The sequence below is a fragment of the Microvirga sp. Mcv34 genome, assembly GCF_024519725.1.
Taxonomy (GTDB): Bacteria; Pseudomonadota; Alphaproteobacteria; order Rhizobiales; family Beijerinckiaceae; genus Microvirga.
The window spans coordinates 1-57,671 of the sequence record NZ_JALJRK010000029.1 but is presented as its reverse complement, the minus strand read 5'-3'; the positions used below and the strand labels follow the sequence as shown (position 1 = coordinate 57,671).

Annotated in this window: 50 protein-coding genes (1 of these 50 running past the window's edge); 31 read left to right on the top strand and 19 right to left on the bottom strand. The window is 65.5% G+C overall.

Annotated elements, in window-relative coordinates; all coding sequences use genetic code 11:
- The 9 genes from sppA to OC446_RS16315 all read left to right on the top strand — a co-directional run.
- Positions 1-577 carry the 3' portion of a signal peptide peptidase SppA gene (sppA, locus tag OC446_RS16355; protein ID WP_262030080.1) on the top strand. Its footprint begins 389 nt before the window's first position, so the window shows 577 of its 966 coding nt (coding positions 390-966); the start codon falls outside the window, past its left edge; it ends in the stop codon at positions 575-577.
- A gap of 26 nt (positions 578-603) precedes the next feature.
- Positions 604-918: an integration host factor subunit beta gene (ihfB, locus tag OC446_RS16350; RefSeq protein WP_009490463.1), complete on the top strand. Its 315-nt coding sequence runs from the start codon at positions 604-606 to the stop codon at positions 916-918.
- Positions 919-935: 17 nt separating this feature from the next.
- On the top strand, positions 936-1,289 hold the full coding sequence (locus tag OC446_RS16345) for a LapA family protein (protein WP_262030079.1): 354 nt from the start codon (positions 936-938) through the stop codon (positions 1,287-1,289).
- A gap of 9 nt (positions 1,290-1,298) precedes the next feature.
- The gene (locus OC446_RS16340) at positions 1,299-2,243 is read left to right on the top strand and encodes an ornithine cyclodeaminase family protein (RefSeq protein WP_262030078.1); all 945 of its coding nucleotides are present in this window, start codon (positions 1,299-1,301) and stop codon (positions 2,241-2,243) included.
- A 13-nt stretch (positions 2,244-2,256) separates the two neighbouring features.
- Positions 2,257-2,919 carry a phosphoribosylanthranilate isomerase gene (locus tag OC446_RS16335; RefSeq protein ID WP_262030077.1) on the top strand — a complete coding sequence of 221 codons (663 nt, stop codon included), beginning with the start codon at positions 2,257-2,259 and terminating at the stop codon, positions 2,917-2,919.
- A 61-nt stretch (positions 2,920-2,980) separates the two neighbouring features.
- Positions 2,981-4,201 (top strand): tryptophan synthase subunit beta, encoded by a 1,221-nt coding sequence (gene trpB, locus OC446_RS16330; RefSeq protein WP_262030076.1) that lies wholly within the window; start codon positions 2,981-2,983, stop codon positions 4,199-4,201.
- A gap of 110 nt (positions 4,202-4,311) precedes the next feature.
- Positions 4,312-5,151 (top strand): tryptophan synthase subunit alpha, encoded by an 840-nt coding sequence (gene trpA, locus OC446_RS16325; RefSeq protein ID WP_262030075.1) that lies wholly within the window; start codon positions 4,312-4,314, stop codon positions 5,149-5,151.
- Between the two features lie 156 nt (positions 5,152-5,307).
- Positions 5,308-6,219, top strand: a complete 912-nt coding sequence (gene accD / locus OC446_RS16320) for an acetyl-CoA carboxylase, carboxyltransferase subunit beta (RefSeq protein WP_262030074.1) — start codon at positions 5,308-5,310, stop codon at positions 6,217-6,219.
- Positions 6,220-6,233: 14 nt separating this feature from the next.
- The gene (locus OC446_RS16315) at positions 6,234-7,562 is read left to right on the top strand and encodes a bifunctional folylpolyglutamate synthase/dihydrofolate synthase (protein ID WP_262030073.1); all 1,329 of its coding nucleotides are present in this window, start codon (positions 6,234-6,236) and stop codon (positions 7,560-7,562) included.
- 10 nt (positions 7,563-7,572) lie between these two features.
- On the opposite strand, the gene OC446_RS16310 is transcribed toward OC446_RS16315, so the two are convergent.
- From OC446_RS16310 to OC446_RS16250, 13 genes are all read right to left on the bottom strand, one after another.
- A complete protein-coding gene (locus tag OC446_RS16310) occupies positions 7,573-8,235 on the bottom strand; it encodes a DUF930 domain-containing protein (protein WP_262030072.1) in 663 nt (220 codons plus the stop codon).
- Between the two features lie 128 nt (positions 8,236-8,363).
- Positions 8,364-8,684, bottom strand: a complete 321-nt coding sequence (gene trxA, locus OC446_RS16305; protein ID WP_262030071.1) for a thioredoxin — start codon at positions 8,682-8,684, stop codon at positions 8,364-8,366.
- Between the two features lie 101 nt (positions 8,685-8,785).
- Positions 8,786-12,220: a double-strand break repair helicase AddA gene (gene addA / locus OC446_RS16300; RefSeq protein WP_262030070.1), complete on the bottom strand. Its 3,435-nt coding sequence runs from the start codon at positions 12,218-12,220 to the stop codon at positions 8,786-8,788.
- On the bottom strand, positions 12,217-15,432 hold the full coding sequence (gene addB, locus OC446_RS16295) for a double-strand break repair protein AddB (RefSeq protein WP_262030069.1): 3,216 nt from the start codon (positions 15,430-15,432) through the stop codon (positions 12,217-12,219). Before addB ends, addA begins: the two co-directional genes overlap by 4 nt.
- Before the next feature lie 18 nt (positions 15,433-15,450).
- Positions 15,451-16,185, bottom strand: coding sequence for a nucleotidyltransferase family protein (locus OC446_RS16290; protein ID WP_262030068.1), 735 nt, complete (start codon positions 16,183-16,185; stop codon positions 15,451-15,453).
- A gap of 9 nt (positions 16,186-16,194) precedes the next feature.
- On the bottom strand, positions 16,195-17,781 hold the full coding sequence (tsaE, locus tag OC446_RS16285; protein ID WP_262030067.1) for a tRNA (adenosine(37)-N6)-threonylcarbamoyltransferase complex ATPase subunit type 1 TsaE: 1,587 nt from the start codon (positions 17,779-17,781) through the stop codon (positions 16,195-16,197).
- 8 nt (positions 17,782-17,789) lie between these two features.
- A complete protein-coding gene (locus OC446_RS16280) occupies positions 17,790-20,360 on the bottom strand; it encodes an ATP-binding protein (RefSeq protein WP_262030066.1) in 2,571 nt (856 codons plus the stop codon).
- A gap of 386 nt (positions 20,361-20,746) precedes the next feature.
- On the bottom strand, positions 20,747-22,147 hold the full coding sequence (ahcY, locus tag OC446_RS16275) for an adenosylhomocysteinase (RefSeq protein ID WP_262030065.1): 1,401 nt from the start codon (positions 22,145-22,147) through the stop codon (positions 20,747-20,749).
- Positions 22,148-22,299: 152 nt separating this feature from the next.
- Positions 22,300-22,620 carry an HPr family phosphocarrier protein gene (locus OC446_RS16270; protein WP_262030064.1) on the bottom strand — a complete coding sequence of 107 codons (321 nt, stop codon included), beginning with the start codon at positions 22,618-22,620 and terminating at the stop codon, positions 22,300-22,302.
- 5 nt (positions 22,621-22,625) lie between these two features.
- On the bottom strand, positions 22,626-23,024 hold the full coding sequence (locus OC446_RS16265; RefSeq protein ID WP_262030063.1) for a PTS sugar transporter subunit IIA: 399 nt from the start codon (positions 23,022-23,024) through the stop codon (positions 22,626-22,628).
- A gap of 88 nt (positions 23,025-23,112) precedes the next feature.
- Positions 23,113-23,568, bottom strand: coding sequence for an HPr kinase/phosphorylase (locus tag OC446_RS16260; protein WP_262030062.1), 456 nt, complete (start codon positions 23,566-23,568; stop codon positions 23,113-23,115).
- Positions 23,565-25,412, bottom strand: coding sequence for a sensor histidine kinase (locus OC446_RS16255; protein WP_315986517.1), 1,848 nt, complete (start codon positions 25,410-25,412; stop codon positions 23,565-23,567). Before OC446_RS16255 ends, OC446_RS16260 begins: the two co-directional genes overlap by 4 nt.
- 90 nt (positions 25,413-25,502) lie before the next feature.
- The gene (locus OC446_RS16250) at positions 25,503-26,201 is read right to left on the bottom strand and encodes a response regulator transcription factor (protein WP_099509738.1); all 699 of its coding nucleotides are present in this window, start codon (positions 26,199-26,201) and stop codon (positions 25,503-25,505) included.
- A gap of 511 nt (positions 26,202-26,712) precedes the next feature.
- Here OC446_RS16250 and OC446_RS16245 point away from each other — a divergent pair.
- The 4 genes from OC446_RS16245 to OC446_RS16230 all read left to right on the top strand — a co-directional run bounded on the left by OC446_RS16245 (position 26,713) and on the right by OC446_RS16230 (position 30,868).
- A complete protein-coding gene (locus OC446_RS16245) occupies positions 26,713-28,323 on the top strand; it encodes a phosphoenolpyruvate carboxykinase (RefSeq protein WP_262030061.1) in 1,611 nt (536 codons plus the stop codon).
- 7 nt (positions 28,324-28,330) lie between these two features.
- Complete coding sequence (locus tag OC446_RS16240; RefSeq protein WP_262030060.1) at positions 28,331-28,852, top strand: hypothetical protein; 522 nt, start codon at positions 28,331-28,333, stop codon at positions 28,850-28,852.
- A gap of 323 nt (positions 28,853-29,175) precedes the next feature.
- Complete coding sequence (locus tag OC446_RS16235; protein ID WP_262030059.1) at positions 29,176-30,087, top strand: DMT family transporter; 912 nt, start codon at positions 29,176-29,178, stop codon at positions 30,085-30,087.
- Positions 30,080-30,868, top strand: coding sequence for an SDR family NAD(P)-dependent oxidoreductase (locus OC446_RS16230; RefSeq protein ID WP_262030058.1), 789 nt, complete (start codon positions 30,080-30,082; stop codon positions 30,866-30,868). Before OC446_RS16235 ends, OC446_RS16230 begins: the two co-directional genes overlap by 8 nt.
- 4 nt (positions 30,869-30,872) lie before the next feature.
- On the opposite strand, the gene OC446_RS16225 is transcribed toward OC446_RS16230, so the two are convergent.
- The 3 genes from OC446_RS16225 to OC446_RS16215 form a co-directional block, all read right to left on the bottom strand.
- On the bottom strand, positions 30,873-31,916 hold the full coding sequence (locus OC446_RS16225) for an aldose epimerase family protein (RefSeq protein ID WP_262030057.1): 1,044 nt from the start codon (positions 31,914-31,916) through the stop codon (positions 30,873-30,875).
- Positions 31,917-31,977: 61 nt separating this feature from the next.
- Positions 31,978-33,699: an L-arabinonate dehydratase gene (gene araD / locus OC446_RS16220; protein ID WP_262030056.1), complete on the bottom strand. Its 1,722-nt coding sequence runs from the start codon at positions 33,697-33,699 to the stop codon at positions 31,978-31,980.
- A gap of 120 nt (positions 33,700-33,819) precedes the next feature.
- Positions 33,820-34,608 (bottom strand): FadR/GntR family transcriptional regulator, encoded by a 789-nt coding sequence (locus OC446_RS16215; protein WP_262030055.1) that lies wholly within the window; start codon positions 34,606-34,608, stop codon positions 33,820-33,822.
- A gap of 352 nt (positions 34,609-34,960) precedes the next feature.
- On the opposite strand from OC446_RS16215, the gene OC446_RS16210 reads away from it, so the two are divergent.
- From OC446_RS16210 to OC446_RS16160, 11 genes are all read left to right on the top strand, one after another.
- A complete protein-coding gene (locus OC446_RS16210; RefSeq protein ID WP_262030054.1) occupies positions 34,961-35,941 on the top strand; it encodes a Bug family tripartite tricarboxylate transporter substrate binding protein in 981 nt (326 codons plus the stop codon).
- 77 nt (positions 35,942-36,018) lie between these two features.
- A complete protein-coding gene (locus OC446_RS16205) occupies positions 36,019-36,957 on the top strand; it encodes a dihydrodipicolinate synthase family protein (RefSeq protein ID WP_262030053.1) in 939 nt (312 codons plus the stop codon).
- Between the two features lie 63 nt (positions 36,958-37,020).
- Entirely contained in the window at positions 37,021-38,478 is a 1,458-nt protein-coding gene (locus OC446_RS16200) for an FAD-binding oxidoreductase (RefSeq protein WP_262030052.1), read from the top strand.
- Between the two features lie 270 nt (positions 38,479-38,748).
- Positions 38,749-39,390, top strand: coding sequence for a TetR family transcriptional regulator (locus tag OC446_RS16195; protein ID WP_262030051.1), 642 nt, complete (start codon positions 38,749-38,751; stop codon positions 39,388-39,390).
- A gap of 120 nt (positions 39,391-39,510) precedes the next feature.
- Positions 39,511-40,317, top strand: a complete 807-nt coding sequence (locus OC446_RS16190; RefSeq protein ID WP_262030050.1) for an ABC transporter permease — start codon at positions 39,511-39,513, stop codon at positions 40,315-40,317.
- Between the two features lie 39 nt (positions 40,318-40,356).
- Positions 40,357-41,364 (top strand): ABC transporter substrate-binding protein, encoded by a 1,008-nt coding sequence (locus OC446_RS16185; protein WP_262030049.1) that lies wholly within the window; start codon positions 40,357-40,359, stop codon positions 41,362-41,364.
- A gap of 17 nt (positions 41,365-41,381) precedes the next feature.
- Complete coding sequence (locus tag OC446_RS16180; RefSeq protein ID WP_262030048.1) at positions 41,382-42,206, top strand: ABC transporter ATP-binding protein; 825 nt, start codon at positions 41,382-41,384, stop codon at positions 42,204-42,206.
- 5 nt (positions 42,207-42,211) lie between these two features.
- Complete coding sequence (locus OC446_RS16175; protein ID WP_262030047.1) at positions 42,212-43,585, top strand: enolase C-terminal domain-like protein; 1,374 nt, start codon at positions 42,212-42,214, stop codon at positions 43,583-43,585.
- Between the two features lie 27 nt (positions 43,586-43,612).
- Positions 43,613-44,800, top strand: coding sequence for a Gfo/Idh/MocA family protein (locus OC446_RS16170; protein ID WP_262030046.1), 1,188 nt, complete (start codon positions 43,613-43,615; stop codon positions 44,798-44,800).
- Positions 44,787-45,977: a dihydrodipicolinate synthase family protein gene (locus OC446_RS16165; protein WP_262030045.1), complete on the top strand. Its 1,191-nt coding sequence runs from the start codon at positions 44,787-44,789 to the stop codon at positions 45,975-45,977. Before OC446_RS16170 ends, OC446_RS16165 begins: the two co-directional genes overlap by 14 nt.
- Positions 45,978-45,980: 3 nt before the next feature.
- The gene (locus OC446_RS16160; protein ID WP_262030044.1) at positions 45,981-46,847 is read left to right on the top strand and encodes a sugar phosphate isomerase/epimerase family protein; all 867 of its coding nucleotides are present in this window, start codon (positions 45,981-45,983) and stop codon (positions 46,845-46,847) included.
- Positions 46,848-46,921: 74 nt separating this feature from the next.
- Here OC446_RS16160 and OC446_RS16155 read toward each other — a convergent pair whose 3' ends face one another.
- Positions 46,922-48,034, bottom strand: a complete 1,113-nt coding sequence (locus tag OC446_RS16155; RefSeq protein WP_262030043.1) for an Ldh family oxidoreductase — start codon at positions 48,032-48,034, stop codon at positions 46,922-46,924.
- 77 nt (positions 48,035-48,111) lie between these two features.
- On the bottom strand, positions 48,112-49,362 hold the full coding sequence (locus tag OC446_RS16150) for a Gfo/Idh/MocA family protein (RefSeq protein ID WP_262030042.1): 1,251 nt from the start codon (positions 49,360-49,362) through the stop codon (positions 48,112-48,114).
- 362 nt (positions 49,363-49,724) lie between these two features.
- On the opposite strand from OC446_RS16150, the gene OC446_RS16145 reads away from it, so the two are divergent.
- The 6 genes from OC446_RS16145 (at position 49,725) to OC446_RS16120 (ending at position 55,727) form a co-directional block, all read left to right on the top strand.
- The gene (locus OC446_RS16145) at positions 49,725-51,005 is read left to right on the top strand and encodes an ABC transporter substrate-binding protein (protein ID WP_262030041.1); all 1,281 of its coding nucleotides are present in this window, start codon (positions 49,725-49,727) and stop codon (positions 51,003-51,005) included.
- An 87-nt stretch (positions 51,006-51,092) separates the two neighbouring features.
- Positions 51,093-52,034: a carbohydrate ABC transporter permease gene (locus OC446_RS16140; protein WP_262030040.1), complete on the top strand. Its 942-nt coding sequence runs from the start codon at positions 51,093-51,095 to the stop codon at positions 52,032-52,034.
- Positions 52,027-52,887 carry a carbohydrate ABC transporter permease gene (locus OC446_RS16135; protein WP_410055084.1) on the top strand — a complete coding sequence of 287 codons (861 nt, stop codon included), beginning with the start codon at positions 52,027-52,029 and terminating at the stop codon, positions 52,885-52,887. The genes OC446_RS16140 and OC446_RS16135 overlap by 8 nt, the downstream gene beginning before the upstream one ends.
- A gap of 10 nt (positions 52,888-52,897) precedes the next feature.
- Positions 52,898-53,929 carry a Gfo/Idh/MocA family protein gene (locus OC446_RS16130; RefSeq protein ID WP_262030039.1) on the top strand — a complete coding sequence of 344 codons (1,032 nt, stop codon included), beginning with the start codon at positions 52,898-52,900 and terminating at the stop codon, positions 53,927-53,929.
- A complete protein-coding gene (locus OC446_RS16125; protein ID WP_262030038.1) occupies positions 53,929-54,807 on the top strand; it encodes an SMP-30/gluconolactonase/LRE family protein in 879 nt (292 codons plus the stop codon). The genes OC446_RS16130 and OC446_RS16125 overlap by 1 nt, the downstream gene beginning before the upstream one ends.
- A gap of 116 nt (positions 54,808-54,923) precedes the next feature.
- A complete protein-coding gene (locus OC446_RS16120) occupies positions 54,924-55,727 on the top strand; it encodes an NAD-dependent epimerase/dehydratase family protein (RefSeq protein WP_262030037.1) in 804 nt (267 codons plus the stop codon).
- Positions 55,728-55,821: 94 nt separating this feature from the next.
- On the opposite strand, the gene OC446_RS16115 is transcribed toward OC446_RS16120, so the two are convergent.
- Entirely contained in the window at positions 55,822-56,922 is a 1,101-nt protein-coding gene (locus OC446_RS16115) for a Gfo/Idh/MocA family protein (protein ID WP_410055083.1), read from the bottom strand.
- 307 nt (positions 56,923-57,229) lie between these two features.
- Between OC446_RS16115 and OC446_RS16110 the strand changes: the two genes are divergently transcribed.
- The coding region (locus OC446_RS16110) for an ABC transporter ATP-binding protein (protein ID WP_315986516.1) at positions 57,230-57,671 on the top strand (442 nt) is incomplete at its 3' end.

Below are 57,671 nucleotides of genomic sequence, written 5' to 3'. Positions count from 1 at the left end.
CATCGCGACCGATTACATCGTCGCGCGCGAGACCTCCATCGTGGGCTCCATCGGCGTGCTCTTCCAATATCCCGACCTGTCGGGCCTCATGAGCCAGGTCGGCGTGAAGCTGGAGGAGGTGAAGTCCACGCCGCTCAAGGCAGAGCCCAGCCCCTTCAAGCCTACATCGCCAGAAGCCCGCGCGGCCATGCAGGCGGTGGTCAACGACACCTATGACTGGTTCAAGACCCTGGTGCGCGAGCGCCGCCGCCTCAGCGAGAGCGAGCTGGCCGCCGCATCCACCGGCCAGGTGTTCAGCGGCCGTCAGGGCGTGCCCATGAAGCTCGTCGACAGGATCGGCGCGGAGCGCGATGCTGTCGCCTGGCTGGAGCAGAACAAGGGCGTGGCCAAGGACCTGCCGATTCGGGACTGGAAGCCGAAGAGCGACCGGGACCTGTCCCTCTTCGCCATGGGCGCGACCGTGGCCGACCTCTTCGGCTTCGACCGGGTGGCGGACGGCTTGCGCCGCGCATCGTCCCATGCGGAGATCGCGCAACTTGACGGCCTTCTGGCGGTCTGGCAACCTTCGGAAAAATAAAGCAACGTCAAAGATATAGCCAATCCATGATCAAATCCGAACTGGTGCTCAAGATCGCCGAGCAGAACCCGCATCTCTACCAGCGCGATGTGGAGAAGATCGTGAACGCGATTCTCGATACGATCGGCGATGCCCTTGCCAGGGGCGACCGGGTCGAGCTGCGCGGCTTCGGCGCGTTCTCGGTGAAGAAGCGTGACGCCCGCACGGGTCGCAACCCGCGCACGGGCGAAGCCGTTTCCATCTCCGAAAAGGTCGTCCCCGTCTTCAAGACGGGCAAGGAAATGCGTCAGCGGCTCAATGCTCCGGCTCCCAAGGTGCTCAAGGCCGCGGCCGCCCAGTGATTGCTTGAGAGGTGTTCGTGATTCGCTTTCTGAAGGCGCTCATTCTTCTGCCGGTGGCCATCCTGGTCGTTCTGCTCGCGGTGGCGAACCGCGCGCCGGTGACTCTGTCGCTCGATCCGTTCTCCCAGGACGCGCCGGAATTCGCCACCCAGCTGCCGCTCTTCGCCGTGATCTTCGCGGCCGTCATGCTCGGTGTGATCATCGGCGGCACGGCGAGCTGGCTCGCGCAGGGCAAGCACCGCAAGTCGCGCCGCCAGCTGCGGCGCGAGACGCGCGAGCTGCGCTACGAGACCGAGCGCCTCAAGACGCAGAACCCTCCGGCCACCACCCTGCCGGCGACCCTGTCCTCGTCTCCCAGCCCCAGGTTCTGAAATCCTCCCATGCGTGTCGTGACATCTGCCGAGATCGATCGGGTTCTCACCTTTCCGGCCCTGATCGATGCCCTGGCTGAGGCCTTTCGCGGCGACATGGTCACGCCGGTGCGCCACCACCACGAGATCGAGCGCGCCGGCGCCCATGGCACGCTCCTGCTCATGCCGTCCTGGACCGGTCCCGCCACGCAGGACGGCTTCATCGGCGTCAAGGTCGTGTCCGTCTTCCCGGAGAACGGCGCCAGGAACCTTCCGAGCGTCATGGGCTCCTACCTGCTGATGGACGGCACCACGGGACAGCCCGTGTCGGTTCTCGACGGCACACGCCTGACCGTGTGGCGCACGGCGGCCGCATCGGCTCTGGCGGCCCGATACCTGGCGCGCCAGGATGCGAGCCGCATGGTCATGGTCGGGGCCGGATCCCTCGCGCCCTTCCTCATCCGCGCCCATATGAGCCAGCGGCCGATCCGCGAGGTGGCGCTCTGGAACCATAACGGCGCCAGGGCCGAGGCGCTCGCGGCCGAGCTGCAGCGGGAAGGCCTGCCCGTCACCGCCGTGACGGACCTGGAGACGGCCGTGCGCGAGGCGGATCTCGTCTCCTGCGCGACCCTGTCGACGGCCCCGATCGTCCGAGGCGCGTGGCTGAAGCCGGGAGCGCATCTCGACCTCGTCGGCGCCTTCAATCTCCGGATGCGCGAGGCGGACGATGAGGCCCTGCTGCGTTCCCAAGTCTATATCGACACGCCCGCCGCCCAGACGGAAGGCGGAGACGTGGCCGTGTCGCTCCAGAGCGGCGCGATGGCCGAGAGCCATATCCGGGGCACCCTAGCGGACCTGTGCCGGAGCGCCCCCGGCCGCGAGGCCGCGTCGATCACGGCCTTCAAGTCGGTCGGTGCGGCATTGGAGGACCTGGCTGCGGCGATGCTGGTGTGGCGCTCGCTCGCAAAAGCGTAGTAAAGTAGCCCTTATGGATAACCTGATCAAAATCTGCGGGCTCTCGACGCCCGAGACCCTCGATGCGGCCTTAAGCGCAGGCGCGGACATGGTCGGTTTCGTGCGTTTTCCCAAGAGCCCCCGTCACGTCAGCCTCGATCTCGGCCACAAGCTCTCCCTGCAGGCACGGGGCCGCGCCCAGCGCGTGGTGCTCCTGGTCAATCCGGGCGACGAGGATGTCGCGCAGGCCATCGAGGCACTCAACCCTGACCTGATCCAGCTGCATGGAAGCGAGACTCCCGAGCGCGTCGCCGAAATCCGCTCCATGGTCAGACGCCCGGTCATGAAGGCGCTGGGCATCGCCGATGCCTCCGATCTGCAGGCGCTGCAACCCTATGCGGGCGGCGTCGACCGCATCCTGCTCGATGCCAAGCCGCCCCGCACGGCGGGTGCACTGCCCGGCGGCAACGGGATCGCTTTCGACTGGCGGCTCCTGAACGGCCTTGACCGCAAGGTTTCCTTCATGTTGTCAGGGGGCCTCGACCCCGACAACGTGGCGGAGGCGATCCGGCTGACGAAGCCGCAGGCCGTCGACGTGTCGTCCGGGGTGGAAAGCGGGCCGGGCCTCAAGGATCCGGCACGGATCGAAGCCTTCATCAGGGCCGCCCGGACAGCATTCGCGGCTGCCCATCACTAAATTCAAGACGCGCGTCCTTCTCCCAGGGCGTGCCTTCAAGATCTTCAAGGCAGGACAGGCCGTGTCAGCTCAAGCCCAACCCAATTCCTTCCGCACCGGACCCGACGAGCGCGGGCATTTCGGCCAGTTCGGCGGCCGCTTCGTCGCCGAGACCCTGATGCCGAACATCCTCGAGCTGGAAAAGGCCTACGAGGAAGCCAGGAACGACCCGGCCTTCCACGCCGACATGGAGTATTTCTCCAAGCATTACATCGGCCGTCCCAGCCCGCTCTATTTCGCCGAGCGCATGACCGAGCATCTCGGCGGCGCGAAGATCTACTTCAAGCGTGAAGAGCTGAACCATACCGGCGCCCACAAGGTGAACAACGTGCTGGGCCAGATCCTTCTCGCCCGCCGCATGGGCAAGAAGCGCATCATCGCCGAGACCGGCGCGGGCCAGCACGGGGTCGCCACCGCGACGCTCTGTGCGCGCTTCGGCCTCGATTGCGTGGTCTATATGGGCGCCGTCGACGTAGAGCGGCAGAAGCCCAACGTGTTCCGCATGAACATGCTCGGCGCCAAGGTCGTGCCGGTGCAATCCGGCACGAAGACCCTCAAGGACGCCATGAACGAGGCCCTGCGCGACTGGGTCACCAACGTGTCCGACACCTTCTACTGCATCGGCACGGTGGCCGGTCCGCATCCCTATCCGGCCATGGTGCGCGACTTCCAGTGCGTGATCGGCAACGAGACCCGCGAGCAGATGATGCAAGCGGAAGGCCGCCTGCCGGATTCGCTCGTCGCCTGCATCGGCGGTGGCTCCAACGCCATCGGGCTGTTCCACCCGTTCCTCGACGATAAAGACGTCGAGATCTACGGCGTGGAGGCGGCGGGCCACGGCCTCTCCGGCCTTCATGCAGCATCCCTGACGGGCGGCCGTCCCGGCGTTCTTCACGGCAATCGCACCTATCTCCTGATGAACCAGGACGGGCAGATCGCCGATGCCCATTCCATCTCGGCCGGTCTCGATTATCCGGGCATCGGTCCCGAGCATGCCTGGCTGCACGAAATGGGCCGCGTGCAGTACATCTCCGCCACCGACGAGGAGGCGCTGGAGGCCTTCCAGCTGTGCTCGCGCCTCGAGGGCATCCTGCCCGCCCTGGAGCCCAGCCACGCGCTGGCCAAGGTGATGGAACTGGCCCCGCAGAAGCCGAAGGACCACCTGATGGTGGTCAATATCAGCGGCCGCGGCGACAAGGACCTGTTCCAGATCGCCGAGCACCTGGGCAACCAGATCGTTTGAGAACAGCCTTGGCATGAAGCGCAACCGACCCCCTCCCCACAAGGGGGAGGGGACATGCGGCGCTCTTCACATATTTCGCCCCGCCTCCTTCTCATGCTAAAGACCCGCCCATGACACAGCGCATCGAAGCCCGTTTCCAGAAGTGCCGCGCGGAAGGCCGCGCCGCTCTCGTCACCTATGTGATGGCCGGAGATCCGGATCCCGAGACCTCCCTGGAGATCCTGAAGAGCCTGCCGAAGGCCGGCGCGGACATCGTCGAGTTCGGGCTGCCCTTCACCGATCCCATGGCCGACGGGCCGGCCATCCAGGCGGCGGGCCTGCGCGCCCTGAAGGTGGGTCAGGATACGGTCAAGACCCTCGACCTCATCCGCCGCTTCCGGGCCGAGGACCAGGACACGCCCGTGATCCTCATGGGCTATTTCAATCCGATCTTCGTCTACGGCGTCGACCGCTTCCTGGCTGACGCTAGGCAAGCCGGCGTCGATGGACTGATCGTGGTCGACCTGCCGCCGGAAGAGGACGACGAGCTGTGCCTGCCGGCCCTCAAGGCCGGCCTCGCCTTCATCCGCCTCGCCACGCCGACCACGGACGACAAGCGCCTGCCGGCCGTTCTCGCGAACACGGCGGGCTTCGTCTATTACGTGTCGATCACCGGCATCACGGGTGCCGCGACCCCCGATTTCGGCAAGGTCGCGACGGCGGTGGAGCGGATCAAGCGCCACACGCCCCTGCCGGTGGTGGTGGGCTTCGGCGTCAAGAGCGGCGCCCATGCGGCCGCCGTGGCCCAAGGCGCCGACGGCGTGGTGGTGGGCTCGGCCCTCATCGACGCCCTGAAGGGCACGCTCGATGCCCAGGATCGCGCAACGGCAGGCTCTGTCGAGGCGGTCACGAAGCTGGTGAAGGAATTGAGCGAGGGCGTGCGCTCGGTGGCAAAACGGGCGGCGGCCTAATACATAGAACAAAGTCCCTCCTCGCGGAGCAGCGAAGCTGCGTCTCGAAGATGGGGCCAGAGAGCGCGGGATGCGCCCTGATCCTTCGAGACGGTCACTGACGTGACCTCCTCAGGATTCGGGCTTCCGGGTGCTCCTCACGGAGAAGGATTAGCGATGAACTGGATTTCCGAAGTCGTCCGTCCGAAGATCAAGACGCTCTTCAAGCGCGAGACGCCGGACAATCTCTGGATCAAGTGCCCGGAGACCGGACAGGTCGTATTTCACAAGGACGTGGAGGCGAACCAGTGGGTGATCCCCGGCTCCAACCACCACATGCGGATTTCCGCCACCCAGCGCCTCCAGCTCATGTTCGATGGCGCCACCTGGCTCGACGTAGCCCTGCCGGAAGTGGCTGTCGACCCGCTGAAATTCCGTGACGAGAAGCGCTATATCGACCGCCTGAAGGACGCCCGCACCAAGACCGGCCAGCAGGATGCGTTCAAGGTCGGCTTCGGCCGGGTCGCGGACCTGCCGATGACCATCGCGGTGCAGGATTTCGGCTTCATGGGCGGCTCCCTCGGCATGGCGGCCGGCGAGGCCTTCATCAAGGGCGCCGAGACGGCGCTCGACAAGAAGACGCCTTTCGTGCTCTTCGCCGGTTCCGGCGGCGCCCGCATGCAGGAGGGCATCCTGTCCCTCATGCAGATGCCCCGCACCACGGTGGCGATCCGCCGCCTGCGCGAAGCGAAGCTGCCCTACATCGTCGTGCTCACCAACCCGACCACGGGCGGCGTGACGGCTTCCTATGCGATGCTTGGCGACGTGCATCTGGCCGAGCCCGGCGCGCTCATCGGCTTCGCCGGTCCGCGCGTCATCGAGCAGACCATCCGCGAAAAGCTTCCCGACGGCTTCCAGCGCTCCGAATACCTGAAGGAGCACGGCATGGTGGACGCCGTCGTGCATCGCCACGACCTGAAGGAGACGGTCGCCCGCCTGTCGCGCCTCTTCACCAAGGCACCGGCCGTGAGCGCCGTCGCTAAACCTGTTCCGGCAAATGCCGAGATCACAGCCGCGGCTGCCGAGTAAGCGAGACCAGGGCGATGGATTCCTCCGATGCGCTGATCGCGCGCTTTCTCGCCCTGCACCCGAAGACCATCGATCTTTCGCTCGGGCGCATCCAGCGGCTCCTGGCCCAGCTCGGCCATCCGGAGCGGCGCCTGCCGCCGGTCATCCATGTGGCCGGCACCAACGGCAAAGGCTCGACGATCGCGTTCATGCGGGCGATCCTGGAGAGCGCGGGGCTTGCCGTCCACGTCTACACCTCACCCCATCTCGTGCGCTTTCACGAGCGCATCCGCTTGGGCCGGCTCGGCGGCGGCGGCCGCTATGTGAGCGAGGAGAGGCTGGTCGAGGCCTTCCGCCGCTGCGAGGCGGTGAACGCGGGCGAGCCCATCACGGTATTCGAGATCACAACGGCGGCGGCCCTGCTGATCTTCGCCGAGGAGCCCGCCGACGTGCTCCTGCTCGAAGTGGGCCTCGGCGGCCGCTTCGACGCCACCAACGTCATCGACCGGCCCGCCGCCGCCGTCGTCACGCCCATCGGGCACGACCATGCGGAATATCTCGGCACGACCCTGCAGGCCATCGCCCGGGAGAAGGCCGGCATCTTCAAGCGCGGCTGCCCGGCGGTCATCGCCCCGCAGGATTATACGGAAGCCGACCAGACCCTGCGCGACGAGGCGGAGCGCATCGGCGCCTCGCCGCTCCTCGTCGGCCAGCAGGATTTCTCGGTGCACGAGGAAGGCGGGCGCCTTGTCTATCAGGACGAGAAGGGCCTGCTCGACCTGCCGCGCCCTCGGCTCATCGGGCGGCACCAGTTCACGAACGCCGGTACGGCGATTGCTGCCCTGCGTGCGGCTGGATTCGAGAAGTTCGAGACCTCAGCTTTCGAGGCCGGCCTCACCCGGGCCGAATGGCCGGGCCGCCTGCAGCGCCTCAACCGGGGCCGCCTGCCGGAGATCGCCCCGCGGGGCTGCGAGCTCTGGCTCGACGGCGGGCACAACCCCGACGGCGGCCGGGTGCTGGCCGCCGCCATGGCGGACCGGAGCGACCGCTCGGACGTGCCCCTCGTGCTGATCACCGGCATGCTCGGCACGAAGGACAGCCAGGCCTTCTTCAAGAATTTCTCAGGCCTTGCCCGCGAGGTGATCGCGGTGCCGATCGCCGGCCAGATCGCCGCGCGCCCGGCCGAGGAGGTCGCGGCCATTGCCTCGAGCGTCGGGCTCACCACCTCGACGGCCCCGAGCGTCGAATCGGCCCTCGCGTCGCTCCACAACTACGTCTGGGATCACCCGCCCCGCATCCTGATCTGCGGCTCGCTGTATCTCGCCGGCGAGGTGCTGGCGGCCAACGGGACGCTGCCGGAATAGGGAGCTGCAACTAATCCGCATCCAGCATCGGATCGGGCAGATTGTACTTGTCCCACAAGCGTTTCGGGATAGCCTTGCCGACGGAAAACTCGAAGCTCTGCACAGCCTGATGATGGGTGCTGAGCCCACACTTGAAGGTCAGATCATACCACTGTCGGTGACTGCGGAACGCGGCTCCCTCGGCAACAACGGTGTCGTTGATGATTGTCACGTCCGACTTTGCGTAAGCGACGATCCGATCAGGATGAAATTGTTGGAGCGAAGCCCCAATCTGGGCCAGAGCCTCGATATCGCAGAGCTGTTCCAGCCGCGTTTCTTCCTCCATGCCGACAAGGGCCGTTCGCATGGCGCTGCTGCCGGGATGAGCCAAGATGGTGGCCGACAGTATCGTCGTGGCGCGGATCGGGCCAGGATTGCCAAATGGGGTTCCGGCAGGCTCCTCAGCATCGGGGCGGCTGCCACCGGGAACGGAGGCCTTGCCGAAGGCATGCCACTCCTCGGGAGACCAGATCTCCACCGGAATGCCCTCTGTGGCCGGCGGGAGAATCATGGGAGCCAGAAGGCTGCTCAAGGCCAGCAGCAGAAAGGCGTGCAGGATCAGGGATGCCGGAATACTCCACGGATCACCCCTGACATAGCTCAAGACGGCTCGGGTCGCCGCGCGTCGGGTCATAGATTGCTTTCATCACACCTGTTCTTCAAGGCGGTTGAAGTGTGATGAAATTTCATTTCGACAAGAGCCGGGCGGGCACAAAAAAGGGGCCTTTCGGCCCCTTCGTGCTCTTACGCACGTCGGATCGATCAGGCCGAGGCCTGGATCCAGCGGGAGAGCTCGCCCTTGGGGGCGGCGCCGACCTTCTGGGCGACGACCTTGCCGTCCTTGAACATCATGAGCGCCGGGATCGACCGGATGCCGAGCTGGGAGGAGATCTGCGGGTTCTCGTCCACGTTGAGCTTGGCGATCTTCACCTTGCCGGCCATCTCGTTGGAAATCTCTTCCAGGGCCGGGCCGATCATGCGGCAGGGGCCGCACCATTCGGCCCAGAAATCGACCACGACGGGCTCGGAGGATTGCAGGACATCCTGCGCGAAGCTTGAGTCGGTCACCTTTACGGTTGCCATCAGATCACCTTTGACTTGAGCGCGACTCGATTCCCGAGCCGCTCGGCTATAGGGCCAAGGTAAGAACCCGGCTTGAGGGAATCAAGCAACGGGCCCGTTCCTCACGCCGCTTTGATGAGGGTAAGTGCGGATTCCAGCTCGGGTTCCAGGAGCTCGTGGATCACGGGCCCGGAAGTCCAGATCAGGAAGGTGCGGATGCGCTTCTCCGGATAGATCTCGGCGAGGAGCATCCGGTAGAGGGCGAGCTGCGCCACATAGGAGCGCGGCGGCGGCTGGCCCGGCTTCGGCGCCCGCGCGGTGGTCTTGAAATCGGCCACCAGCACGTCCGTGTCGAGCACGGCCAGCCGGTCGATCTGGCCGGACACCAGGATCTCGCCCTGGCCCGTCAGCACCCGCCCGGCGATGGGCGCTTCCGCCCGGGTGCCCTGGCCGAAGAGGGGCTTCAGGTCCGGGTGGTCGAGAACCCCGAGGGCGTTGGTCAGGATCGACTCGCGCAGGTCCTGGGGAAGACGCGGGGCGCGGGCCTTGACGTAGGCGCGCGCCATGCTCTCCCGGTGCTCCGGCGCGAGCGCGGGCAGGCGTTCCAGCAGGGCATGGACCAGGGTGCCGCGCAGGCGGGCCTCGGGCGCGTAAGGGCCGTCGCCGGGCCGTGTCATCCGGTCGGCGGCGCCGAGGGCGCTGGAGGGGCGGATCGGGGGCAGGGGCTCGGGCTCCGGCATGGCCGCCGTGGTCAGCCAGTCCGGGACCGCGATGGGATCGAGCGGCGCCACGTCGGATTCGGCCACCAGCGTGCGGGCCAGGGGCGAGCCTTCGCGCCAGACGGCGATCTCGCCATAGGGAGCCTTGTCGAGCTCCAGGCCACCGGCCTTGGCGACGAGCCCGTGACGGATCATCTCGCACCAGGCTTCCTGCTTGGTTTCGTTGCCGTTCGTCCGGTAGGGGGCGATCACCAGCCGGTCCTTGGCACGGGTCATGGCGACGTAGAGCAGGCGGTTGTGCTCCTCGTAGCCCTTGGCGTGCAGGAGCTCGCGCGCCTGCTCCATCACGCTCGAATCGGAAGTCTTGCCGGGCGCCCAGACCGGGATCTTCCCGCCGGTCGCGGTCTGCAGCTGCAGCAGCGGCGGATCGCGGCCGAGCACCTCGCAGCCGTCGATGAGCACCACGATGGGGGCTTCCAGACCCTTCGCGCCGTGCACGGTCATCACGCGCACTTCGTTGTTCACGGAATCGAGGTCGCGCTTGATCGTGTGCGAGGCGGATTCGAACCGGCTGAGGAAGACCGTGAGGGAGGGCGTCTCGGTCATCTCCGATTGATGGGCGAAGCACAGGAAGGCGTCGATGGCGTCGCCCGCCTCGCTGCCCAGCCGCGCCACGAGCAGCGAGCGTCCGCCGCGCGGTCCGAGCAGGGTGGCGAAGAAGCCGAAGGGACCGTGGACGCGGGCCAGCTCGCGCCAGGCGCTCAGCGCCTCGCAGCCGCGCCTCGCCTTCGCGTCGCCCGCTTCCGCGTGGCGCGTCATCGCGGCGTGCAGGGATTCCTCGTCCGCCCGGTCGGCCGCGATGCGGATGAGGTCGTCGTCGGTCAGGCCGACGAGGGGAGATTTCAGCGCAGTCGCGAGCGTGAGATCGTCGTCCGGCAGAAGCGCCGCGCGGCCTGCGGCCACGAGGTCCAGCACGGCGATGTGCTCGCCGATGTTGAGCCGGTCCGCGCCGGCTACCGGCACGCCCGCTTCCTTAAGGGCGCGGATCACCGCCTCGAACGCCGCGCCGCGCTTTCGCACCAGCACGAGCACGTCGCCGGCGGACCACACGCGGCCCATCTCGTCGCCCTTGGTGGTCCAGCACTTCACCGCCTGGGCGATGCGGCGCGCGACGACCACGGGGGGCGAATGCTGTTCCGGCTCGTCGATGGGCAGCACCCAGGCCTCGGGCTCCTCCTCCTTGGCGGGCATTTCCAGCGGCCACATCTCCACGAGGCCGGGCGCATGGGGGCGCGCGCTCTCATGCACGGTGCCGACCGCCTTGTCCTCGAAGGACAGGCCCTTGAAATTCGCCGCGACCGCGAAGGTGGCGTCCACGGCCGACAGCACGGCCCGGCCCGAGCGGAACGACATGGTGAGCGACACATCCTCGAAGTGAAGCTCGGCGTTTTTCACCTTCTGCGACCAGCTCCGGCGCGTCGTTTCGAATTCCTGCGGGGCGGCTCCTTGAAAGCCATAGATCGACTGCTTGGGATCACCCACGGCAAAGAGCGTGCGCACGCGTGAGGCCGCAGCACCTGCGCCCGACGTGAAATCCTCGGTGATCCGGCGCAGGATTTCCCATTGCTCCGGGTTCGTGTCCTGCGCCTCGTCGATCAGCACGTGGTCGATGCCGCGATCGAGCTTGTAGAGCACCCAGGCCGTGTCGCCGCGCGAGAGCAGCGCCAGCGTCTTGTCGATGAGGTCCTGGAAGTCGAGCGCGCCGAGGCGCATCTTCGCTTGCTCGACGCGGGCATGGATCTCGGCCGCGAGCGTGAACAGCGCGCCGGTGCGCTCGGCCGCGCGGGCGGCCTTGCGCTTGTCGATGAGAGAACACACCCGCTCCTGCTCGCGCAGCAGCCGGTCCTTCAGGCTCTCGCCGACATCCTTGGTCAGGAAGGCCGAACCCTTGCGCGGGGTGCCGGCCTCGGTGAGGAAGATCGAGAGATAGTTCTCGAGTTTGTCGGCTGTTTCCTTCGCCTCGGCGGCCGCGATGAAGGAGGCCGCGCGCTTCTGGTCGGTCGCTTTGCCGGCGAGGAGCTCCTGCGCGATGGCGGGCCACTCGTCCGGCCCGATGCCGCCTTCAAGCATGGCGGTCTCCACGCTCTCGAGCGTCTCGTCCGCGCCGAGCCCCAGCTCCCGGCGCAGCCGCGCGGGGCCTGACGCATCGTGCAGGAAAGCCTTGCACTTCAAGGCCGCGTTGATCGCGCTGGCGAGCGCGTCGCCCACCGCGTCCACGCTGATGATGTCGAGCGCTTCGGCCAGCGCCGGGAAGCTGCCGCTCGCCGCATCGGCCATCACATTGGCGGTGGCCTGAGAGAGCATCTCGTCGGTCTGGCTCTCGTCGAGCACGGCGAAGCGCGCCGGCACATTGGCCTCGAACGGCACGAGATGCAGAAGCCGCTCGCAGAAGGCATGGATGGTGTCGATCTTCAGGCCGCCGGGCGTTTCCACCGCCCGGGCGAAGAGCGTGCGCGCGAGCTTCACCTGCTGGCGCGTCGGCCTCTCGCCTTCGAGCTCCGTCAGCTCCTTGACGAGGCTTTCCTCGTCGAGCGTGACCCATCGGCCGAGGCGCTCGAACACGCGGATCGCCATGTTGGCGGCGGCCGCCTTGGTGAAGGTGAGGCAGAGAATGCGGCCCGGCAGCGAACCCGCGAGCAGAAGGCGCACGACGCGATCGGTGAGCACCTTGGTCTTGCCCGCGCCCGCATTGGCCGACACCCAGGCGGAGGCGCGCGGATTGGCGGCGCGGCGCTGCGCGTCCTTCGTGTATTCCGGGATGACGAGATCGGTGCTCATTCGGACCCCTCAACCCCGCCGGCGCTCGCCAGCGACCATTCCTTCACGCGCGCCAGATGGTCGTATTCCGAGAAGCGGCGCGCATATTTCGGGAACGGCCGCGAGACGTAAGCCGCTTCGCCCTTGGCATAGCGCACGATCATGCCCTCGAAGCGGCGGCGATGCTCCTCGACGATCTCCGGCACCGAACGCTCCTCGTCGCGTCCGGGCTTGATCTCGCGCGGCGTGATCGGCTCGCGGCCGCCGGTGGTGTGGATGTAGATCAGGTCCGGCGTGTCCTTCGCCATGGGCAGCCCCTTGAAGGCGCCCTTCATCAGCATCATGGCTTCCAGCGTCAGCTGCGGCGAGAAGCCGGCATAGACCTCGCGCACGCCGGGCGGCTGTCCCGTTTTGAAATCGATGATCGCGAAGCGGCCGTCGCGGCGATGCTCGATGCGGTCGGCGCGGGCGCGCAAGTTGAAGATCGTGCCGTCCGGCAGCGGGATCGACAGGCGGCCCGAGCGTTCCGCATAGATCTCGACGAGATCGGGGCGGCGGTTCTGCTCCCACACGACGAATTCGGTGGCGAGCCTGGTGAAGCGCGGCCACCATTCCGCATAGAGTTCGGGATAGGCCTCGGCGATGTCCGCGAAGGCGTCGGTGCCGAGAGCGAGCAGGATCTCCTGCGCATGAGCCGGCATCGCCTTCGGGTATCGCTCGGCGAACGTGCCCAGCACGTCGTGGATGATCGTGCCGCGATCCGCGGCGCTCGGCGTCACGGCAATCGCATCGAGCGCATCGAGCTTGAGGATGTGGCGCGCGAAGATCGAATAGGGGTCTCGCACCAGCGTCTCGATCTCCGTGACGCTCAAGGAGCGCGGGAACAGGGCCGGATCGGGCTTCGGACGCGGGCGCGGCAGCGACGGCGCGGGCTCCGGCGTGTCGAGAGTGCGCGCGAGACGGCGGTAATATTCGCCGGCGTTCGTCATGCGCTCCCACACGTCCTTGCCGGTAAAGGCCTTCAGGCGCTGGAGGAAACGCGAGGGAACCATGGGCGAGCCGTCGCGCTTGTGCGCGCGGGTGATCACCACGTCGTGCGTGCCGAGCGCCTGCACGAAATCGTGCGCCGTCTGGCCGATGCGCCGCTCCGGCGGCATCAGGCCGACGCGCGAGCGCATGGGCCGGTTGAGGAACGCGTCCGTCACCGTGCGCGGCGGCCAGGAGCCCTCGTCCAAACCGCCGAGCACCACCCGGTCGACGGAGAGAAGGCGCGCTTCGAGCAGGCCGAGGATCTTCAGGCGCCGGTGCGTGGCGCGTGGCGAAGGGCTCAACGAGCGCTGATTGGCGAGTGCCGTGAAGAAGGTCGGGTAATCGACGAAGCGGCCCGCGAGCGGATGGCCTTCCTCTGCGCGGATGTCGGAATGTTCGAGATCGTCGAACAAAGCCGCGAGCGCTTCCCTCGAGGAATCGTCGTCCTGCTCTTCAGATGCGTCGTCCGGACCGGTCCAGAGCAGCTCGACAGCGCGGCGGTGATGCTCCACGAGGGACATGAGGTCGAGACGCCCTTCGCCGTGCACGGACGGCGTGAAGGTCTCGAAGGCGACGCCGAGTCGCTGCAGCAGATCGTCGGCGAGGTCCCAATCGGCCTCCGTCAGGCGCTTGCGCGGGCGCGGCGTGCGATGATCGTTCCCGGCGCGGCGGCTGGCGAGCGCGGCGCGCATGCCCTCGATGCCGAGCGCGGGAGCGGGCCCGCGCAACACGCCGATTTCGAGCACGCTCGCCGCGTGCTCGACCGTTTCGCGAGGCAGGCCGAGCCGCACCATCGGGTGCGCGAGCAGGGCCAGAAGGCGCACGGGCCGCAAATCGTCGGCGGCCGCTTCCGCGGCCATGCGCGCGAGGCGTCCGGCGGGCGTGTCGGACAACGGAATGCCGGCGGAATCCTCGACGCTCAGGCCCCAGCGGGCGAGCTCCGCCGTCACGCGCGTGGCGAGCGCGCGGTCCGGCGTGACGAGGGCTGCGGTCTTGTGCGGATGCGCCATGGTTTCGCGCAGCGCAATGGCAATGGCGAGCGCTTCCTCGCGCTCGTCCATGGCCTCGATGATGGCGAGGCCCTCGCAGCCGCGCGCGCTCATGGAGGCGCGATCCTCGGGCGCGATCAGCGACCAGCGGTCCGTGGTGTCGGCTGGGCGTAGGATCTCGGAGAGCAGGTGGTTGCGGGCCTGCGCGGCGTCCGGCACCGCGCCGAGAACGGTGACGGCGGCGCGCGGGACGCGCAGATGCTTGTCCAGGAGGCGGCGGAGCGACGCCTGCGGGTGCCCGTGCACCGGATCGGTCTCGTCGTCGCCGACACCCCCGATGGTGGACCAGCTCTCCTCGTCGAGAACCGTGTCGAGCCCCGGCAGCACGACCGCGCCCTTGGGCAGGCGCGCGATCACGCCCATGAGGTTCGCGGTCGCCGGCACCGAACCGGTCGAGCCTGCGACAATGATCGGATGCGCGGGCCGCTCGCGGGTCAGGCGACGGGCCTCCGCGTCGAGGAGCGCGTTGCGCCGCTGCGCTGGGTCGCTCGCCTGGCGCTCGGCCAGGATTCGGGGCCAGTTCTCGCTCGCGATCTGCACGAAATGGCGCGTGATCTCGAAATAGGTCGAGTAGTCGGAATCCACCGCCAGTTCGAGGGCATGCCAGTCGATGCCTTCCGTCGTGAAGGCATCCATCAGGGTTTCGAGATCGCCCGCGAGGTTCACAGCGTCGGCCGGCGAGGCCGGCACCATGAAGGGCACCTCGGGGCCGAGCTGCAGCAGCGCGCGGTCCACTTCCGCCGACCAGCGCTGCACGAGGCGTGTGAGGATGAGACGGCGCTCCAGGGGCGGAATCGGGGGCTTGAGGCTCGCGGCCTCCTGGAGCGGCGTGCCTTCGAGGCCCGTCAGCTCGAACTCGGCCTCGTCGGTTTCACCCAGGGGGACGATCCGCGGCAGGAGCTGCGCCCGCCCGGCGCCGCGCTCGGCGAGCAGCGCGATCAGCGCCCGGGTGGCGCGGCGGTTGGGAACATAGATCGTGATGTCGGACAAAGCCGCCGGATCGTCCGGCAGGGGGCCGACGAGATCCCCGTCGAACAATGCGTCCACCAGCGCCGGCAGGAAGGCGCAGCCCGGCGGGATCGAAAAGACGCGCGGCGCAATCCTCGAATCAAGCCTGACCGCGTCGGAAAACCGATCCCCACTTTTCCCGGTCATGCTCGGCACTCGAAAACCTCATCGCTTGCTGGCGGCGAGGCATCGTTCGGCCTCGGTAATCGCCTGAGGCTCCCCAACATGCAGCCATTGCCCCTCCATGCACAAGCCGTAGAGGCGCTCCTTCGCGATGGCGCGATCGTAGAAGGCGTTGGCCGAGAACGCTCCGTCGGGCGTTCCGTGCACGAGTTCCGGCTTCACGATGGCGACGCCCGCATAGGCGAAAGGAGCGCTCGGGTCCGTTCCGCGGCGGCGCAGGCGGCCGCTCTCGTCCATGTGAAAATCGCCCCGGCCTTCGAAACCGATGCTTGTGGATAACGGCGCCACGAGCATGAGAATGTCCATCCTGTCCGGCTCCCAGGCCGCCACGAGACGCTTCAGATTCGGCTCTTTGCCCTCGATCCAGAGCGAATCGGAATTGAACGTGATGAAGGGCTCGTCGCCGAGAAGGGGCAGGGCCTTCTTCACGCCGCCGCCGGTTTCCAGGAGCTCGCCGCGCTCATCGGAGATGATGATGCGCGGGAACGCACGCGTGCACACATGCGCTTCGAGCATGTCGGCGAAGTGGTGCACGTTCACCACCACCGTGTCGATGCCCGCCTCGTGCAGCCGGTCGAGGGCGAAGTCGATGAGACTTTGTCCCGCCACCTTCACGAGGGGCTTCGGCAGGGTGGCCGTGATCGGCAGCATGCGCTTGCCCAGGCCTGCGGCGAGAACGATGGCTTTGTGCGGCGCGCGCGGTGAGGTCTGGGACAAGGGGCTGGCTCAGGATTCGGGAGGGACTTCATCCGCCGGCGGGATGAGCCTCGGCAGATAATTTTCATACCAGCCCTTGAGCTTGCCCAGGGCCGGATGAGCGAGGTTGCGGATGAGATAGGCTTCGATCCGCGGCAGATGCTTGAGGTAATGCGGCTTGCCGTCGCGCCGGTCGAGGCGGGCGAAGATGCCGAGGATCTTGGTTGCACGCTGGCCCGCCATGATCGCATAGGCGCGGGCGAAGGCCGACACGTCGAAATCGGGGTCGACGGCTTTCCGGTCGCGGGCATAGAGGCCTATGAGCTTCAGTTCGAGCTCGGGCGGCACGGTCACGCGCGCATCCTGCAGGAGCGACGCGACGTCGTAGGCGGGCGAGCCCAGAACCGCGTCCTGGAAGTCGATCATGCCGACCCGCTGCAGGCCCTCGCGGCGGGGCAGCCAGATCAGGTTGGGGGAGTGATAGTCGCGCAGGGTCCAGGTGGCCGGGGCGGCGAGAACCTCGCCCAGGGTCTCGGTCCAGAGATTGACGAACTCCGCCCGCGCCGACCCTGAGGGCTGCGTGCCGATGATGTGGGGCACGTACCAGTCGAGCAGAAGCTCCACCTCGATGAGCAGCGCTTCGAGGTCGTAGGGCGGGATCGGATGGTCGATGCCGTCCGCCACGGGAAGCACCTGCGGCAGGGTTTGGCCGTGGAGCTGCGCCAGGACCCGGGTCGCCTCCGCATAGCGCTCCGGGATCGGGCCCCTGGCGTCGGTGAAGGGCTCGGAGCCGAGATCCTCGATGAGGAGGAGGCCCGCATCGAGATCCTCGCCGTAGATGTAGGGCGCGCTGAAGCCGAGGGCGCGCAGGCCCTTGTCCATGGCCACGAAGGCATGCACCGTCTCGGCCAGCTTCGCGATGGTCGTGTAGGGCTTGCCGCGCCGCACGGCGGGCCCGACCGGACGCGGGGGCGAGATCATCAGCAGCGCGGTCGAGCCGTCGGGCTTCACCAGGCGCTCGTAGGAGCGGATCACGGAGGCGTCGCTCGGCATGGGCTGGCGCTTCGCATCGCCCCAGCCGCAGCGCTCGACGAGGCTGCGATAGGCCTTCATGCGCTGGAGCCGGGATGCGAAAGCGCCGGTTCCGGTGAGCATCGCGAGGCGGCCGCGTCCCTGGCTGCCGGGGGCGAAGTCGAGGCGGATGTCGAGATGCTCGGGGTTCAGCGCGCCGTCGGCCCGTTCCGGCCATTCGACGAGCGCGATGGCGTTCTCCGTCATCTCGTCCCAGCCCAGCTCCGCGAGTTCGTAGCCGCCGGAGAGGCGGTAGAAATCCGCATGGACGATGGGGGGCTGCTGGCCGTCATAGACCTGCATCAGGGTGAAGGTGGGGCTCGGGACCTCGAGCTCCGGATCGCCCGCCAGGGTCCGCACCAGGGCGCGGGCGAGGGTCGTCTTGCCGGCGCCGAGGCCGCCCGACAAGGTGACGAGGTCTCCCGGTTTCAGCTCTTCGGCCAGGATCCGGGCGAAGCGCTCCGTCGACGCGTGGTCGGGAAGCGTCACGATCCAGGCGGCTTGCAAAAGATCCTGCTCGGGCATGAGGGCCAGTCCATTCACCATCGCTGTTCCTACTCGGCTGCGATTGGAGTTAGCGCAGATTGCGCGGATCGGCCATCGGACGGCGCCTCGTGCCGGTCATTGGGGAAGATGCACGTGACCGTGGTGCCGAGGCCTGGCGTAGACGAGACCTCGATGCGCCCGCCATGCAGTTCCACGAAGGAGCGCACGATGGACAGCCCCAGGCCCACGCCGCGATGGCGCGTTCCCAGCGTGTGGCTTTCGAACCGCTCGAAGATGCGCGCCTTGATCTCGGCCGGAATGCCGCGCCCCTGGTCCTTCACGTCGAAGATCACCTCGCCGCCGCGCTTGCGCGCCGACACCTGGATCGTCTGGCCGGGCGACGAGAAGCCGACCGCGTTGGAGAGCAGGTTGAACAGAATCTGGCGAACGCGCTTGCCGTCGGCCACGAAGGTGCCGATGTCGTCCGGCGTGTCGATGACCAGGTTGAGGGAGGATTCCGCCAGCCGGTCCTCGAGCCCGCGCATGGCGGCCTCGATGGTGGAGCGGATGTCGACGATCTCGGGCGTCAATTCCAGCGAGCCGGTGTCGATGGAAGCGAGATCGAGAATGTCGTTGAGGATCGCGAGCAGCGACGCCGAGGACCGCATGATGTGGTCGGCGTAATCGCGCTGGCGCGGATTGAGGGCGCCTACCGTCTCGTCGCCGAGCAATTGCGTGAAGCCGATGATGTTGGTGAGCGGCGAGCGCAGCTCGTAGGACACGTGGTGCACGAATTCGTCGCGCAGGCGCGAGGCCCGTTCCAGCGCGTCGTTGCGCTCGGTGAGCGCGCGCTCCACGTTCACGCTCGCGGTGACGTCCGTGAAGCTCAGGAGCGTCGCGCCGTCGGGCAGGGGTTGGGCCGCGCAGTCGAGCGCCGTGCCGTCGAGGCGTTCGATGCGGCAGGTGAGCCCCATGCGCATGTCGGCAAGGCCCGCCACCGCGCCGCGAATGTCGATCCATGGCTCGTCGCGCGGCGACAGCAGACGGCAGGCCCTGATGATCGTGTCGATATGCGGGTTTTCGGCCGTCATCTCGGGCGACAGGTTCCACATGTCGGCGAAGGCGCGGTTGTGCAGCTTGAGGCGCCCGTCGGAGCCGAACACGGCGACGCCTTCCTTCAGGGTGTCCAGGGTCTCGGACTGCACGCGGGTCAACGAATGCACCTGCGAGGCGAGCTCGAAGCGCTCGCTCACGTCGTCGAACAGGTAGGTGACGCCGCCCTGCGGATTGGGGTTGATGACCACGCGCAAGGTGCGCCGGTCGGGCAGATGCCACCAGGTTTCCTGCTGCTCGACCGAGTGATAGCCCTGCAGGAACTCGGTCTTCCAGGCGCGGAAATCCGCCTGCTCGGGAATCTTGCGACCGGCGCGCAGCTTGTCGAGCACCTCGCTGTCCGTGGGGCGGGAGGCGAGGAAGGCGCCGTCCAGGCCCCAGAGACGCTGATAGGCGGCGTTGCTGAAGATGAGGGTCTGCGACCCGTCGAAGATCGCGACCGCCGTCGGCAGCTGGTCCAGGGTGCGCACATGGGCGTCCATCTGGCGCTGCAGGTTGGTGCGCACCGCTTCGAGTTCGGACACGTCCACGGCAATGCCCGCGCTGCCGCCGGCGGTGGGGCGCTCGATCACGTCGAGCACCGCGCGATGGCCCGCGACGACGGCCGTGACCCGGCCCGAATAGGTGGCGCCCGACCGGCGCTGCCGCCGCGCCTCGTCCCGGGTGGCCGTGCCGAGGAGTTCGAGGGAACGGGCGATGGCGTCGTCGAGGTCCTTGGCCTCGACGGAGCGCAGATAGGCCTGGTTCGCCCAGAGCAGCTTGTCGTCCGTATCGCGGATCCAGAGCGGATAGGCCACGTCGTCGAGCAGCATCGTCATGGAGCGCAGGTCGCTGCGCGCCACCGAGAGCTGGCCCTGAACCTTCATGAGCTCGGCCCGGTCGCCGGTCACGTCCCGCAGGCGCAGGAGCGCCCGTCCGCCGATGGTGCGGCCCTCCACGTCGACGAAGCGGCGGCCCGCGGTGCAGCGCCCAGTCATGCGGAACGCCTGGCCGCGCTCTTTAAGCTGTTCGAGGGCGCTCTCCACCGCGGTGGCGTCCGCCGGGGCGAGCCAGGTGCCGAAGGCCAGCGCGCGCTGGGCCGAGGCATTCTCGCCCACGATGGTGGGGTCGCCCTGGAAGCGCGGTTCGCCCTCCCGCCCGTGCCAGCTCACGAGGAGCTGGCGTTCCGAGCCCATGAGGAGGGTCGCGAGATCATCCGAGCCCCGCAGGGCGTCGAGCTCGTTGCGCAGGCGCCGCTCCATCCGGGCGGCACGCTTGCGCTCGTGCATCAACAGCAGGGCGCTGGTGGTCGAGACGGCCACGAGGCCCATGAACAGGCCGAAATAGACCGCGTTGTGCAGGTCGAAACTGTTCAGGAAACCGAGAAGGTCCGTCGCTCCGTCCGTGATCGGGCGCAGCAGGTCGTTGGCGAGGGCCGCCTGGGAGGTGCCGGTCAGGAGCATCAGGGACAGGGGGATGCGGGTCGAACCGGCGAGGGAGCCTGTCCCATCGCTGTTGCCGCTATGACGCTCCCATTGCCCGGCCATGCCGTGCTGCCCTTCCTTGTTGGCGGCCAGAAAACAAAGGCCAAGTTGGATCGATCCCGACCGCGCCTTGCGGCGCTGCAGGGGTCAACCGTCTACGCATGAACGGAACTGCCGGCGCAGGTTCGAAGCCACAGCACAGCCGGTCGATTCGTGTTCACTCTAGACTACCCCCGACTCCGCCAGGAAGAGGGTTAACACCGGCTTAAACTTCCTTTGGAGAACCTGTGTGCAATTCCTCGAACCATATTGCATTTGTGACACACACATGCCGGTGCGACAGTTTGGACGATTCGATGGTTTCCCGCCTCGTCATGGACGTCCGCACGTGAGGCAAGAAAAAAGCCCGGCAAAAGCCGGGCTTTCGTTCATTCGCGAGGAGCGACCGATCAGTAGCGGTAGTGATCCGGCTTGAACGGACCCTGCTCGGACACGCCGATATAGGAGGCCTGGTCGGGGCGCAGCTTGGTGAGCTTCACGCCGATCTTTTCGAGGTGCAGCGAGGCGACCTTCTCGTCCAGGTGCTTGGGCAGGGTGTAGACCTTGCGCTCGTACTTGCCCTGCTGGGTGTAGAGCTCGATCTGGGCCAGGGTCTGGTTGGTGAAGGAGGCCGACATCACGAAGGACGGGTGGCCCATGGCGTTGCCCAGGTTCACCAGGCGGCCTTCCGACAGCAGGATGATGCGGTGCCCATCGGGGAACTCGATCTCGTCCACCTGCGGCTTCACGTTGTTCCACTTCAGGTTCTTGAGGGACGCGACCTGGATCTCGTTGTCGAAGTGGCCGATGTTGCACACGATGGCGCGGTCCTTCATCGCCCGCATGTGCTCGATGGTGATCACGTCCTTGTTGCCTGTGGCGGTGACGAAGATGTCGGCGCGGGGAGCCGCGTCCTCCATGGTCGTGACCTCATAGCCTTCCATGGCGGCCTGGAGGGCGCAGATCGGATCGACCTCCGACACGAGCACGCGGCAGCCGGCCTGGCGGAGGGAGGCGGCCGAGCCCTTGCCCACGTCGCCGAAGCCCGCCACCATGGCGACCTTGCCGGCCATCATCACGTCCGTGCCGCGGCGGATGCCGTCGACCAGCGACTCGCGGCAGCCGTAGAGGTTGTCGAACTTCGACTTGGTGACCGAGTCGTTGACGTTGATCGCCGGGAAGAGGAGCTTGCCCTCCTTCTCCATGATGTAGAGGCGGTGGACGCCCGTGGTGGTCTCTTCCGACACGCCCTTGATCGAGGCGGCGAGGCCGGCGAACCAGCCCTTCGGCTTCTCGGAGAGCAAGCGCTTGATCAGCGCGAAGAACACTTCCTCTTCCTCGGAGCCCGGCTTGTCGAGGAACGCGGTGTCGCCGTTCTCGGCACGCAGGCCGAGATGGACCAGCATGGTGGCGTCGCCGCCGTCGTCGAGGATCATGTTCGGCATGCCGCCGTCGTGCCAGTCGAACAGCTTGGCGGTGTAGTCCCAGTATTCCTTCAGGGTCTCGCCCTTATAGGCGAAGACCGGGATGCCGGCGGCCGCGATGGCGGCGGCCGCATGGTCCTGGGTGGAGTAGATGTTGCAGGATACCCAGCGGATGTCGGCGCCGAGAGCCTTGAGGGTCTCGATCAGCACCGCGGTCTGGATCGTCATATGGAGCGAGCCGGCGATGCGGGCGCCCTTCAGGGGCTGCTTCGGACCGTACTCGGCCCGGACGGCCATGAGGCCCGGCATCTCGGTCTCGGCGATGGAGATCTCCTTGCGGCCGAAATCCGCAAGGCTGATGTCTTTGACGATGTAATCCTGCGCCATGATGGCCTCTCTCTGCACCTGTTCGGTTGAATTGGCGCTGTCTCTATCAGAGCTCGCCGGGAGAGGCAATCAAGATATAAAGATGTCTTTATATGTTATCCGGAGTGGGAGGTCCTGCCAGGATCGTCCTATCCCGGTCCCGAGCAGGGGGCCTATTCGTCCTCGCCGAACCTGTTGGCGAGAAGGTCGTCGATGGCCTGGAGGCAGGCCTGAGCATCCTCGCCCTTGGCCGTGACCGTGATGGAGGTGCCCTGGGCGGCCGCGAGGGTCAGAAGGCCCATGATGGAGCGCCCGCCCACGGTCTCGCCGCAGCGGGTCACCGTCACGTCGGAATTGAACCGCTCGACGGTCTGGACGAACTTGGCCGAGGCGCGGGCGTGCAGGCCCCGGCGGTTGATGATGGGAAGCTCCCGGACCTCGGCTCCGTCCGGCACAGGAGCCGGAGGGCAATTCTCATCGCTGAGACTGTGCATGACGCTCACTTTCCGGAGAGAACGCGCGAGGCGATATTGATGTATTTGCGCCCCGCCTCCTGGGCGTGGGAGACGGCGTCGGACAGGGTTTCCTCGTCGCGGACGGAGGCCAGCTTGATGAGCATGGGCAGATTGATGCCGGCCACCACCTCGACGGAGCCGTTCATGCAGGACAGGGCCAGGTTCGAGGGCGTGCCGCCGAACATATCCGTCAGGACCACGACCCCTTGGCCCGTATTGACCCGGCAGACGGCGGCCATGATGTCCTTGCGCCGAGTCTCCATGTCGTCGTCGGGGCCGATCGTGATCGTTTCAAGCTGCTCTTGAGGACCCACGACATGCTCGAGCGCCGCTTTGAATTCCGTCGCGAGCTGCCCGTGGGTGACGAGCACCATTCCAATCATAATGTTACAAGTCCGAACGCTCCGAGAGCGGAGCCGCTATTTTGTGCACTGCGAAGCCAAGCGCAAGAGCAATGAGAGGAAAAGTTCATCACAGTGTCACGACCGTGTCGCAAACACCACTCAGGCAGGCCAGGGCGACATCCGCCGAGATTGCACCGGCCTGCATCCGGATGCGAGGGATCATGACGCCGCAGAGCTCGACCTGCCTGTCTCCCTCCTCGGGATAGCGGGCGGGGCCGTCGGAGAGGTCGGCCACCAGGCGCACCACGGCGGCCTTTTCGAAAGGCTGGCGGACGATGCCGAGGCCGAACACCTCGATGCTCCCGCCGAGGGGCTCCACCGGCCGGGCGAGCAGGCGGCCGTGATGCGCTTCGAGGCGGGTGCGGTCGTCGCTGACCAGCCGCCCGAAGCGGCCCGCTCGGAGAGCGAGCGACACCACCTCGCGGGCCAGCGTCGACTTGCCCGATCCCGACGCGCCCCGGATCAGGAGCCCCGCCTCGCCGACGAGCACGCAGCCGGCATGGATCGTCTCGCCCTCGCTCAAGGGGATTTCTTCCCGGTGTCGCGCCGGGCCCTGTCCTTCTTCTCCTGCTCCTTCTTGGCCTTCGCCCCTTCGACGGGCAGGCGGATGACGAAGCGGGCGCCGAGGCGGTCGGGCTCGCCGTCCTCATCCGGAGGGCTGAGCCGGTTCTCGGCCCGGATCGTGCCGCGATGGGCCTCGATGATCTGGCGCGAGATGGACAGGCCGAGGCCGGAATTCTGGCCGAAGCCCTGCTCGGGCCGGTCCGTGTAGAAGCGCTCGAAGATTCGGTCGAGGGCGTCCGGCTCGATGCCGGGGCCGCTGTCCTCCACCAGGATCTCCACCTGGTTCTTGCGGCGGCGCATGGAGACGCTGACCGTCTCGTCGGGCGGCGAGAAGGAGCGGGCGTTGTCGATCAGGTTGTTGAAGACCTGGCCCAGGCGGCTGTCATGGCCGAGGACCAGGAAGGCGTCCCGGCCCTTGGCCTGCCGTTCGATGCTGAGCGTGATGAGCGGATCGTTGTCCTGGCGGCGCTCGTTGGCAACCGACACCACCGCGTCGAGCAGTTGCACCATGTCCACCGGCTCCGCGTCGGCGCGGGCGAGTTCCGCGTCGAGCCGCGACGCGTCGGAAATGTCGCTGATCAGCCGGTCGAGGCGCTTCACGTCGTGCTGGATGATCGACAGGAGGCGCTCCCGGGACTCGTCGCTGCGGGCAAGCGGCAGGGTTTCGACGGCGCTGCGCAGGGAGGTCAGCGGGTTCTTCAGCTCGTGGGCCACGTCCGCAGCGAAGCTCTCGATGGCGTCGATGCGGTTGTACAGCGCCCGGGTCATGTCGCGCAGGGCGCCCGACAGGTGGCCGATCTCGTCGGATCGCTTGGTGAAATCGGGAATTTCCTGCCGGGACTTCGTGCCCCAACGCACCCGTTCCGCCGCCTCGGCCAGCCGCCGCACCGGGCCCGCGATGGCGCCGGCGAGAAAGAGCGACAGGACGATCATGACCACGGCCGCCACCAGGAAGACCTGGAGCAGGGCGAAGCGCTCGGACGCGATGATCGCGTCGATGTCGCCTTCCTGGGTCGAGAGCAGGAGCGCGCCCTGGACCGTGCGGAAGCGCTGGACCGGCACGGCCACCGACACGATGGTCTCGCCGCGGTTATTGATGCGCACCACGCTCGATTGCTGGCCGGCGAAGGCCTGCTGCACCTCCGGCAGGGACTTGCCGTTGGCCGGTCCGACCTCCTCCTGCACCGGACGCCTGGTGCGACGGAACATCTTGCGGATGCTGTTCCAGGTGCGTTCGATGAAGCTCGTCGTATCCTCGACATTGGCGACCGGCGGCAGCTCCATGCGCAGGATGTCGCCGCGGGAATAGAACGACCTGGAATCGAGCAGCAGGGTGCCTTCCCGGTCGAAGATGCGGGCGCGGGTCTTGGTCGGCGTCACCAGCCGGCGCAGCAGGGGGGCGACGCGTTCCGGATTGATGGAGAACTCGAGCGACGAGAAGGATTCGTCGTTGAACCGCTCGGTCTCCCCCGCCTGCATCTGCAGGAGCTGGTCCGGGTCGATCGTGATGGTGTTGGTCTCGACCGTAGCGGAGCTCGCGATAGCGCCCGCTATGATCTCGCCCTGGGTCAGAAGGCTCTGCACCCGGGCCTCGATGAGGCCTTCGCGGAACTGGTTGAGGTAGAGGAAGCCGACGAGCAGGGCCACGAGGCCGGCCAAGTTGAGCACGACGATCCGGCGCGTCAGGCTCGACGAGCCGCGCTGGATGATCATGCGGCCGAAATTCTTCAGCCGCGCCAGGATGCCCTGAGGGGCCGGCGGATCGTCGAATGCCGCCTCGGCGTGGATAGGGTCTGCCTTCATGCCACTCGTTCAAGCCCGATCCGGTATCTGCGTCCCGGACCATGGCCGCCGTTCCGGGTTGCCTGCCAGGGTGCTCGCGCTACCAAAGCGTCAGGCTTCCTTGAAGCGGTAGCCCACGCCGTAGAGGGTCTCGATCATTTCGAAACTCTGGTCAACCGACTTGAACTTCTTGCGCAGGCGCTTGATGTGACTGTCGATGGTGCGGTCGTCCACATAGACCTGGTCGTCATAGGCCGCGTCCATCAGGGCGTTGCGGCTTTTCACCACCCCGGGGCGCGTGGCGAGGGCCTGCAGGATCAGGAATTCCGTGACGGTGAGGGTCACCGGCTCGCCCTTCCAGGTGCAGGCATGACGCTCCGGGTCCATCTTGAGCTGGCCGCGCTCCAGGGCCTTCGGATCGGCCTCCTTGGGGGCGGTCTGGTCCTTGGGCGCGAACCGCCGCAGGACGGCCTTCACGCGCTCGACAAGAAGGCGCTGGGAAAACGGCTTCCGGATGAAGTCGTCGGCGCCCATCTTGAGGCCGAACAGCTCGTCGATCTCCTCGTCCTTGGAGGTCAGGAAGATCACCGGCAGGTCCGACTTCTGCCGCAGGCGGCGCAGGAGCTCCATGCCGTCCATGCGGGGCATCTTGATGTCGAAGATCGCCAGATCCGGAGGAGCATGCTTGAGGCCGTCCAGAGCCGAAGCCCCGTCCGTATAGGTCTGAATGCGATAGCCCTCCGCTTCGAGGGCGATGGAAACAGAGGTCAGGATGTTGCGATCGTCATCGACAAGGGCGATCGTTGGCATGAACTCTTCCTTAGTTTGGCACAACTATGTCAGATTTTCGTATCGTCTGACAACGCAGGAGGCCCTAAAACGTCCCCAACTGCGCCTTTCTCGTGGCGTAAATATGGTTTCCCTCGGCTGTGGCCAGGGGCGGTCCTGATAGTGGTGTCTAACGGGCGCCCGTTCAACCTCCGATGAACGGCCCCCTGGTGGCCCGGACGGGATGCGCTCCTGCGCTTTCCGTTGCGGCATATATCGGATTTCGGGCTGAAATATCCGGTCAATCATACGAAAGAATGCGGAAAATACCTTGAAATTCGAGGGATTAGAGCTGGCAAAGGTCTGGTTCTCGGAAAAATAGAATGCGATGAAACGACCTGAGTTGACGGCACCGTCAGCTGACCTAAAGAAGGTTCCATGTTCAAGCGAGACGGCAAAGTCTTGCCCGAATTGTTTGGCCTACCCCATGTGACGGTCATCGGACGGCGGCTGATCCGGCCGCGCGGCGACCGCCAATCAGGAGAAGTCTTCCGTGGAAAATATCGGCGTCTTCAACAGCGCACAGGGCGCTGAGGCCTCCGGCCTCCGCAATCTCAAACGGGTCTACTGGAACCTCGAGGCGCCTGCCCTCTACGAGCAGTCCCTGACCCGGGGCGAGACCAAGCTCGTGCAGGGCGGTGCGCTTCTGGCCGACACCGGCGTGCATACGGGCCGTTCGCCCAAGGATAAGTTCGTGGTGCGCGACGAAACCACGGAAAACACCGTCTGGTGGGACAACAACGGCGCCATCACGCCTGGCCATTTCGACACCCTGCTGGCCGACTTCCTGGCCCATGCCGAGGGCAAGGAGCTGTTCGCGCAGGATCTCTTCGGCGGCGCCGATCCGGCCTACCGGGTCAAGGCGCGTGTCTTCACGGAATATGCCTGGCACTCGCTCTTCATCCGCAACCTGCTGATCCGTCCCGACCGGGGCGAGCTCACCGATTACGTGCCCGGCCTGACCATCATCGACCTGCCGTCCTTCAAGGCCGACCCGGCCCGCCACGGCTGCCGCACCGAGACGGTCATCGCCTGCGACTTCAAGCGCAAGATCGTGCTCATCGGCGGCACGTCCTATGCGGGCGAGATGAAGAAGTCGGTCTTCACCTATCTCAACTACGTGCTGCCCGCCCAGAAGATCATGCCCATGCATTGCTCCGCCAATGTGGGCAAGGAGGGCGACGTGGCCGTGTTCTTCGGTCTCTCCGGCACCGGCAAGACCACGCTCTCCAACGATCCAAACCGCATCCTGCTCGGCGACGACGAACATGGCTGGGCTCCGAACGGCGTGTTCAACTTCGAGGGCGGCTGCTACGCCAAGACCATCCGCCTCTCCCGCGAGGCGGAGCCCGAGATCTTCGCCACTACCGAGCGCTTCGGCACGGTGCTGGAGAACGTGACCATCGATCCGATCACGCGCGTTCCCGATTTCGACGATGCCTCCAAGACGGAGAACACGCGCTGCGCCTATCCGCTCGACTTCATTCCTAATGCGAGCGCCACGGGCCGCGCGGGCATTCCGAAGAACATCGTGATGCTCACCTGCGATGCCTTCGGCGTGCTGCCTCCCATCGCGAAGCTGACTCCGGCCGAGGCCATGTACCACTTCCTCTCCGGCTACACGGCGAAGGTCGCCGGTACGGAAAAGGGCGTGAAGGATCCGGAGGCCACCTTCTCCACCTGCTTCGGCGCGCCCTTCATGCCGCGTCATCCGTCCGAATACGGCAACCTGCTGCGCGATCTCATCGCCAAGCACTCGGTGGATTGCTGGCTCGTCAACACGGGCTGGACGGGCGGCAAGTACGGTGTGGGCCGGCGCATGCCGATCCGCGTCACCCGCCGCCTGCTGACCGCGGCGCTCGATGGCTCACTCTCCCGCGCCGATTTCCGCCGCGACCCGTATTTCGGCTTCGCGGTGCCGACCTCGGTGCCCGGCGTCGAGCCGCACATCCTGTATCCGGTGAAGACCTGGCAGAACAAAGCGGAGTTCGCCGAGACCGCCAAGCGCCTGATCGACATGTTCAACGAGAACTTCAAGCGCTTCGAGAGCCATGTGGATTCCGACGTCCGCTCGGCAGCGCCGCAGACGTCGATTGCAGCGTAAGAGTCCTATGATGGTGTTTTCCAGCGGAGGGTTTGCCGTCCGCTGGAAACAATTTTGCGTCCCATTTGGCTTGCTTCTCTCCATCCTGGGAAGTTCGGCAATGGCCGAGCCTCTTTCTTCCTCTTTGGAGCAAGGCCGCTCCCGGATTCTCGCTCTGCTCCAGCGCCAGCGCATCGTCCATCCGGACAGGTTGGTATCCCATCTCAGTTATGTCTGTTCCTTGAAGATCGCAGGAGAATCCATCGCGGTTCTCGATCTTCGCGAGCTCGTCCCGGGCGCCATGACACCGAGAGGTGTCAACCGCATTCTCTTTTTGGCTTCAACCGGCAAGGTTGTCAGAGAAATCGATTATGCAACCGAGCGGCCGCTCGAATGCCGAGGTGAAAAACTTGTCGTCTGGGGTGCTCTAGCCGTCGACAATACTGAACCGTCTGGAAACGTTTTGTCCTTTGATCGCAAAGGCCGCCTCGTCCAAGTCGAGCAGGTCGATGCGCAAAAAGGGCTATGGCCGCCGCGTTCAAAGGATTAAGCGGCTGCAACTGCGCTGAAAGCGAATACCCGCATCACCCCATCGGGCGGGTGCCATTTACCCTCCCAGACTGTGTTCAAAATGCAGCCGAGAGCATCGAACGCAAAAGTGGGCCTCGGTTTTGCGCGAGACGATGCGTCGAACCAAACAGATGAAGCATTGGACGTGAGTTCGAACTAGCGTCCGCTGCCTTCTCTTGTCTCGCCCACCGCCAGCGCTTCCCACCCATGCGCTGCGGGCATTCCGACTCACACGAAAGAATGTATGATGACAGGCAAATAGATGGGGGCTGAAAGCCTTCATCAGCCAGGTGGGATCCGCCCGTGAACCGATTGACAGGTGTCCTTTTTGCGATTGCCGCAAACGGGCTTTTCGCGACCAGCGACACCCTGGTGAAGCTCCTCTCCCTGCACTATCCCATCTTCCAGATCATCGCCATGCAGGCCGGCGTCGCCTGCCTCGTGGTGGGCTTCGTCATCTGGCGCGACAAGGCCTACCGGCTCTCGGCGATCCGCAATCCGAAGATGCTGATCGGGCGCGGCTTCCTCGCAGGCGTGGGAACGGTTTCAGGCTTCTATGCCTTCTCGCTCCTGCCGCTGGCCGATGTCTATGCCATCACGTTCGGGTCGCCGCTGGTCGTCACGGTCGCGGCCGCGTGGCTCCTCGGCGAGCGCACGGGACCGGCGCGGTGGGCCGCGATCCTCGTCGGCTTCTCCGGCATCCTGATCATGGTGCAGCCAGGCCATGCGGCCTTATCGCTCGGGCACCTCGCGGCCTTCCTCAACGTTTTCGTCGGGGCCGGGGTGATCCTGATCATGCGCACCATCGGGTCGCAGGAAAACCGCGCCATCATGGTCGCGGCCGTGATGGCCGGTCAGCTGACCGCGAGCCTTCCCGGCTTGTCCTTGAGCCACGTTCCCGAGTGGAGCGATGCCGGGCTGGTGAGCGTCGCCGGCCTCGTCATGGTGTCGGCGCAGTTCCTGATGATCGAGTCGCTTCGCCAGGCGCCGGCGTCGAGCGTCGCGCCCATGCAATACACAAAACTCATCTGGGCCATTCCGGTCGGGCTGTTCGTGTTCGGCGACGAGCCGAAGCTGCATGTCCTCGCCGGAGCCCTCGTGGTGATCGGATCGGTCCTGTACCTCCTCGATCACCAGCGCAGGGCCGACAATCGCATGGCTCGTCTCGACAGATCAGCGCGCCAGCCATGCGCAGGGGAGAAGAAGCTTGGTTGATTATCAGAATGCCATCGCAGGATCGCCGTTCTCGCTGCAGGGCAGGACGGCTCTCGTCGTGGGTGGATCGAGCGGAATCGGCAATGCGATCGCGCACGGTTTCCAGGACAGCGGCGCCCGCGTGGCGATCGCCGCCCGAACATCCGAGAAGGTGATGGCGGCGACGCAGCGCCTGCAGGAGAAGGATCCGTCCGCGCGAGGCTACGTGGTCGATGCTGCGCGCCCGGAGGAGATCGACCGGCTCGTCGCATCGGTTCTGGCTGATCTGGGTCCCGTCGATATCCTGGTCGCCTGTCAGGGCACGACGATCCTCAAGCCCGCGGAAGCCTTCACGCCGGCGGAATACGACGAGATCATGCAGACGAATCTCCGCAGCGTGTTCTTCACCTGCACGCGCTTCGGCAGGGCGATGCTGGATCGCGGGTCGGGTGCGATCATCACGATTGCGTCCCTCTCCGCCCATCGTGGTTGGCCGCTCGCCTCCGTCTATGCCGCAAGCAAGCACGGCGTCGTCGGGCTGACGAAGACGCTCGCAGCCGAATGGGCTGAGCGCGGCGTTCGCGTCAACGCCATTTCACCCGGCTTCTTCATGACGGAGCTGAACCAGTCCAAGATGAGCCCGAAGCGCAAGGAGAATGCGCTCCTGAGAACGCCCGCAGGCCGCTTCGGGCAGCTCGACGAGCTCGTGGGCGCTGCGATCTATCTGGCCTCGTCCGCATCGGGATTCGTCACGGGTGCCGTGCTCAACGTGGACGGAGGCTATCTCGCCTCCGGCATCTGATCGGCTACACGACAAGGAACGGAATGCGCATCACATGCAGGTATGTTTCGCCGGGGCGCAGCACGGCGGAGGGGAAATGCGGGATGTTCGGCGCATTGGGAAAGTTCTGCGTCTCAAGGGCGAAGCCGGCATGTCGGTCATAGACGGCGCCGCCCTTGCCGACGGCCGGAACCTTGCCGAAATGATTGGCCGTGTAGAACTGAACGCCCGGCTGGTTGGTCCAGATCTCCAGTCCGCGACGTGAGACGGGATCCACCGCCCGCGCCGCACGGCGCAAAGGCTGGCCGTTCTCGTTGAGACAGAAATTGTGGTCGTAGCCCGCTTCCGGGAGCTGGGTTGTGTCGTCGATCATCGCGCCGATGGGTCGTGACGCCCGGAAGTCGAATGCGGTGCCGGCGACGGGTGCCAGCTCGCCGGTCGGGATCTTTCCGGGCCCGACGGGCGTGTAATGATCGGCCTCGATCAGGAGATGCTGATCGCGGACATGTCCGGAATCGTGACCGGCGAGATTCCAGTAGCCGTGATAGGCGAGGTTCACGACAGTCGGGCGATCCGTCGTCGTTTCCATGACGATCTCGAGAGCGGGATCGTCCGTCAGTCTGTACGTGACCGTCGTGGTGACGGCGCCGGGATAGCCCTCGTCGCCATCGGGCCGCTGCAATGTCAATCGGACGGTCTTGTTCGCCGTGTCGGCTTCGCCGGTCCAGATCCTCTTGCTGAAGCCGCGAAAGCCGCCATGGATGTGGTTGGGCGCTTCGTTCGGCGAGAGGGAATAGGTCTCGCCGTCGAGGGTGAAGCGCGCATCGGCGATGCGGTTGGCATAACGGCCGCAGATCGCACCCGCCGAGCCGCGATTCTGCACGTAGGACGCGGGATCGTCATAGCCGAGGACGATGTCGGCCTGCCGCCCGTCGCCATCGGGAACGAACAGTCGGCTCAAGGCGGCCGCATAGGTGATGATCGTGGCGCGGGCCTGGCCCGCCTCGATGTCGAAGGCCTCGACCGGCGCGCCGTCGATGGTGCCGAAGATGGATTTCTGGATGCTCATGAGCCGACGTAAAAATGCCGGCAGCGCCGCGATGAGGCGGCACTGCCGGCCAGGGGGAGGATCAGTGGATCTCGGGCTCCGGCACGCCGCCGGATCCTTCGAGGAAGTCGAAGTCGCAGCCCTCGTCCGCTTGGCGGATGTGCTGGGCGAAGAGCTTGTTGTAGCCCCGCGGATAATCGCGCGGCGGCGGCGACCAAGTGCGCAGGCGATCCTTGATCTGCTCGTCGCTCACATGCAGGTGGATCGAACGGTTCGGCACGTCGACCGTGATGAGATCGCCGGTCCTGACGGCGGCCAGCGGGCCGCCGATATGCGCTTCCGGTGAGACATGCAGGATGCAGGCGCCGTAGCTGGTGCCGCTCATGCGTGCGTCGGAAATGCGCAGCATGTCGCGCACGCCCTGTCGCAGGAGCTTCTTCGGGATCGGCAGCATACCCCATTCCGGCATGCCTGGTCCGCCGATGGGTCCGGCATTGCGCAGCACCATGATGTGATCGGGCGTGACGTCGAGGTCGAGGTCGTTCACGGCCTTCGTCATCTCGTCGTAGGTGTCGAAGACGATGGCCGGCCCCGTGTGCTGCAGCAGGCGCGGCTCCGCCGCCGGCGGCTTGATCACGCAGCCCTTCGGGGCCAGGTTGCCGCGCAGGATGGCGGTGCCGCCGGAGGCCGCGATCGGCTTGTCGAGCGGGCGGATCACGTCGTCGTTGTAGACCGCCGCGCCTTCGAGGGCGTCGCGCAGGGTGCCGGTCACGGTGCGCTCGTCGAGATGCAGCATCGATGCGAGGCGGGACAGAAGGCCCCTGATGCCGCCGGCGATATGGAAGTCCTCCATCAGCCACTGGCCCGAGGGACGCACATTGGCGATCACTGGCACCTTCTGGGCGAAGTCGTCGAAATCCTGCAGTGAGACCTCGATGCCGGCGCGGCCCGCCATCGCCACGAGATGGATCATCGCATTGGTCGAGCCGGCGAGCGCGTTGTGAACCATCAGGGCGTTCTCGAACGAGCGCCGCGTGAGGATGTCGCTGGGCTTCAGGTCGTCCCACACCATCTCGACGATCTTGCGGCCGGTGAGGCTCGCCATGCGCGGATGGGCGGCGTCGACGGCCGGGATCGATGCGGCGCCGGGAAGGCTCAGGCCCAGCGTCTCGACGATGGACGTCATGGTGGAGGCGGTGCCCATGGTCATGCAGGTGCCGGGCGAGCGCGCGATGCCCGCCTCCATGTCGTTCCATTGCTGGTCCGTGATGGTGCCGGCTTCCTTCTCGGCCCAATACTTCCAGATGTCGGATCCGGAGCCCAGGATCGTGCCGGCATGGTGGCCGCGGATCATGGGGCCGGCCGGCATGAAGATCATCGGCAGGTTCATGCTGATCGCGCCCATGACGGTGGCGGGCGTGGTCTTGTCGCAGCCGCCCATGAGCACCGCCCCGTCGACCGGATGCGAGCGCAGGAGCTCCTCCACCTCAAGCGCGAGAAGATTGCGATAGAGCATCGTGGTCGGCTTGACGAAGTTCTCCGACAACGACAGGGCCGGCAGCTCGATGGGGAACCCACCCGCCTGCCAGACGCCGCGCTTCACGTCCTCGACGCGGGCACGGAAATGGGAATGGCAGGGATTGATGTCGCTCCAGGTGTTGATGATCGCAATCACCGGCTTGCCCATGAAGTCTTCCCGGGCATAGCCCATCTGAAGCGTCCGGGACCGATGCCCGAAGGAGCGCAGATCGGTGACGCCAAACCAGCGGTAGCTTCTCAACTGTTCGGGCGATCGCTTGGCCATTCCTGTTTCACTCCCCGCGCCTAGAGGCGCAAAAGCCATATGTCATACAACTTTGAAAAGTGGTCGCCGTTTTAGGGGCGGCTGTCAAGTGCAACCGTCCCTTTTGCCCGGCGTGTCTGTTCAGGCCTTGGCGGCGGAGCGGACCCTGACGGCCTTGGGAGCAGGCTTGTCGGATGCCTGCAGGATCCGGGCCGAATAGCGATTGCGGCTGTTGGCCAGATGCGCGCGCATCATTGCGGCGGCGAGGTTGGAGTCGCCCATGGCGATGGCGTCCCGGATCGCCCTGTGCTCGCGCTCGATCACGCTGAGATAATCGCGCTGGCGCTGGTCCGTGCCGACCGGGTCCGTCTGGCCCGAGCGGCGGGGAACGGCGAACTCGCCGAGGAAGTCCAGGAAGCGCGCGAAATAGGGGTTCTTGGTGGCGCCCGCCAGGATGCGGTGGAATTCGAGATCCGCCGCGATGCCGTAATCCTCGCCCTTGGTGATGTTCTCCAGGGCCCGGTCGAGCGCCGCCATCTCCTCGTCGGTGCGGCGCACGGCGGCCAGCGACGCGGCCTCCACTTCCACGGCGAGACGCAGTTCCAGCATGGCCAGGATGTCGTCCACCTCGCCGTTGCTCAGGGACGCGAAGAAATCCGATTTCGGCGGGGGCGGGAGCACGAAGGCGCCGGCGCCTTGTCGGGTCTGGACGAGCTTCGCGGCCTTCAGCGCCGCGACGGCCTCGCGCACCACGGTCCGGCTGACGCCAGCGGCCGCCGCGAGTTCGGCCTCGGTCGGTAAACGATCGCCCGCCTGCAGCCGTCCTTCGGCGATCTCGCGGGAGATCGCTTCCGCCAGATCGCTCACGAGGTTGCGCTTGCGGGCGACGGTGTTGAGGGACAGGTCGGAGAGGAAGGAGCGTTCGTTCATGGAGCCGTTGATGCCTCTTGCAAGGCGTTGAGAATGAAAGATGCCTGGTTGCTGCTTCCAATCGGTTCGGAAGCGATCCGCCAAGTCCGCACCGGGGTCCGGAGCTTTGGCCGGCCCCACGGGTGATGTGCCCGATCCGGCAGGCCCACTTGTCGTATGTCTCACTACCTTGCCGGCATCTCCCAAGTCAAAAGAAATTGTTATTACAGCAACTTTCGTCAGTGGAAAGCCGCCATAGCAGGACGAGTGTGCACCGATGCACCACGCTTGTCAAAATTTGTATGTTGCCATACAAGATATGTCGCAGGTTCCAGCGCCTCAGTTCAATAAGATGGAATCAGGGAGAGAACGCATGAAGTCATGGCTCGCCGCGATCGGCCTTTCGCTCCTCGGCTCGGGGGCCGGGTTCGGCTCCGCACAGGCGCAGGGCACCGACTGGCCCCAGAAGCAGGTCACGATCGTCGTGCCTTTCGGTCCGGGCGGCACGACCGACCTGTTCGCCCGCCTCGTGGCCGAGCAGCTTCATGCGAAATACGGCAAGCCCTTCATCATCGAGAACCGCCCCGGCGCCGGCGGCAATATCGGCACGACGGCGGTCGCCAAGGCCGCGCCGGACGGCCACACGCTCCTCGTCGGCACGGTGAGCACGCACGCGATCAACCCGTTCCTCTACAAGAACCTTCCCCACGATGCCGAAAAGGACTTCATTCCGATCACCGGCCTCGCCAAGCTCCCCAATCTCCTGGTGGTGAACCCCAAGATCCCGGTGAAGACCTTTGCGGAATTCGTCGACTACGCAAAGCAGAACCCCGGCAAGCTGAATTACGGCTCGTCCGGGGCGGGAACCTCGCAGCATCTGGCGGCCGAGCTGTTCCAGCTCAAGACCGGCGCCAAGATGACCCATGTGCCGTTCCGCTCATCCCAGGACATCGTCAACGGCCTCATCGGTGGCCATATCGATCTCGCCTTCGACAACATGACCATCGCCTGGCCGCAGGCGCAGGGCGGAACCGTGCGGGCGCTCGCCGTCACCAGCCCCGAGCGCAGCCAGCAGGCGCCCGAGATCCCGACCGTCGCCGAAACGCTGACCGGGTTCGATGCCACTTCCTGGAACGGGCTGTGGGCACCGGCCGGCACCCCGCAGGCCATCGTCGATACCATCGCGGCCGATGTGAAGACTATTCTCGAGAAGCCCGAGATCCAGAAGAAGGCGGCCGAAATGGCCTCGGTCACGGCGGCGATGACGCCGAAACAGTTCGCCGACTACATCCGGAGCGAGCGGCAGAAATGGTCCGAGGTCGTCAAGACCGTCGGCATCCAGATCGGCCAGTGAGAACCTACCCTTGAAGAATGCGGCCGGGCCATGCCTCGCCCGTGCAGAACCGTCCTGAAACCAGCGAGACAATATCCATGCTGACGACCATCGACACCTCTCACCTCGCCCGTTCCGTTCTGGCGGTTCCGCCATTCGCCCTGACGGGCGATTTCGAGATCAACCGGGAGGCCAACGCGAAGCTGATCCGCCATCTCGAAGCCGGCGGCGTGTCGACCCTGCTCTATGGCGGCAACGCCAATGTCCATAACTGGCCGGTGTCCAAATTCGCCGAATGGCTCGACAGCCTCGAGGAATCGGTGGCCGAGAGCACGTGGCTGATCCCGTCGGTCGGGCCCGATTGGGGCAAGCTCGTCGACGAGGCGGCGATCCTGAAGTCGCGCCGCTATCCCGTCGCGATGGCGCTGCCGATGATCGCCCCGCAGACCCCCGAGGGCGTCGTGCGCGGGCTGCGGGATTTCGTGGATCGTTCCGGCGTTCCGCTGATCGTCTACATCAAGACCGATCAATACGTGCCCGCGAAGGCGATGGCGAAGCTCGTGGAACAGGGCGCCGTCTTCGGCATCAAGTACGCCGTCCCGCGCGCCGACCTGACGCAGGATTCCTACCTGCAGGAGCTGATCGACGCAGTCGGCGCGGAGCGCATTGTCAGCGGCTTCGGCGAGCCGCCGGCGCTGCCGCATCTCACGCATTTCAACCTTGCCGGCTTCACGGCGGGCTGCGTCTGCATCGCGCCGCATCTGTCCATGGCCTTCCTCCACGCGCTGAAGCGCGGCGACGAGGCCGAGGCGCGGCGCCAGCTGGAGGCCTTCATGCCCCTCGAAGCCCTGCGCGAGCGCCACAATGCGATCCGGGTCCTCCACACCGCCGTGTCCCTGTCGGGCGTGGCCGATATGGGCCCGATCCTGCCGCTCCTCACCGAGGCCGACCCGGCGGTTCATGGCGACATCCGGGAGGCCGCCAAGGCGCTCCTCGCGGCGGAAATGACCGCTCGACAGCAGGCCGCGGCTGCGTAATCTGGCCGGCATCATCGGTCGACCGGCCTCGCGCCGGCAGCATGCAAGGCGTCTGTGAACTCTATGCCTGAAATCCAAACCGATCTCCTGGGCGCGCTCTCCGCGCGCCTGGGAGCCAAGCACGTCATCGCCGATCCCGCCGGGATGGAGAGCTATCTCGTCGAGGAGCGGAAGCTCTATCGCGGCAAGGCCCTGGCGGTGGTCCGCCCCGGCAGCACCGAGGAGGTCGCCTTCGTGGTGCGGGAATGCGCCAAGGCGAAGGTCGCCGTGGTGCCGCAGGGTGGCAATACGGGGCTCGTCGGGGGAGGGGTGCCGCATACGGGCATCGTCCTGTCGCTCGCTCGTCTCGACCGCATCCGCGAGGTCAATCCCTTCAACGCCACCATGACCGTCGAGGCCGGGTGCATCCTGAAGATCATTCAGGAGGCGGCGGAAAAGGTCGATTGCATCTTCCCGCTCTCGCTGGCGTCCGAAGGATCCTGCCGGATCGGCGGCAACATTGCGACCAATGCCGGCGGCGTGAACGTGCTGCGCTACGGCAATACCCGCGAACTCGTGCTCGGGCTCGAAGTCGTCCTCGCCGACGGGCGGATCTGGAACGGCTTGAAGAGCCTGCGCAAGGACAACACCGGCTACGACCTGAAGAACCTGTTCATCGGTTCGGAAGGCACTCTCGGCATCGTCACGGCGGCGGTGCTGAAGCTCTTTCCGAAACCGAAGACCCGCGTGGTCGCCTTCGTCGGCTGCGCCTCGCCCCATGCCGCCCTCGATCTCTTCGAGGGCCTGCGCCAGACCCTGGGCGACGAGCTCACGGCCTTCGAGTTCATGCCGCGCTTCGCCCTGGATATCGTGCTCAGGCATGCACCCGGCGCCGTCCACCCCCTGAGCGGCGATCATGCCGCCTATGCGCTGATCGAAGTCGCGTCGCCCGATCCCGATCTCGACCTGCCCGCGCTTCTGGAGAAGGCTCTCGGGGCCGCCTTCGAGAAAGGCACCATCGAGGACGCGACCATCGCCGTGAGCGAGGCCCAGAACGCGGCCCTCTGGCACCTGCGCGAAAGCCTCTCCGACGTGCAGGGGCTCGAAGGTGGTTCGATCAAGCACGACGTTTCCGTGCCGGTGTCGGACGTGGCGGATTTCATCGTCGCGGCGAGCCGGGCCTGCGAGGAGGCCCTGCCCGGAATCCGCGTCTGCGCCTTCGGCCATTTCGGAGACGGCAACATCCATTTCAACCTGACGCAGCCCGTCGACATGGAGAAGGCGCTTTTCCTGGCCCAATGGGAACGCTTCAACCGCATCGTCCACGACATCGTCCACGCCATGAACGGATCGATCTCCGCCGAGCACGGAATCGGCCTCATCAAGCGCGACGAGCTGATCCGCTACAAGGACCCGGTGGCGCTCGACCTGATGAAGACCCTGAAGCAGGCCCTCGATCCGCAGAACATCCTCAACCCCGGCAAGGTCGTCGCCCTGGAAGGCGATCTTCCGCCGGCCCTGCCGATGGGCAGCAAGGCATAGAGAAGAGGTCGAATGATCAAACTCTCACCTCATCCTGAGGAGCCTGCGGAGCAGGCGTCTCGAAGGATCATCCAGCACGCACTGGAGGCGCCCTGATCCTTCGAGACGGAGCTGAAGCTCCTCCTCAGGATGAGGGCTCAGGGAAAGATCACGCCATGCACCGCAATCCTGGGTCGAAAAGCCTTATTCCCCACGGCCGTTTCGTTTTGATGCCGATTGCGCTAACAACATTGGGCCAGCCACCGCCGGCCCGCAGACAACTGGAGCTTCATGAACGTCCCCGCCGTCAGCAAGCAAGCCGTTCGAGACGCCGAGGCGACGAAGCGGCGGATCCTCGATGCGGCGACGGCCGAGTTCGCCGGTCATGGCTATGGCGGGGCGCGGGTGGACCAGATCGCGGAAGCGGCCCGCACGAACAAGCGCATGCTCTACTATTATTACGGGAGCAAGGAGGCGCTGTTTCTCGCGACCCTCGAAGCGGCCTACGACCATATCCGCGCCGCTGAGCGCGAGCTGCATCTGGAGGAGCTGTCGCCCTTGCAGGCGCTCGAGGAGCTCGTGCGTTTCACGTGGAACTATTTCGTTCAGTATCCCGAGTTCATGATGCTGCTCAACGCGGAGAACCAGCATCACGCCAAGCACCTGAAGCAATCCACCCGGGTGCACACCATGAACTCCCCGGTCATCGAGACCATCGGGGTCATCCTCAAGCGGGGCGAAAAGGCCAAGACCATTCGCCCCGGCATCGATCCGGTGCAGCTTTACGTCTCCATTGCCGGGCTCTGCTACTTCTACCTGTCGAACGTCTACACCCTGTCCGTGGCCTTCGGCCGCGAGCTTCTGTCCCCGCCGGCCATGAAAGAGCGCATCGACCACGTGGTCGATTTCGTCCTGGCGGGCGTGCGCGCCTGAAAATTCCAAAGAGCGCTTGACATGTCCGACAACCGGGCATCTAATTAACCAGATAGTTACATAGAGCGGCTGAAGCCGCCTGCAAATGCCCTTTGGAAACGCCCTTGAGGAAGACGCTGCATGACGTCGAAGCTCGCGCGCGCCAGTCAAAATCTGCTGAATTCCGCCTGGATCAAGCCTTTCGGGCTTCTCATTCTCACGGTCGTGCTCTGGGACCTCACGGTCCGGATCTTCGCGATCCCGGCCTATCTGATCCCGCCCCCAAAGGACGTGGCCGTGGCCTTCTGGAACGAGGGCGGCATGCTGCTCCGAGAGGCCATTCCCACGACAACGGCCACGCTCGGCGGGTTCATCCTCTCGGCCCTGTTCGGCATCCCGATCGCCATGCTTATCGCGGGCTCGCGGACGGTCGAATCCTACGTCTATCCGCTGCTCGTCTTCTCGCAGTCGATTCCGAAGGTCGCGGTGGCGCCGCTCTTCGTGGTGTGGTTCGGATTCGGCATGGCCCCGAAGGTGATTTCCGCGTTTCTTCTCGGGTTCTTTCCCGTGGTCGTCGCCGGCGTGCAGGGCTTCAAATCGCTTGATCCCGAGATGCGCGATCTCGTGCGCTCCATGAAGGCTTCGCGCCTGCAAGCCTTCACCATGGTCAACCTGCCGTACGCGCTGCCGGCGATCTTCGCGGGACTGAAGGTTTCCGTCACGCTCGCCGTTGTCGGCGCCGTCGTCGGTGAATTCGTCGGCGCCAATTCCGGCATCGGCTTCGTGCTCCAGCGCTCCATCGGTAATTTCGAGCTGCCGACCATGTTCGCGGCTCTCGTCATCCTGGCGCTGATCAGCGTCATCCTCTTCTGGATCATCGATCTCATCGAACGTCTCACCGTGCCGTGGCACGCCAGCCAGCGGCATGATTTTGCAGCAACCGCCTGACCATAACGGCGGGGCCCACAACACAAGCGGAGGAAGTCCATGAAGAAGCGTACGTTCCTGAAAGCCACCCTTTTTGCCGCCACCGCTCTCATGCCGTTCGTGTCGCTGCCGGCGCAGGCCGCGGACAAGGTCGTGCTGATGCTCAACTGGTATGTCTATGGCGAGCACGCGCCGTTCTTCTACGGCAAGGAGAAGGGGCTTTACGCCGCCGAAGGCATCGATCTCGAAATTCAGGAAGGGCGCGGATCGGCCGTCACCGTGCAGGCGGTGGCCGCCAAGACCGTGGACTTCGCCTATGCGGACGTTCCGACCATGATCCGCGCAGCGGTCAAGGGCGCGCCCGTCACGTCTCCGGGCGTCCTGCTGCAGAAGAACCCGATGTCGGCAATGGGCTTCTCCGAGAAGAACATCCGCAAGGCCGAGGACCTGCGCGGCAAGACGGTGGCGACGACACCGGGCGATTCCATGTCGCAGATCTGGCCGCTCTTCCTGAAGAAGGCGGGCCTCAAGGAAAGCGAGATGCGCATCGTCTCCGGCGACGCGCAGACGAAGCTCAACGCGGTCATCAACGGTCAGGCCGACGTGCTGCTCGGCTACGTGATGGACCAGAGCATGAAGATCAAGGACGCGACGGGCAAGGACGTCACGCCGGTCATGTTCGCGGATTACGGCGTCAACCTCGTGTCCTCTGGCATCATCGCCCACAAGGATACGTTGAAGGACAAGGCCGATCTCGTGCGCCGCTTCATGAGCGCGACCACCAAGGCCATCGAGGGCGCCGAGAAGGCCCCGGCCGAGGCCACGCAGGCGGTGCTGAAAGCCCTGCCGAAGGCGGGCAAGCCCGACACGCTGCAGGAAGGTTTCGAGCTGACGATCCCGCTCTACCGCACGGAAGAGACGAAGAACCAGCGCCCGTTCAACGTCACCGACGCCAACATGGCCGAGACGGTGAACCTGCTCATCGAGTACGGCGGTCTCGACCCGTCGGCGAAGGAGAACCCCAAGGCGTTCTACACCCGCGACTTCCTGCCCAAGGCCACGCAGTGAGCAGGACCGCGCACGCCATGGCACATCTTCGTGTCATACCGAGCCATGAGCCGAAGAGCGAGGCGTCCGCGCCTCGCAACATGATCGAGATCCGCAACCTCGCGAAAACCTATCGCACCCGGGGCGGCGATGTTCCGTCCCTGCGGCCGATCAACCTCGACATCACCGACGGCGAGTTCGTCGCCGTGGTCGGGCCCTCGGGCTGCGGCAAGTCCACGCTCCTGAAGCTCGTGGCCGGCCTCATCCCGCCGACCGAAGGCGAGGTGCAGATCGGCGGCGTCGCCGTGCGCGAGCCGCCGGACGACGTCGGCATCGTGTTCCAGAGCCCGGTGCTGCTGCCCTGGCGCTCGGTGCTGCGCAACGTGATGATGCCCGTGGAGGTGCGCAGGCTCGATCGGGAGAGCCATCTCACCCGCGCCCGCAAGCTCCTGTCCATGGCGGGGCTCGAGGATTTCCAGAACAAGTATCCCTGGCAGCTCTCCGGCGGCATGCAGCAGCGCGCCGCCATCTGCCGGGCCCTGGTGCATGATCCGAAGATCGTGCTCATGGACGAACCCTTCGGCGCTCTCGACGCCATGACGCGCGAGCGCATGAACCTCGAACTGCAGCGCATCCACCACGAGACCGGCAAGACGATCCTGCTCATCACCCACTCGATCCCCGAGGCGGTGTTCCTGGCCGACCGCGTGGTCGTGATGTCCGAGCGACCAGGCGCGATCGCCGCCATCTATGACGTGACGCTGCCGCGCCCGCGCAACCTGGATGTCATGGGGCATCCGACCTTCATCGAGCTCACGCAAAGGATCCGCGGTCACTTCTATGCCCGCGGCCACTTGGACTGAAGACCATGTCAGGCACCCGGCTTCGCATTGTTGAGATCCAGACCTTCGAGCGTCCCATGCGCTTCGCGCGGCCGTTCCGGTTCGGCCTCGTGACCGTCGACGAGGCGCCTCAGGCCTTCGTGCGGGCCGTGGTCGAGGTGGAGGGCGCCGGGACCGCCACGGGCGTTACGGCCGAGATGATGATGCCGAAATGGTTCGACAAGAACCCGGCCAAGTCTCCGCAGGATACGATCGCCGATCTGAAGGCGAGCCTTGATGAGGCCGCCGGGAACTACGCCCAATCTCAGGATTGGGACACGGCCTTCGGCCATCATGCGCGCGGCTTCTCGGCCCAGAAGATGTGGGCCGCCGATCACGGGCTGCCGGGCCTCGTCGCCTCCTACGGGCCCGCGCTCATCGACAAGGCCGTCGCCGATGCGCTCCTCAACGTGCTGAGGCTCGACTTCGCCGAAGGCCTGCGCCGCAACGTCTTCGGCATCGACGCACGGCAGACGCCGGATCTTGCGGAAGAGCGCATCCGGTCCTTCCTGGCGGACGTCCGGCCGGTCGGCGACGTGCAGTTGCGGCACACGGTCGGCCTGCTCGATTCCCTCGACGGCGCCGGCGGGCTCGAGGACGAGATTCGGCTCGCCAACCTGAAGCTCTTCAAGATCAAGATCGGCGGCGATGTCGAGGCGGACATCGCGCGTCTGGCGGCCATCCACGATCTCCTGTCGCGGCACGTCCCCGATTACCGCGCCACTCTCGATGCAAACGAGCAGTACGATCCGCCGCGCCTACGGGTTCTGCTCCAGGCCCTGAGCGGCGGCGCGCTGCGGGCGTTCCGCGATCACCTTCTCTATATCGAGCAGCCCTTCGACCGGGCCGGCACCTTCGCCGCGCCGCTGGATGATCTCGCCGGCGAGATCCCGTTCATCATCGACGAGGCGGATGGCGATTACGATTCCTTCCCGCGCGCAGTCGCGCTCGGCTATCGCGGCGTGTCCTCGAAAGCCTGCAAGGGGTTCTACAAGTCCGTGCTGAACGCCGTGCGCGTGTCGGTTCTGAACGAGGCGCAGCCAGCCCGGTTCTTCGTCTCCGCCGAGGATCTCACCTGCCAGGCGGGGCTCGGCATCCAGCAGGACACCGCGCTCGTCGCAACGCTCGGCCTGACCCACGCCGAGCGCAACGGGCACCATTACGTCGAGGGCTTCGGCCCCGCACAGGCTGCGGAGGCGGCGCGCTTTCTGGCCGCGCATCCCGATCTCTACCGGAAGCGCGGCGACCGGATCGGCCTCGCTTTCGAGCGCGGCTCGCTTCCGACCGCTTCGCTCCTGTCTGCTCCCGGCTTTGCCAGCGGCGCCGAACCCGACTGGAGCAGTCTCATTCCGCTCGCCTAAAACCATCTTTGATAGGGGACATTCATTATGGCACAGCGCAGATTAGGCATCGTGATGCACGGCATCACCGGCCGCATGGGCATGAACCAGCACCTCATCCGTTCCGTCGCGGCCATCCGCGCCCAGGGCGGCGTGACGCTCTCGGACGGATCGAAGGTGCAGCTCGATCCCATCCTGGTCGGACGCAACGCGGACAAGATCCAAGAGTTGGCCAAGACCTACGGCATCGACCGCTGGACGACTGATCTCGATGCAGCCATCGCGGATACGAACGACGAAATCTTCTTCGACGCGGCGACGACCCAGATGCGGCCGACCCTGCTGGAGCAGGCGATCAATGCCGGCAAGCACATCTATTGCGAGAAGCCGATTTCCACGAACCTGCCGGAGGCCCTGAAGATCGTCCGCCTCGCCCGCGAGAAGGGCGTGAAGAACGGCACCGTGCAGGACAAGCTGTTCCTGCCGGGTCTTCAGAAGCTGAAGATGCTGCGCGATTCCGGCTTCTTCGGCCGCATGCTCTCCGTGCGCGGCGAGTTCGGCTATTGGGTGTTCGAAGGCGATTGGGGCCAGCCGGCGCAGCGCCCGTCCTGGAACTACCGTTCCGAGGACGGCGGCGGCATGATCCTCGACATGGTCTGCCACTGGCGCTACGTGCTCGACAACCTCTTCGGCGAGGTGCGCTCGGTCTCCTGCATCGGCTCGACGCATATTCCGGAGCGCGTGGACGAGAAGGGCAAGACCTATCAGGCCACCGCGGACGACTCGGCTTACGCCACGTTCATGCTCGACGGCGGCGTGATCGCCCATATCAACATGTCCTGGTGCACCCGCGTCTATCGTGACGATCTCGTCACGTTCCACGTGGACGGAACGCACGGCTCGGCCGTCGCCGGCCTCACCGATTGCGTGATCCAGCCGCGCCAGGCCACGCCGCGCCCGGTCTGGAACCCGGACCAGAAGCAGACCATCGACTTCTACGACACCTGGCAGCCGGTGCCCGACAACGTGGTCTACGACAACGGCTTCAAGACCCAGTGGGAGATGTTCGTCCGCCACGTGGTCGAGGATGCGCCCTACAAGTACACGCTGGTGGAAGGCGCCAAGGGCGTCCAGCTCGTGGAATGCGCGCTCGAGAGCTGGCGCGAGCGCCGCTGGGTCGACGTGCCGCCGCTGAACGTGGGCGCCGCGAAGGAGAAGCAGCATGAACCGGCCTGAGTCCATCAGCGCCCTGTCGATCCGCCTGCCGCAGACGGATCGCAGCCTTGAGTCTTATCAGCTCTCCGCGCCGAAATCCTTCCCCGAGAAGGCGAGCGGACCGATGAACCGCATCGCGTTCTCGGCCGCCCACGTGGTCGCCGATCCGCTCGCCGATGCGGATCCGTGGCTGCAGGCCACCATCGACTGGGACAAGACCATCGCCTATCGCGAGCGCCTGTGGGATCTCGGTCTCGGCGTCGCCGAGGCGATGGATACCGCGCAACGCGGTATGGGCCTCGACTGGCCGACCTCTCTCGAACTGATCCGCCGTTCGGTTGGCGCCGCCAAGGCGCGGGGCGATGCCCTGGTGTTCTCCGGCGCCGGCACGGACCACCTCGCGCCCGAGGCGGCGCGCAGCATCGACGACGTGATCCGCGCCTACGAGGAGCAGTTCGCCGCCATCGAGGCGGTGGGCGGGCGCATCATTCTGATGGCCTCGCGGGCTCTCGCGCGCGTCGCCAAGTCGCCGGACGACTACGTCAAGGTCTACAACCGGATCCTCGGCCAGGCGAAGGAGCCCGTGATCATTCACTGGCTCGGCGACATGTTCGATCCGGCGCTGGCGGGCTATTGGGGCACGGGCGATCTCGATGCCGCCATGGACACGGCCGTGTCGATCATCAACGACAACGCGTCCAAGGTTGACGGAGTCAAGATCTCGCTCCTCGACAAGGACAAGGAAATTGCCATGCGCCGCCGCCTCGACGAGCGCGTGCGGATGTATACGGGCGACGACTTCAACTATGCCGAGCTGATTGCCGGCGACGATCAGGGCTATTCGCACGCGCTGCTCGGCATCTTCGACGCTATCGCGCCAGCGGCTTCGTCCGCTCTCGTGAGCCTGGCGGCCGGTAATCTCGACGCGTTCCACGAGACGCTCGCGCCGACCGTTCCGCTCTCCCGGCACATCTTCCGGGCGCCGACGCGGTTCTACAAGACCGGCGTGGTGTTCATGGCCTATCTCAACGGCCATCAGGACCACTTCACCATGGTGGGTGGACAGGAGAGCGCGCGCTCGACCCTGCATCTGGCCGAGCTCTTCCGCCTGGCGGACAAGGCCGGCCTGCTGCGGGATCCGGACCTCGCGGTGGAGCGCATGCGCGCAGTCCTCGCCACGCGTGGCGTGGAGGCGTGACGCATGCGTGACTTTTCCGGCGATCACCGCGCCCTGTCGATCAACACCGCGACGGTGAGAAAGCAGGGCGATCTCGTGGCCATCACGGAGGCCTGCGCGAGAGCCGACATCAAGGCGATCTCGCCCTGGCGCGACCAGGTGGCGCATGTCGGCCTCAACCGGGCCGTGGCGGCCGTGAAGGACGCGGGGCTCGAACTCTCCGGCTATTGCCGCGGCGGCATGTTCCCGGCCGATGCGGCACGCCTGCAGGAAGCCACCGACGACAACCGCCGCGCGGTGGACGAGGCCGTCGCGCTCGGGGCGCCCTGTCTCGTGCTCGTCGTCGGCGGCCTGCCGCAATATTCGCGGCCGGGCTCTCCCGTATCGAAGGACATCGAGGCCGCCCGCGCCATGGTCGACGATGGCATCGCGACCCTGCTCGACTATTCCCGTCAGGCCGGACTCCCGCTCGCCATCGAGCCGCTGCACCCGATGTATGCGGCGGATCGCGCCTGCGTGAACACCATGCGCCAGGCGCTCGACATCTGTGACCGGGTCGATCCGGAGCGGACGGGCATGCTCGGCCTCGCGGTCGACGTGTATCACGTCTGGTGGGATCCGGAGCTGAAGGAGCAGATCCGGCGCACGGGCCAGGATCGGCTGCTCGCCTATCACGTCTGCGACTGGCTTGTGCCCACCACGGATTTGCTGCTCGACCGCGGCATGATGGGCGACGGCGTCATCGACCTGCGTGGCATCCGTCAGGAGGTCGAGGCGGTCGGTTTCGCGGGCTATTCGGAAGTCGAGATCTTCTCGGAAAACAATTGGTGGAAACGGCCGATGGAGGAGGTGCTCGCCACCTGCATCGAGCGTCACCGCACGGTCGTCTGAGAAGACGCCCGTTCGATCTTTGACATCGTGTCTTTGAACATTGGCTCCCGCCTACGGGCGGGAGCCGCAAACCGTCACGCGGCCATGGCGGCTTGCAGCAGATAGGGCGCGCCGGCCGCTTCCGCGATTTCCCGGATCTTCACCTGCAATGTCTCGGGGACCGGGATACCCTTGGCGAGCCGCTCCTCACGGGCTGTCCATTCCGGTTCGCCCGGTATCAAAACCGGTTCGTCCTCACGGACGGGCTTCGTGGCATGGAGGGTATCGACGATCACCTCCACGTCCGCCTGGAATTCATCGAACGGCCTGAAGGCGGCCGGGTTCAGGGCCATGAAGAAATGGCCGATATTGTCGGGATCGGACGATTTCTGCGTCCGGTTCCTGACCGGCGAGAAGGATGCGCCGGAGAGGGTGCCCGACAGGATCTGGGCGATCAGTCCAAGCCCGTATCCCTTATGGCCTCCCATGTCGCTGCCGTCGCCGCCGATGGGCGTGAGGCCGCCCTCGTGCCCATCGAAGATCTGGCGAAATGCCCTATTGGAATCGGTAACCGGCTCGCCTTGCCCGTCGATCACCCATCCGCTCGGAAGCTCCTTGTCCTGGAGGGCATAGACCTTCACCTTGTTGGCCGCCACGACGCTGGTGGAAATGTCGAGGCAGATATCCGGATGAGACCCCGCCGGGACCGCGACCGCGATCGGGTTCGTACCGAGCACGCGCTCGACACCGTTCGTCGGCACGACGGAGATGACGCGGGTCGTGGAGGAGACAATTCCGATCAGCCCGCGTTCCGCCGCCATCGTGGCGTAATAGCCGGCGGCGCCGAAATGGTGGGAATTGAACACCGAGACGGTACCGACATCATGCGCCAGCGCCTTCTCGATGGCGAGGTTCATGCCCATCAGGGCGGCGGGATGGCCGAGCCCTGCTCCGCCGTCGATCAGGGCCGTGCTCGCGCTCTGCCGGACGATCCTGGGTTCGGCCTGAAGCCGCAACTGCCCGGCTGTCTGCATCTGGGCATATTGCGTGAGCATCGAGATGCCGTGCGAGTCGATGCCCCGCAGGTCCGTCTCGACCATCACCTCGGCCGTCAGGCGCAGCTTGTCCTCATCCATGCCCCAGGCTCGGAGGATCGCCTCGATCTGGGCGCGAATCACGTCCGCCGAGAAGTTCTCGCTCGCGACCATGGCCAATGCTTTCGTTCCATCAATTCGGCTGCTCCAAGGAGCCGGTGAGGAGGTGGCTTGCGCCACCTCCGTCGAGATCAGGCCGCGATGGCCTGCGCCGGATCGAGCAGCTTCGAGACGCTGACCCTCTGGCCGGTCTTCGCGCTCTGGAGCGCCGCGACGCCGCACAGGACCGACATGGCGCCGGCGCGCGAGCCGGCGCGCTGGTTCAGCGGATCCGGCGTATCGGGCTTGAAGAGCATGTCCTGCAGCTTCGGGTCGCCGCCGAAATGCCCGCCCGGCTCATGCGGGACCTTGATGGTCTCCGCGCCGCCGAAATTCCGCACCAGCAGGATCTCGTCGTGCTCCGGCGTCTCCCAGGGCTGGCGCTCGAACTGGCGCATCTGAATGCGTCCCTTGGTGCCGTCGAAGGCGATGAAGTGGCCCTCGATCGGCATGTAGGTGTTCACCGAATAGGTGACCTGCACGCCCTTCTTGTAGCGGATCATGGCCGACATGGTGTCGGGGATGTTGATCTCCTCGCGGAACACGCAGGCGTCGCGCACATAGCCGTCCTCGCGCGAGGGATCCTCATAGAGGGCTTCGAGCCAGGGATCCTGGCTGATGTCCATGTAGTAGTCGCAATAGCTGGCATGCGGGCAGGTCTTGCAGCGCTCGCCCCGGAAGGGACCGGCCTTGCCGTATTTGCGCAGGCTCGCGAGGGCGAACACGTCCTCCGGGTCGTCGTCCAGGTACCAGTTCATCAGGTCGAAATGGTGCGTGCTCTTGTGCACGAACAGGCTGCCGGAATTCTCCTCGACGGCGTGCCAGCGCCGGAAATAGTCGGCCCCGTGCTTGTTGTCGAGGAACCAGTGGAAATCGATGGAGGTGACGTCGCCGATCACGCCCGAGTTCAGGAGCTCCTTGATCTTCCGAACGGTCGGGGCGTAGCGGTAATTGAAGGTTACGTCGACACGCTTGCCCGTGCGCTTCTCGGCATCGAGGATGCGGCGCACCTTCTCGGCCGTCGTCGTCATCGGCTTCTCGGTAATCACGTTCACGCCGGCTTCGAGCGCCCGCACGATCATCTCGTCGTGATTTGAATCCCGTGTGCAGATGATCACCGTATCCGGCTTGACGGTCGCGATCATCTCCTGGGCGTCGGCGTAGATGGGAGCATCGATCCCCAGGAAGCCCCGGGCGCGCTCGGCGCGAAGCCTGTTGATGTCGCACAGGGCCACGATCTCGACGAAGTCGCCGTAACCCTTGACGACGTTGATGCCCCACATGCTCGTGCCGCGATGGCCTGTGCCGATGAGGGCAATGCGTTTCCTGTTGGCGCGGTCCATTCTCTTGGGTTCTCCTGCTGCTTCGCTCTTGAGGTTCATTGAGCGATTAATTTGTCAGACAAATAAGAGCTTCAGCCGTCGGCAAACCAGAGGGGAGGTCTCTTCTCAGTCTGATTATTCCTAGGGAAGCTTCGGAAAGAAAGCTTAGATCGCCAAATTACATCATACAACTGGTTGACATACAACCGTTCTAAATTTTAGCTTCATGTCGGAGGGCGACATGAGGAAAACCGCCAGCGTAGCGGAGGAGCCAGGAGCCAAAACCTCGGCGCGACGCAGGCCAAAGACAAGAACAGTCGCCCAGTGAGAGCCAATAGGTCCGGGTGGCCGCCTAGGCGGCGCCCAAGAGGGAGATACGCCACATGAAACATGACCTTAATCGTAGGACTCTGCTGAAGGCGGCCCTCGGGTCCGCCGGCCTCAGCGCCCTGGGCAACCTTCCGGCCTTCGCGCAGGACGCGCGCATTCGCCTGTACTGGTGGGGCTCCAAGGAGCGCGCCGACCGCACGTTGAAAGCGGTCGCGCTCTATCAGGAGCGGAACCCGGGCGTGAAGATCGACGGCGAGACCCTGGCTTGGGGCGATTACTGGCCCCGGCTCGCCACCCAGGCGGCTGGCCGCAACGCTCCCGATCTGATCCAGATGGATTACCGGTACGTCGCGGAATATGCGCGTCGCGGCGCCCTGATGCCGCTCGACGAGTTCATGGGCAAGTCGCTCACCATCGGCGATTTCGACAAGGCCTCCCTCGACAGCTGCAAGGTCGACGGCAAGCTCTACGGCATCAATATCGGCAATAACTCGAATGCCCTGATCTACAACAAAGCCGCTTTCCAGAAGGCCGGCGTGCCCGAGCCGATCGACGTGACCTGGGACAAGTTCTTCGAACTCGCTGCCGCCGTCACGAAGGCGCATAACGGTGAATATTTCGGAACATCGGATGGAAGCTCCGAAGAGACCGCCTTTGAGAACTGGCTGCGCCAGCGCGGCAAGGCGCTCTACACGGAAGACGGCAAGCTCGGCCTGACCGAGCAGGATGCGACCGACTGGTTCGCCATGTGGGCCAAGGCGCGCGAGACGAAGGCCTGCCCGCCGGCCGACCTGCAAGCGCTCGACAAGAACAACATCGAGACGAACCTGCTGACCCAGGGCCGCGCGGCCTGTGCGTTCAACCACTCGAACCAGTATGTCGGCTATCAAGTTCTCAACAAGAACCCGCTCGGCATCACCATGTATCCACAGGGCGCGGGCCCGAACCCCGGCCATTATCTCAAGCCATCGATGATGTGGAGCATCTATGCCCGCTCCAAAGTGGCTGAACAGGCGGTGAAGTTCGCCAACTTCACCGTGGAGGACGTGGACGGCGCGAAGGTCCTCGGCGTGGAGCGCGGTGTGCCCGCCTCACCCAAGGTCCGCGATGCGGTCTCGGCGGATCTCGACGATATGGGCAAGCTCGTGGTGGGCTTCATCGCTCACGTCACGCCCAAGGTCGGGCCGATTCCGCCCGCTCCGCCGAAGGGTGCCGGTGAGATCCAGACGATGCAGCGCCGCATTGCCGAGCAGGTCGGCTTTGCGCGCCTGTCTCCGGCCGACGGCGGTAAGCAGTATGTCAGCGAAGCCCAGGCCATTCTGAGCCGCGCCTGACGCGACCGCCTTCTGACTCACCAGGCCGACCCAGCCGAACCGGGTCGGCCTGCCCGTCTATCATGACATTGCTGTGAGCCATTCCGTATGACAACAACTGCTCAAATCCCTTTGACGATCAGCGAGCCGGAGAAGCGCAGCAGGCGCCGCGGAAGCTTGTCCCGGACGCTCGTCTCCTATTCGTTTCTCGCGCCCTGGCTCATCGGCTTTCTCGGGCTGACCCTCGGCCCGACGCTCGCATCCCTTTATCTGTCCTTCACCAATTTCGACCTGCTGCAGGATCCGCAGTTCATCGGATTGGCCAATTACCAGCGCATCGTCACCAATGACGTGAAGTTCTGGCACTCCATGCAGGTGACCTTCACCTACGTCGTCATGGCGGTGCCGCTGAAGCTCGCCTTCGCGCTCGGCCTCGCGATGGTGCTCAACCGCGGCATCGCCGGCCTGCCCCTGTACCGCGCTCTTTTCTATCTGCCCTCGCTGCTCGGCGCGAGCGTCGCCATCGCGGTGCTCTGGCGCCAGCTCTTCGCCAAGGACGGCCTCGCCAACGTGGCTCTGGGCCTCTTCGGCATCGAGGGGCCGAGTTGGATCTCCGATCCGAACTACTCGCTCTATACCCTGGTCCTGCTCAGCGTCTGGCAGTTCGGCTCGCCGATGATCATCTTCCTCGCCGGCCTGCGCCAGATCCCGCCGGACGTGTACGAGGCCGCGAACATCGACGGCGCGAACAAGGTGCAGCAATTCTTCAAGATCACCCTGCCGCTGCTCACGCCGGTGGTGTTCTTCAACGGCATCGTGCAGACCATCGACGCCTTCAAGGCCTTCACGCCGGCCTTCATCATCAGCGAAGGCACCGGCGGTCCGATCGACTCGACCCTTTTCTACACCCTGTACCTGTATCAGGAAGGCTTCGCCTATTTCCGCATGGGATACGCGTCAGCTCTGGCATGGATCCTGCTGATCATCATCGCCAGCTTCACCGCCTTCTCGTTCCTCACCTCTCGCTACTGGGTCCATTACAATGACTGATGCTGCAGCAACGACGCAGAATGTCGGCGGCGCCCGCTCGCTTCTGTACCATGTGATCCTGTGCGCCGTGTCTCTGGTCATGCTCTATCCGCTGCTCTGGATGCTCGCGAGCAGCTTCAAGCCCGACGACGAGATCTTCGGCAACGCCTCGCTGTGGCCGGACAGCTTCACCATCGACGCGTATATCCGCGGTTGGAGCGGCCTGACGGTGAGCTTCGGAACCTTCTTCTGGAACTCGCTGGTGATCGCGGTGCTGAGCGTGATCGGCAACGTGATCTCCTGCTCGCTGGCGGCCTATGCCTTCGCGCGCCTGAAGTTCCCGCTGAAGAATTTCTGGTTCGCCCTCATGCTCGGCACGCTGATGCTGCCATACCACGTGACCCTGATCCCGCAATACGTGCTGTTCCTGAACCTCGACTGGGTGAACACCTTCCTGCCGCTGGTGGTGCCGAAGTTCCTAGCCGCGGACGCCTTCTTCATCTTCCTGCTCTACCAGTTCTTCCGCGGCATCCCGCGCGAGCTCGACGAAGCGGCGATCATCGATGGAGCCGGCCCCTGGCGCATCTTCTGGAGCGTCATGCTGCCCCTGTCGGTGCCGGCCCTGGCCACGGCGGCGATCTTCACCTTCATCTGGACCTGGGACGACTTCTTCGGCCCGCTGATCTACCTGAACGACGCGAGCCAGTACACGGTCCAGCTCGGCCTGCGCACCTTCGTGGATTCGACGGGCAAGTCCGACTGGAGCGCCCTGTTCGCCATGTCGGTGGTCGCCCTGATCCCGGTCCTGCTGTTCTTCGGGATCTTCCAGCGTCTGCTGATCGAAGGCATCGCGACCACGGGTCTCAAGGGTTAGGATCGAGCGAATGTCATCATCCGGTATTCGCTTTTCCGTGATCGGCATCAACCACAACCACATTTTCGGCCAGGTTGATGCCCTTCTCGGCGCTGGGGCCACGTTCGTGTCCTTCTTCGCACGAGAGGACGACCTCGCGGCGTCCTTCGCGGAGCGCTATCCGCAGGCGGAGCGCGTTCACGACGCCCGCCGCATCCTGGAGGACGACGGCATCGCCCTCGTGCTGAGCGCCGCGATCCCGAAGGATCGCGCGCGGATCGGCATCGAGGTCATGCGTCGCGGCAAGGACTACATGGTCGACAAGCCCGGCATGGTCACGCTCGAGGAACTGGCCGAAGTGCGCCGGGTCCAGCAGGAGACGGGGCGCATCTATTCGATCTTCTACTCGGAGCACTTCAACAGCCGCGTCACCGACAAGGCCGGCGAACTGATCCGCGATGGGGCGATCGGCAAGGTGGTGAACACCCTTGGCCTCGGCCCGCACCGGCTCAATGCGCCAAGCCGCCCGTCCTGGTTCTTCGAGAGGGAGGCCTATGGCGGCATCCTGACTGACATCGCGTCCCATCAATGCGAGCAGTTCCTGTTCTATACGGGCGCGAAGGACGCGGAAGTCACCTACGCGATGGTAGCCAACCGCAACAATCCTCGGACACCGGGCCTGCAGGATTTCGGCGAGATGACGCTCCGGTCGAATGACGCCACCGGCTATATCCGCGTGGACTGGTTCACCCCGGACGGCCTGCCGATCTGGGGCGACGGGCGCGTCATGGTCGTCGGGACGGACGGCTATATCGAGATGCGCAAATACATCGACATCGCCGGGCGCGAGGGCAAGGATCACCTCTTCCTCGTGGACAGGACCGGCACGCGCCATCTCGACTGCTCCGGTGAAGACCTGCCCTATGGGCGGAATCTTCTCAACGACGTGCGCGATCGGACCGAGACGGCCATGGGCCAGGAGCACTGCTTCAAGGCCATGGAGCTGACCCTCGAGGCGCAGGCTCTGGCGGAAGCGGCGCCAGCCGGGCAGGGGGCCCGCTGATGCTCGCATTCCGCCTGCTCAAGGATGTGCGTTGCGGCATCGGCGAGAGCCCGGTCTGGGACGATCGCCGCAAGGTCCTGTTCTTCGTCGACATCAAGGCTCCGGCCATCCATTCCATCCGGCTCGACGGCACGGAGCATCGCACCTGGACGATGCCGAAGGTCGTCGGCTCCATCGGGCTCGGCGCCAGCGGCCGCCTGGTGGTGGCGCTCGAGCGCAGCATCGCGGTCTTCGATCCGAATGCTGAGAGCCTCGACATCCTCGCGGAACTCCCCGGCGAGCCCTCTTGGCACCGGCTGAACGACGGAAAGGTCGGGCCCGACGGCGCGTTCTGGGTCGGGTCCATGGACGACCGGCCGCAGAAGGAACCGCGCGGCTCGCTCTATCGCGTCGACGGGCGCGGCCGAGTGACCCGCGTGCTCGAGCATGTCTGCCTCGTGTCGAACGGTCTCGCGTGGTCGGCCGACGGCCGCACCATGTTCCATTCGGATTCCCGCGGCCCCTGGATCGACCGCTACGACTTCGAGCCTTCCTCGGGACGTCTCGCGAACCGGGCGCGCATCGCCACGCTTGACGAAACCAGAGGGCGGCCCGATGGCGGTGCCTGCGATGCGGAAGGGTTTTACTGGAGCTGCGGCGTGTCCGCTGGACGGCTGAACCGTTTCTCGCCCACGGGAGAGATCGTGGAAACCCACCCGGTTCCCGTGCCCGCTCCCACCATGCCGTGCTTCTGCGGCGACGATCTGAGGACGCTCGTGGTCACGTCCCTCAAGCCGGACGATCCGGGCGTCCTGGCCTCCGCCCCGCAATCCGGGAGCCTGTTCATCGCATCGTCGCCCGTGACGGGCGCGCGAATCGCCCGGTGGGCGGACGCCTGACTGCCGGTTCCGCCGCCGCCCCACCTCGCGACGGCGGATCGGACACTCGTCCATGCCTGAAAATTCATCATATATCCGATAAATTAGACGTCGATCATCAGCACCGCGGACCTGCCATGACCTCGAAACGAATCCTGATCACCGGAGCCGCCGGCCGCCTAGGAACGATCCTGCGCCAATCGCTGGCCGGACGCTGCGAGTTGCTGCGGCTGTCCGACATCGTGCCCATGGAGGAAGCGGGGCAGGGCGAGCAGATCGTGCCCTGCGACCTTGCCGATGCGGCTGCCGTTCGGCTGCTGTGCGAAGGCGTGGATGCGATCATCCATCTCGGCGGCATCCCCCATGAGACGGACTGGGCGGAGATGTTGCGAACCAACATCGCGGGTACCGTGAACCTGTATGAAGGCGCCCGGCTTGCCGGCGTCGACCGCGTGCTTTTCGCGAGCAGCAACCATGCCACAGGCATGTATCCGAACGACAGGACGCTGTCCGGCGACAGCCCGCCCCGTCCCGATTCACGCTACGGCCTGACCAAGGCCTTCGGTGAGGATCTGGCGGCGCTTTATGCCTACAAGCACGGCATCCGCAGTCTTTGCCTGAGGATCGGATCGTGCCTGCCGAAGCCGGACAACCGGCGCGCCTTGTCCACGTGGCTGTCTCATGAGGATTTCGTCCGCCTGATCGAGGTGGGCCTGACCGCCGATTACGTCCACGAGATCGTCTACGGCGTCTCGCGCAACACCCGCTCCTGGTGGGACAATTCCGCCGCCTATCGCCTCGGTTACGAGCCGCTGGACAATGCGGAGATCTATGCCGCGGAGGTCGAAAGCATCGAGCTCAAGGCGGAGCTTGCCCGAAGCTATCAGGGCGGAAACTTCGTGCCGGAGGAGTTCACGAGCCGCAGGGAATGGCTGGGCTGAGTTGTCGCCGGTCAATCGACCGCTGCGCTGGCTGAAGCAATAAATAGGCCGGAGCGCCGCGCGAGCGCTCCGGCTTTTCACATACGACCAGGGATCAAGCCCGGGCCGCGTAGCGCAGGATGTCGGCGCCTTTGTTCGCAAGGCTCCAGTTCGCATAGCGCGGATGGTCGGGACCGACGTGCAAGCTCTGCGGACGCTCGGTCTCGATGGATTGATAGAACGCCGTCAGCAGCTCCAGCGAGCGGCGCGCATCGGCCAGGGTGATGGGAAGCGCGCCACCCGTGACGAGCGCCTCGTGATAAGGGGCGAACAATCCCTCGAAGCGCGTCGGAACGAAGGTCCATCCCTCGAAGGCCTGATCGATTTTCGCCTGAACCTCGGGCGATGCGGGGATGATCTTCCAGGGATCGTCGCCGGGCGCATAGGGCTTCTGGCTGCTCTCGAAGGTCACGTTCTCGAAGCAGAAGCGCAGGCGGCTGATCTCATCCTGCGAGCCGAGCGTCGCCGCCGTGGAGGCGAGGGCGCCGTTCTGCATCTCCAGGCTGCCGACGACGCAATCCTCCACCTCGATGTCGTTCACGCGCGTCGCCGCGCGGGCGAACACGGATTTCACCGGGCCCATGATGAAGGTGAGAAGGTCGTGCAGGTGAATCGCATGGGTGACGAGAACGCCGCCGAGCTCGGTTTCCCAACGCCCGCGCCAGGGATTGTCGTAGTACTTCGCGGTGCGCTTCCAGAACACCTCGACGGAAGCGAGGTAGGGCTTGCCGGCGATGCCCTGGTCGATGATGTGCTTGGCCTTCATGATGCCGTTGCCATAGCGGTACTGGAAGATCGGCAGCACACGGCCCTTGGACTGCTTCTCGGCTGCGATCACCTTGTCCACGTCCGCCACGGAGCCGACGAGCGGCTTCTCGCAGACCACGTTCTTGCCTGCGGCGAGCGCCGCCAGGATCTGTTCGAGATGGACCGCCGGAGGCGTGCAGACATCGACGATGTCCACATCCTCCATCCGGAGAACTTCGCCGAAATCCTTGGTCCGCCGCGCGATGCCGAACTCGTCGCCGATGCTCGCCAGGCGCTCGTCGTTGAGATCGCAGATGGCGACCACGCGGAACTTGTCCGGATGAGCCGCATAGGAAACAATGTGGGTGCGGCCGATTCCACAACCGACGACCGCAACGTTCTTGATCATGAGCGCTCTTCTCCCTTGGCTCCGGGCCATGCGGGCCGTCCGGAGCTTGACGATGCAAAACGGCTCCTGCGCGTGAGGGCAGACGGATCTGCGATGGGGCGACAGCGACTCATTGTGGCTGAGCTTCAGGAACCGTAATCTTCGCGATGCAACGTCACTCCGGCTTGCATGTCAAGATTTGTCGTGCAACATGATATGTGCTTAACTTGATCAAGCCGTAAAAACGCATACCTTAGCGTAGCCGCATCAAGGTTCTGCAGGGCACCCTGAGAGTGCCGCGAACGCACAAAGTTTTGGAGGAAGCCCCGTGGCCTCAGTTGAGATCCGCAACATCCGCAAGAATTTCGGAACGGTACCGGTCATTCACGGCGTGTCGATCGATATCCAGGACGGGGAGTTCGTGATCCTCGTCGGGCCGTCGGGCTGCGGCAAGTCCACCCTGCTGCGCATGATCGCCGGCCTGGAGAGCGTCTCCGGCGGCGAGCTGCGCATCGGCCCCAAGGTGGTCAACGACGTGCCGCCCAAAGAGCGCGACATCGCCATGGTGTTCCAGAATTATGCGCTCTATCCGCACATGACGGTCGCCGACAACATGGCCTTCTCGCTCAAGCTCAAGAAGGCGCCCAAGGCAGAGATCAAGTCCCGCGTCGACCGCGCCGCCGAGATCCTCGGCCTCGGCAAGCTCCTTGACCGCTATCCCCGCCAGCTCTCCGGCGGCCAGCGCCAGCGCGTCGCCATGGGCCGGGCCA

What these genes read in the sequence shown, in the direction of transcription:
- OC446_RS16160 (WP_262030044.1), top strand. Translation starts at nt 45,981, where the DNA reads ATGCGTGACTTTTCCGGCGATCACCGCGCCCTGTCGATCAACACCGCG.
- OC446_RS16130 (WP_262030039.1), top strand. Translation starts at nt 52,898, where the DNA reads ATGTCATCATCCGGTATTCGCTTTTCCGTGATCGGCATCAACCACAAC.
- OC446_RS16225 (WP_262030057.1), bottom strand. Translation starts at nt 31,916, where the DNA reads ATGAGCATCCAGAAATCCATCTTCGGCACCATCGACGGCGCGCCGGTC.
- OC446_RS16280 (WP_262030066.1), bottom strand. Translation starts at nt 20,360, where the DNA reads ATGGCCGGGCAATGGGAGCGTCATAGCGGCAACAGCGATGGGACAGGC.
- OC446_RS16340 (WP_262030078.1), top strand. Translation starts at nt 1,299, where the DNA reads ATGCGTGTCGTGACATCTGCCGAGATCGATCGGGTTCTCACCTTTCCG.
- OC446_RS16240 (WP_262030060.1), top strand. Translation starts at nt 28,331, where the DNA reads ATGATGGTGTTTTCCAGCGGAGGGTTTGCCGTCCGCTGGAAACAATTT.
- accD (WP_262030074.1), top strand. Translation starts at nt 5,308, where the DNA reads ATGAACTGGATTTCCGAAGTCGTCCGTCCGAAGATCAAGACGCTCTTC.
- ahcY (WP_262030065.1), bottom strand. Translation starts at nt 22,147, where the DNA reads ATGGCGCAGGATTACATCGTCAAAGACATCAGCCTTGCGGATTTCGGC.
- OC446_RS16265 (WP_262030063.1), bottom strand. Translation starts at nt 23,024, where the DNA reads ATGATTGGAATGGTGCTCGTCACCCACGGGCAGCTCGCGACGGAATTC.
- OC446_RS16180 (WP_262030048.1), top strand. Translation starts at nt 41,382, where the DNA reads ATGGCACATCTTCGTGTCATACCGAGCCATGAGCCGAAGAGCGAGGCG.
- OC446_RS16255 (WP_315986517.1), bottom strand. Translation starts at nt 25,412, where the DNA reads ATGAAGGCAGACCCTATCCACGCCGAGGCGGCATTCGACGATCCGCCG.
- OC446_RS16195 (WP_262030051.1), top strand. Translation starts at nt 38,749, where the DNA reads ATGAACGTCCCCGCCGTCAGCAAGCAAGCCGTTCGAGACGCCGAGGCG.
- OC446_RS16145 (WP_262030041.1), top strand. Translation starts at nt 49,725, where the DNA reads ATGAAACATGACCTTAATCGTAGGACTCTGCTGAAGGCGGCCCTCGGG.
- OC446_RS16175 (WP_262030047.1), top strand. Translation starts at nt 42,212, where the DNA reads ATGTCAGGCACCCGGCTTCGCATTGTTGAGATCCAGACCTTCGAGCGT.
- OC446_RS16125 (WP_262030038.1), top strand. Translation starts at nt 53,929, where the DNA reads ATGCTCGCATTCCGCCTGCTCAAGGATGTGCGTTGCGGCATCGGCGAG.
- OC446_RS16115 (WP_410055083.1), bottom strand. Translation starts at nt 56,922, where the DNA reads ATGATCAAGAACGTTGCGGTCGTCGGTTGTGGAATCGGCCGCACCCAC.
- addA (WP_262030070.1), bottom strand. Translation starts at nt 12,220, where the DNA reads ATGAGCACCGATCTCGTCATCCCGGAATACACGAAGGACGCGCAGCGC.
- OC446_RS16315 (WP_262030073.1), top strand. Translation starts at nt 6,234, where the DNA reads ATGGATTCCTCCGATGCGCTGATCGCGCGCTTTCTCGCCCTGCACCCG.
- OC446_RS16250 (WP_099509738.1), bottom strand. Translation starts at nt 26,201, where the DNA reads ATGCCAACGATCGCCCTTGTCGATGACGATCGCAACATCCTGACCTCT.
- OC446_RS16335 (WP_262030077.1), top strand. Translation starts at nt 2,257, where the DNA reads ATGGATAACCTGATCAAAATCTGCGGGCTCTCGACGCCCGAGACCCTC.
- OC446_RS16190 (WP_262030050.1), top strand. Translation starts at nt 39,511, where the DNA reads ATGACGTCGAAGCTCGCGCGCGCCAGTCAAAATCTGCTGAATTCCGCC.
- OC446_RS16150 (WP_262030042.1), bottom strand. Translation starts at nt 49,362, where the DNA reads ATGGACCGCGCCAACAGGAAACGCATTGCCCTCATCGGCACAGGCCAT.
- trpA (WP_262030075.1), top strand. Translation starts at nt 4,312, where the DNA reads ATGACACAGCGCATCGAAGCCCGTTTCCAGAAGTGCCGCGCGGAAGGC.
- ihfB (WP_009490463.1), top strand. Translation starts at nt 604, where the DNA reads ATGATCAAATCCGAACTGGTGCTCAAGATCGCCGAGCAGAACCCGCAT.
- OC446_RS16205 (WP_262030053.1), top strand. Translation starts at nt 36,019, where the DNA reads ATGCTGACGACCATCGACACCTCTCACCTCGCCCGTTCCGTTCTGGCG.
- OC446_RS16135 (WP_410055084.1), top strand. Translation starts at nt 52,027, where the DNA reads ATGACTGATGCTGCAGCAACGACGCAGAATGTCGGCGGCGCCCGCTCG.
- OC446_RS16200 (WP_262030052.1), top strand. Translation starts at nt 37,021, where the DNA reads ATGCCTGAAATCCAAACCGATCTCCTGGGCGCGCTCTCCGCGCGCCTG.
- OC446_RS16170 (WP_262030046.1), top strand. Translation starts at nt 43,613, where the DNA reads ATGGCACAGCGCAGATTAGGCATCGTGATGCACGGCATCACCGGCCGC.
- trxA (WP_262030071.1), bottom strand. Translation starts at nt 8,684, where the DNA reads ATGGCAACCGTAAAGGTGACCGACTCAAGCTTCGCGCAGGATGTCCTG.
- OC446_RS16155 (WP_262030043.1), bottom strand. Translation starts at nt 48,034, where the DNA reads ATGGTCGCGAGCGAGAACTTCTCGGCGGACGTGATTCGCGCCCAGATC.
- araD (WP_262030056.1), bottom strand. Translation starts at nt 33,699, where the DNA reads ATGGCCAAGCGATCGCCCGAACAGTTGAGAAGCTACCGCTGGTTTGGC.
- OC446_RS16140 (WP_262030040.1), top strand. Translation starts at nt 51,093, where the DNA reads ATGACAACAACTGCTCAAATCCCTTTGACGATCAGCGAGCCGGAGAAG.
- OC446_RS16120 (WP_262030037.1), top strand. Translation starts at nt 54,924, where the DNA reads ATGACCTCGAAACGAATCCTGATCACCGGAGCCGCCGGCCGCCTAGGA.
- OC446_RS16215 (WP_262030055.1), bottom strand. Translation starts at nt 34,608, where the DNA reads ATGAACGAACGCTCCTTCCTCTCCGACCTGTCCCTCAACACCGTCGCC.
- OC446_RS16210 (WP_262030054.1), top strand. Translation starts at nt 34,961, where the DNA reads ATGAAGTCATGGCTCGCCGCGATCGGCCTTTCGCTCCTCGGCTCGGGG.
- addB (WP_262030069.1), bottom strand. Translation starts at nt 15,432, where the DNA reads ATGACCGGGAAAAGTGGGGATCGGTTTTCCGACGCGGTCAGGCTTGAT.
- tsaE (WP_262030067.1), bottom strand. Translation starts at nt 17,781, where the DNA reads ATGGTGAATGGACTGGCCCTCATGCCCGAGCAGGATCTTTTGCAAGCC.
- OC446_RS16185 (WP_262030049.1), top strand. Translation starts at nt 40,357, where the DNA reads ATGAAGAAGCGTACGTTCCTGAAAGCCACCCTTTTTGCCGCCACCGCT.
- OC446_RS16310 (WP_262030072.1), bottom strand. Translation starts at nt 8,235, where the DNA reads ATGACCCGACGCGCGGCGACCCGAGCCGTCTTGAGCTATGTCAGGGGT.
- OC446_RS16165 (WP_262030045.1), top strand. Translation starts at nt 44,787, where the DNA reads ATGAACCGGCCTGAGTCCATCAGCGCCCTGTCGATCCGCCTGCCGCAG.
- OC446_RS16270 (WP_262030064.1), bottom strand. Translation starts at nt 22,620, where the DNA reads ATGCACAGTCTCAGCGATGAGAATTGCCCTCCGGCTCCTGTGCCGGAC.